Origin of the sequence: Bacteroides sp. B1-V-101 (assembly GCF_023656585.1) — a bacterium.
In the GTDB taxonomy this organism is placed as follows: domain Bacteria; phylum Bacteroidota; class Bacteroidia; order Bacteroidales; family Bacteroidaceae; genus Bacteroides; species Bacteroides thetaiotaomicron.
In genome coordinates, this window is sequence record NZ_JAMOKH010000002.1 from 1 (window position 1) to 57,671 (window position 57,671).

Here is a 57,671-nt window from a genome sequence, read left to right on the forward strand (position 1 = left end):
GTAAACCGGAGGCAGGAATAATAAATAATAAAGTAAACAGCTGCCAGGGTTAGTAATATTTCTAGTCAACACATAGCAGCTATTAGAGATAAACAAGTCAACCATTATTAGGGAAGTACAATTTCTTAATTAGTTTCATTGCTTGAAACTAGAGTTTCATCAGTGAGAAACTGTAGTTCCAAAGGCTTGAAACCAAAAGTTCCAAGCGTATGAAACTATAGTTTCAAGTAATGGGAACCAAAGTTTCAAGCAATGGGAACTGTAGTTTCATACCTTAAAACAAACTCGGCTTATTAATAGCTGAAATGAATGACAGCGTGACGGCAAATCTTTCCGTCACGCTGCTGTCACAGGTTGCTGTCACGGTCTTATGATTTAATTATCAGACTATTGTCACAGGTTTAGTGACAGATGACAGCAATTCTTCAAATTTATATCTTTATGTAGGCGTTGAGTTCAAGTCATAAACGCAGGGAAATCCGACTTTCTTCCCCTCGGTCCGGCATACGAAGGCTGCAAATACCGGTCGCCTTATCCCAACTCCACACCATACTTTCAGTGTCATCGTCCGGATTCTCTTCCAGACGTTCCGGCTTCACCTTCTTTACTTTCTTGCCTTGCACGGTAACTCCTTTGGGAGCCGTCTTCAGATACATACGGAAAATAAAGTTTCGGGGAGCGGGCACTGCATACCCTTTTCCTTCACGGGCACCAACCGAAAGAAGATAACCACCCTCCTCCGTCCGGAAGCGAACGGGAGTTTTGGCAAACTCATCCCGTTGATAGCCGAGGTCTTCTCCCTCATCTTCGTACAAAGTGAATGAAGCCTCTTCTCCGTTCCTTGCCGGAAATACTTCAAAGATCAGCGGATAGACCGGTTTCTCATGCGTGTAGTTCATCACCGGCATGGTGGGGATGATGGAACCCTGCTTTACAAACATCGGGATGCACGACAAGGGAGCTTCCACGGTAGTCCACTGTTCTCCGGTATAGACTGTTTGTTTATTGTTGTAGTCAATCCAAGTGCCTTCGGGCAGATAGACATTCTTCGTACGTGCCCCCTTCTTCACCACCGGAGCTACCAGCAGCTCTTGTCCGAACAAGAACTGCCCATCGGTAGAGAACGTTTCCATATCCGCCGGATATTCCAAAAAGAGAGGACGCATGATGGGCAATCCCGTATCATGAGCTTCGCGGGCATACGTATAGATATAAGGCAATAAACGATATTTCAGTTCGATGGCCTCCTTCGCGTTCTTTTCCGCTTCCGGACCGAAGAGCCACGGTTCTACCGGATTATCCCCCTCATGATGAATACGGCTCAAAGGATTGAATGCACCGAACTGTATCCATCGGGTATAAAGTTCCGCCATGGATGGATAGTCTTCGATGTCTCCGCAATACCCCGTAATGTCACAGGTAGTAAACGGAATCACTCCCAGCCCTGCGGAAAGAATCACCGGAATCTGATTAGCCAGTTGCCCCCAGCCCTGCAATACATCGTCTCCATTTCCGCAATCTCCCGTCCAACCGAACGTATAACGCTGCAATCCCGCATAAGCGGCACGGGTCATCTGAAAGACGCGACGGTTCGGATTCCGTTTCTCGAACTGCTCTTTGACCACTTTATCCCAAGTCAGTCCGTAGACATTATGGATTTCGTCGTGCATACCCAGGTGATGTTTCATCACAAGGCGTTCGGTCTGCTCTTCGTTGCTCCATGCGGGTTCTCCCATATCCGTCCAGAAGCCGGAGATGCCATCGTCAATGGGTTTCTGCTGATAGGTTCCCCACCAGTCGGCTACGGCAGGTAAGGTAAAATCCACTACCCCACAATTTCCGCCCCAAGGCCACGGCATGTCATAACTCTTCCCGTTCGTGCTGTCCTTGACAAAATATCCCAGACGGTCCGCTTCCTCCCATTGCTTCTTGTTGGCTTGCGAGATGACCGGGTCTTGCGATACGACTACCTTGAATCCCATTTCTTTCAGGTCGGCAAGCATCTTTTTCGGATGCCCGTAGTTGCCCTTCCGCCATTCGAAGTCCTGTAGATGTTCCGTCCAGCCGATGTCCTGATAGATAATATCACAGGGGATGCCGCGTGTCCGGTAGCCTTCGGCTATTTCGCGGCTCAGTTTCTCGCTTGTCAGCAGGCCACGACATTGCGCAAAGCCCAATGCCCATTTCGGAGGCATGATAGGTTTGCCCGTCAGTCCTACATACTGACTCAGGATTTCCTTATAGTCCTTGCCGAAGATGAAGTAGTAAATCATCTCCCCGTCCGGCGCCTCGAAGCTGTAATAATCACGGCTTTCCGTTCCGAACTTAAATTCTGTCTTATACGTATTATCAAGGAAAATACCATACCGGTAACTGCTCATAAAGAAAGGGATGCTCTTGTAAAGAGGGTCTTCCACCACACTGTAACAAGGTTTATCGCTGTTCCACATCTTGTAAGATTCTCCTCTGCGGTCCATCTTGCCGGTCTTTTCCCCAAGCCCGAAGAAATGCTCGTCACGGCGAAGCGTTTTATATTCCATCTTCTTCGTGCCTTCGCTTACGTGTCCTTTATCGGCATAGTCACTGAAGAGGAGTTTCTGATATTTGTCGAATATCTGGATGCTCATCGGCGACTTGTTCACCCGTATGCGCAGCTTCGAGGTAAATATCTCATAGCAGGCGGCCTGTTCGTCCACATGAACCGTTCCCACATCTTCCAGTTCTTCATTGATCACGGCAAAGGAAGCGTTTCTCCGTTGCAGCTTCCCGTCCGGCGAGAACCAGATTCTTACCACGGAAGGACTGCAAAGTTGCAGTTGCAGCGCGGCACTGTCCGCCAGGTGAAAAGTCACCTGACGTCCCTGCTGCGTAAAAGAGGTACATATACTTTTTGCGTTTTCTGCCCAGACCAACGCCGGAAACATCAGACACAACATCCACACCCCAAACTTATATCTAATCTTCATACCTATCGTTTTTAGTTATTCCGTTGCAACTGCCTTATTCAGCTACAATCATTGTCCAGTATTTCAAGGCAGGCAGTGTGAAGGAAACTACCCCGTTCTCCTGCGTAAACGCCAGTTCCTGCAAGGCTCCTCCGTGTACGTCCGGTGATGCCACCCACAATTTATTCACTTTGGCGGGCAGGTTCATCTGCAAGGCCGCTTTCGTGATCAGGGCAGGTTCGGGCATGGTGCCGTCCACGTCCCGCCAGCTAAGGCTGTTCGCCTGCGAGAAGTTAAGCAGATGCACTACTTGCTTGCCGTCTACCTGCTTGGCGTAGGTAGTGACCGACCCCAACTTTGGAGGCCATACGTTGAGTTTCATTTCTCCGTTGGTACAGTTCATAGCGATGCTGTTCTCCGTTCCGCCATCGCGGAGCAGGTTCTGATAAGACGTGAGGAAGTCGTAGTAGTGAACCATTGCCGTTTTCAGTTCCTCGCTCATCGTCAGGTTGTCGTTCGGGAAATATTCTTTGCACAGCATATGGTCACCACCCAGTTCGAGATGCGAGCCACCCAAAGCGAACATCACCGCATCCGTCAGCAGGATGCCCGCTGTATTGAACTCTCCCCGATGATCCGCCTTATTATAGTTCATATAGGCAGCGAAAACCGTATTCAGCTGATTATTGCCATACACTCCGTTTTCATACAGGACGGCTTTCAGATGGGTAAAGTCCGCCTCATCCGCCCACATCTCATTATAGAAGAAATCTACTTTACCGGTTTCTCCGATCTGACGGGCACCGTAGCGGCTTACGGCATTCATCACCAGACTCTTGTCGGGATGCGCCTGCTTCATGGCTTCGATAAAAGAAGCATATCCTTCGCGGAGGTTGACCGGTGTACCGTTGTAGTTGTAAAGCGTTCCCCGCTTGCCCAACTGGTCGATCTGATAGCCGTCGAAGGCGAAGTTCGCATACACGTCGTCATTCCGTTCCGCCATATATTGCTGCCATTCCTTGTCGGAAGGATCTACCAGATAGATATTGCTCTTCCATCCGCTTGGCAGGTCGTGACTGTCTTTCGTGGTATGCGAAGCGTCCTTAAACAGATACCATTCTTCTTTCACCCCGTCGGAAGCCGCATCCTTCAATGCCCCGAAACAAAGATTATAGAACATGGACTTCATTCCAAAATGTTGTTGTGCCTTGATATAATTCTTCACAGAGCTTGTATGGACAGGGCGGTTCGCAATGTCGAGATATTCCTCGTCCAACTGCGTGCGTGTGCCGCCCAGCGGCCAATGATGTTTATTGTGCCAGTCCTGAAACTGTACCCAGTTGATGTGATGGCGGTTCAGATAAGCCATCTCTTCCAGCGTTTTCTCTTCTGTCTTGTCTCCGTCGAAATCTGCCACGAAGCCATATCGGGGGAAACGTGCCGGATGACTGGATACATCTACCGCAATCGTACCGACGATGACATCCGTACCGTTTTCCTGCCGGTAAAGTTCTGCCATGTATCCTTTGAAATCGGTGGAAGGAGCCTTCCATGTCCAGTTCGTACCGCTGACCGGTTCTTCTCCGACTATTTCTCCCGAAAGGCGATAACGGACCTTTGTTCCGGCAGGCAAGGCATCGGCGGCAGTGAAAGTCACCGTCTCGTTCGGTTTATAAAAAGCCTTGTCGGTTGTCAGTTCCACGCATAAGTCCGATGTCACCGGAGTTACTTCGGTCACACTGCCCGATGCTCCTCCGTTCTGTGGGTTCGATTCATGATCGTCGCTGCAAGCCAGACACAGGAAGGCAGCTACCAAATATATTATCTTCTTCATCTTGAATACTTGTTTATTGTTTTACAATCGAAATCGTTTCTTTCAACTGGTCAATCGTAATCCGATACGAGCCTGCTTCCTGAATATTCCATTTATTATCCAGACTGCCGAGGTCTGCATCCGGATACATATTCTTCAGTTCCGCATCCGTTTTACTGGTAAATAAGGCTGTCTCCACTTCACCGATCGGTGTCTTTCCGTTCTTGTCCGCCATCAGCCAGTCTCCGTTCCAGTCGGACTGCTTATCGCAGGAAATCTTCATCTCCCCTGTATTCAGTGTACCGCTCCAGGTAAAGATGTAAGGGCTGTCGGCACTTTTAGTCATCGGAGTGGCGTTGTCGATGCTCCATCCGTTCGGAGTGGCATCGCCTACCAGATACAGTCCTTCGTAAGGGGTAAACGGACGCATCAGCATCTTTTCCTTTCCCTTGGTTGTGAGGAACAGCACTTTATAGGCCTTGCCACATTCGCTTTCCTTCATTTGCCATTTATGGTCTTCACCTCCCAGTACGACAGAAGTGGAAGTATACGGAGCGTTCTCTTCGGTAGGATGGAAGAAAGCATCCGACTGACCGAAGTCCGCAAGAGTGGCAAACTTAAAATCACCGTCCGCCTTCCACGGAATCACGGCACCATAATGGAACAGATTCATCTGAACGGCATCTTTAGACAGTGCCTCGAATCCCCAGCCATTGTCGCCGGTAAAGGAGCCGACAATATAGAATTCTTCAAAGCGCCATCCGATGTTTTCCGTTTCGGTCATGGTCATTGTCAGGTCGAGCAGGTCTACCTTGACTATATAGGTCGCTTCCTTGCTGACTGTAAACGGTTCGTCCGGTTCGTCGCCCGATGTGCGGTAGATAAGCCGTAGTTCTTCTCCGGCAGCGGCATCCCGGTTGTAGGATGGAAGAAATTCTCCCAATGTCGTTATAAACTTGAATACACCGGTATTCAGCTTTCCTGTCCACGTAAACTGTCCGTTGTCCGTGCGCTCCATAGGCGTCGCTTGATCGGCGCTCCATCCGTTAGGGGCAGCTTCTCCGATGAGGTAAAGCGTCGGAGTAACCGGTTGATAAGTAGTCACATCCAGCGCAACTGTGGCACGCTGCTCCTTTTCTTCCATTCCGGCAACAGTAGCGGTAATGCGTGCTTCCAGCGATACTTTTTCGGCATAGCCGACGCCTAGCTGCGTGTTCAGAAACTGATTGAGTTCTTCCGTTTTCTTCGTCCACTGATAAGTTCCCGTTCCTAAATCTACGGAATAGGCACGGGTGAAGTCGGTTCCCGCCTTGGCTATTTCCAGTGTATAAGAGATACGGTTTCCGCTTCCGTAGTTCGTTCCCGTAGTCCATGAAAGCGTTAACGCCTCCTGACTGTGATTCTTTTCGTTCAATACGATCTCCTGCTGATTCACCGTAAGAGTCAGCGTATCATGTCCCTTGTCCGTCTCCATATAATCCTCGGCGCAGGAAACCATCGCTCCGCCGATGAAAAGAGAGCACAACATCTGATATATATATTTCTTCATCATATGATCTGTCTAAATGAATGATTGTAAAAGCGATTAATAACCGGGATTCTGAGTCATCAGATTGTTAGAGTCCATCTCTGTCTGCGGGATGGGCAGCAGCAGACGTTCCTTCGTCACCTGATTCTTGCCGATGGATTTCAGGAACTCAATCGCATAGTTACCATTATTGATGCGAATCATGTCAAACCAACGATGTCCCTCAAAAGCAAGTTCCATCCGGCGTTCGTGAATAATCTTTTCCCGCATTGTTTCCTGATTCAAGGTAGTCGGCACATCCGCCAGTCCGGCACGCTGACGGACAATATTCAGAGGTGCGGCAGCCTGGTCGGGATGTCCCAGTTCGTTCAGGGCTTCCGCCTTCTTCAACAGGACATCCGCATAACGGTATACCACGAAGTTATTCGGGTTAGTATTATATTCCGGCGAAACGGTCTTCGACACAAGGAACTTCCGGACGTTGTAACCTGTACCCGACCATGAACGTCTGTATTCCATGCCGTCGAAAGCAGGACAGCCTTGATATAACACGGTCACATCTTTGCGCAAATCGCCCGCTTCGTACTCTTTGATAAATTCTTCCGTAGGCAGATTCCATCCGTAAGCGCCTGCCACCATACCGGAGTTGCGGGGTCCCATGAAGGTCGACAGCCAGGAAGACTGGTTGTCCCCTCCCCAGAAATCGTATTCCGTACTGCCGGAGTATTGTACTTCGAAAAGGGATTCCGCACCGTTATTGATCGTAGCATCGAAATTATCGGCATACTTGCACTGAGACAAATCATATCCCATCGCAGTAATCTGGTCGCACAACGTAACAACTTCACTGTAATAATCCCGATGATTGGGCGCCAGCGTCAGGTAAATATCTGCCAGCATAGCCATTGCCGCCTCTTTGCAGGCACGTCCCTTGTCATTTTCTCCATAACTGCTCTTTGGGGGAAGCATATCCACCGCATTCTTACAGTCCGATAGAATCTGCGCATATACCTCATCCACCGTATTGCGGGCAATATCCGTCGACTGTCCTGGCTCAAAGGGCTGTAACCGCAAAGGTACGCCACCATAAAGGCGGACGAGGATATAGTAGTAATGAGCACGCAGGAAATATGCCTCACCCATGCAACGGTCTTTTATCTCATCGGAGATGGCAGCCGAAGGCAGATTGGAAAGCACGATATTACAACGTCCGATGCCTACCCACGGAGAACGCCATACGTACAGGGCAAAACCGTTGTCGCTCTGCGCTATAAAGTTAGCCGCCTGAACAGTTTCCAGTCCGTCGGTTCCTCCTCCGGCACCTACCTCGCTGTTGCCGGCAAGGATGTCGAGGCTCCACAGGCGCTGATTATACATATTGGACGACTGCAACGTCTTATAGCAGGCAGTAGTCAGTGCTACGGCAATCTCATTGGTCACTTCCGATTCGGGGTCCACACCGTATTTGGGGTACTTATCCAGAAAATCACTGCACGATGTCAAGGCAAGTACGACAAGTATCATTATAAAAGTCAGTTTCTTTTTCATTTTCTTCCTCCTGATTTAAAAGTTAAAGTTCAAGCCCATACTGAATGTACGCGAGATAGGGTAACGGCTGCTGTCTATACCGTTGACATCCACCTCGGGGTCGAAGCCCGAATATCCGGTGATAGTCGCCACATTCTCGCAAGAGAAGGAGATACGGGCGTTTTCCAGTTGAATCTTTTGCAACCACTTTTTAGGCAGTGTATACGAAAGGGTGATATTTTTCAGACGGAGATACGAGCCGTTTTCCACAAATCGGTCGGATACGCGGCAGTTCTGGTTCGGGTCGCCCCAGATGGCACGCGGCATGGAGTAGCTTGTGCCTTCTCCTGTCCAGCGGTTCAGTACGGCTGTGGTCTGGTTGTAGGCGGCAGCCATTCCTTCGTTGTCCACATTGTTGGCATTATAAATCTTGTTGCCTGCCACTCCTTGCAGGAAAACGGAGAGTTCCCATCCTTTGTAAGATAGGTTGTTGGAGAGTGAGAAGAACCAGTTCGGATTCGGATTGCCAAGGATCGTACGGTCTTCGTCGTTAATCACTCCGTCGTTGTTCAAGTCTCTGAAGCGGATGTCCCCCGGAGCTGCGCCCGGCTGGGTGGCGTGGCGGTTGACTTCTCCCCAGTTCTGGAAAAGCCCGTCGGTAACGTATCCATAGAAAACGTTGATCGGGTAACCGGCTTTCAGCATGGTCACGTATGAATTGCCTATCTGGTTGATAAACATCGGAGTTTCGCTGTTCAGGTCCAGAATCTCATTTTTATTGTAGGTAGCCGTTAAAGCGGATTCCCAGGAGAAGATGCCTTTCAGGTTGATGGTACGCAATGTCATTTCCACTCCTTTGTTGCGCATCTTGCCGGCATTGGTGAAAGTCTCGGTAGTATCTTCAAAGCCCGAAGTGATGGGGATGGAAGCCTTCACCAGCATATCGTTCGTATTCTTGATATAAGCATCCAGTGAAAGGCTGACACGCGAATCGAACAGGCTCATGTCCACTCCGAAGTTGGCCTGGCGCACTTCTTCCCAATGGATGTTCGGATTGGAGAGAGTGGTAGATACCAAAGCAGTGGAGTTATTGTTTCCGAAAGGATAGACACCCGTGTTGTAGGATGCGACAAATCCATAGTTACCGATTTCCTGATTACCGGTCACACCGTATCCGACACGCAGTTTGAGATCGTTCATCAGGAAGTTATCTTTCGGGAACCAGTCTTCCTGAGAAACACGCCAAGCCAGAGATACGGAAGGGAATGTTCCCCATCGGTTGTTCTTACCAAAGCGGGAAGAGCCGTCACGACGTACGGTAGCCGTCAGCAGGTATTTGTCTTCGTATGAGTAGTTGAGACGTGCCATCAGTGAGAGCAGTGCCCAGTCGCTCTGGCTGCCGCCAAGGCTGTACATCTTTTCTCCGTTGTCCATCTCATGGATATTGTCGAACATGAAAATGTTTTTCTGTGCGTTCAGATAATCGTAGTTATTCCACTGTGCGGAAGAACCTGCCATCACACCTACACGGTGTTTCTTTGCAAAAGTATGATCGAATACGAAGTAGTTGTCCCACAGGTAGGTGAATGATTTGTTATCGCTTTTGTAGCGGGAAGATTCTTCTACCGGATTCGGTTTCCAGTCGTATGCCGGCGTGAAGTTGTCGGCAAACCAGAACTTGGCGTCATAGCCGAAGGTACTTTTCAGTTTCAGCCATTTAGTAAAGGTGATCTCTCCGGTGATGTTCGCGAGAAAGTTATATCCTTTCGTCTCGTTAGTCATCATGTGAAGCGTACCGATCGGATTGCGGATACTTCCGTACCATTGCGCCTCCTGTCCGGGACCGCTCCAACTGCCGTCATCATTCTTCACCGGTTGGGTGGGAAGGGCTTTCATCGCATCACCGATACTGTATGTTCCTCCTTCTTTGACATCTGTGCTAAATGTCAGGTTGGTGGTGAATTTCAGCCATTTGTTGACTTGGGCGTCACTGTTCGCCTGAAAATTGAAGCGGCGATAATTGACACTCTTCACAATGCCGGACTGATCGAGAAAACCGCCGGACACATAATAATGCGCCTTTTCCGTGCCGCCGGAATAGCTGACCGAATAACTCTGCTTCACTCCCGTGCGCAGCATCTCGTCGAGCCAGTTGGTTCCTTTTCCCAATGAAGAAGGGTCTGCCCAGTAAGGGTTGGTGTTATCGTCATTGTTTGAGAGCATATCATTGCTCAATGCTGCATATTGGGCGGCATTCAGCATATCAGGCACTTTAGTTGCATTCTGTATCGCCCAGTTCGCATTGACCGTTACCTTTCCGGCGCCTTCGGCACCGCGTTTACTGGTAATCATCACTACACCGTTGGCACCGCGCGAACCGTAGATGGCAGTTGCCGAAGCATCTTTCAGTACGTCTACCCGTTCCACATCAGCCATATTCAAGGAAGATAAGCCTAAATCGGTGGGAATCCCGTCGATGACAATCAGCGGGTTGCTGTTGTTGATCGTACCCAGACCACGGATTTTAATGGTTACATTGTCCCCCGGTTTGCCGGCATCGATAATTTGCACGCCGGATACTTTTCCCTGCATTGCCTGACCGATATTGGCTACCGGAGAGTCTTTGATATCTTTGACTCCTACAGAAGATACGGCGCCGGTCAGGTCACTCTTTTTCATCGTTCCGTAACCTACTACAACAACTTCGTCCAATACTTCGGTATCTTCCTGCAAGGTTACTTTCAGTGCGGTTTTTCCGTTCACCGAAACAGTCTGCGTCTTATAGCCGACAAAAGAAATGGTCAATGTGCTGTTAGCAGAAACATTTAATGAGAAGTTACCGTCGATATCGGTAATCGTGCCGTTCGTGGACTTGCCTTCTATCACACTGGCACCGATCACCGGTTCGCCCGTGGCGTCCACTACATGTCCTTTTACTGTAATCTGCTGTGCGAATGCACTAAGAGATAGTAACAAGCCCCACATTATTAATAGGAGGCGATGTTCAAAGCCTTTCGACTTTATACTCTGTTCCATGTACATCAATTTAAAGTTAATATTAGGATTACTTTTTGTTTTCACTGAAACAAAAGTATCCACAATTAAATGCGCTTCTTTTGCCAGATAGCAAAAATATAGTGGTTTATACAGCACAATACAGTATAAAACACTAATAATAAGAATATTACAGAATAGCAACCGTGCTAAAAAAGTAGTGGATTTCTTACTCTTCCACCTTCCCTATTTTCATTACTTTAGCCTCAAACTCATCCCGTTCGCCGAGTGCCTTGTTGCGGACACGTGTCCGGTAATTATAAATAGTGGTCACAGAGTAGCGGAGGAACTGGGCGATCTTGGTACTATCCGTAATCCCCAGACGGATCAGGGCAAAGATACGAAGTTCGGTATTCAGCAGTTCACCCTGCTTGGGCTGCATCGGTTCGACAAGCAACGCATTAAATTCTTCCACAAAGTTGGGGAAGAGTTGCAGGAAGGTCATATCGAAGTTTGCGTAGAACTCTTTCAGCTCTTCTTCGAGGAATTGGGAAGATTTAATAGCTTTATACAACTCCTCTACCCTGCCGGTAGCCGCAATCTTATTCAGGGAACGACGGTATAAGTCCATCTTATCCAAGTAGGTGGAACACTGGTCCATATAGCGACCGATGTATTCCTCTTTAATATAGTTAGCCTCCGAAAGGGTATGGTTCATCTCTTTCAGTTGCGAATTGGAGTCATGAAGTTCACCGTTCAGCTCTTGCAGAAGCGTATTCGTGTCAATCACTTCCCGACGGGCAGCAGCCACTTTCTTCATCTGCTTGTAAACGAAGAATATAGCCACCAGCAGAAAGACGGAAAGCAGACTGATACAGATCAAAGATATCTTCATTTCCTGTTGCTGCCGCTTGGTTTTCAGTTGGTAAGCCTGATCGATGATGGGGAAGACTTGTGAGATTTCCAGGGTACGAAGGCGGGCATTGCAGAGCGTAGCATCTTCGAGCGAGCATTTCAGATAGTTGTATGCACGATCAATGTCTCCGTCTTCATATACAAGAGAGGCGAGTTTCCGTAAGGAAACATATTCTTTGACTGCCGATTTTAAATCAGCGATGGCCGAGAGAGCCAGAAAGTGTTTCTGCCCTTTCTTGTCTCCTTTGAGGCGATAGGCTTCTGACAAGGTATAAGTAATCATCGCCTTGGAATGATCGTCCAGAGAGGGTTTCCGGTAGAAGTCGGTCAGCATGGTTATTGCCTGGTCATATTGGGCGTGTACGGTGCATTTGTCGGCCATCACCAGCACATGGCCCAATGAGTCGGAGGCATTAGTCTGTAAAAGGGAATCCCGATACAGGTCCGTCATCCGGTAATACTCTTTTTTCTCCTTCTCGGTGACGGCATAATCTCCCATCAACCCGTAAATAGTACGATACAAGTGGTAATAATAGGGATAGAGATAATCAGACAGGGTTTTCTTGTCTATCTGTCCCAACTGCTCCAAAGCTTCCTTGTACATTCCGGTGGTTCCCATCACCTCTGCCATATTCATGGCGGCATCATCCAGATAATCCTGTTTGTTCAAATGAGAAGCCAGTTCCTGCTTCCGCTGTGCATATACATACGAAGAGTCCAGATTATAAGCCCGATATTCGTCGAAAAGCCTGCCGCAAAATCCATAACGCTGCTCATCGGAGGTAGCCTCGGACAGCAACTTCTTCAAATCGGAGATACGTGCTTCTTTTTCTGCACCGTAAGTCTGACGGTTCCTGATAATTCCGTCAATCTCACGAAGCAGCATATCTGTACTCTTATCATCATTTCTTGCGCAAAGCAAACAGGGAAGAACAATTGTCACGAAAATCAAAATAATCTTTCTCATAGCGCCATATGTATTATATCTGCAAAGATAAAAGTCTTTCAGAAACCGACATTATTTCTACGGAATATTATTGCGAATATCCGGAAAATGGCTCCTTTATGAAAATGGCGGTTCATGCCACTGAATATATCCACAAAAAAAGAAGTTATCTAATATAAAAGCATATCTTTGTCATCAAAGAAAGGCATTTAATGCTACATCTCTGATCTGCAAATGCCATTTATAAACCCAAATTTCATTCCTATGAAAACTTCAAAACGTTGTTTCATGCTCATCGCTTTCATCGGCTTTTTAATCGAACTGACAGTTCCTTCACATCTTTCCGCACAAGACATTTCGGGCACATGGCATGGCAAACTCTCCCTTCCTGCCGGTTCGTTAACCATTGTATTCCATATCAAACATACGGAACAGGGGACTTATATGACAACTCTTGACAGCCCCGATCAGGGAACCAAAGATATAAAAACGGAAACAACTTCTTTTCAAGACTCTACACTGACTGTTCAGATACCGATTATCCATGCCTCTTATAAAGGAAAGCTGAATGCCGACCAAACCATTACCGGCACATTCACACAAGGAATGCCCCTCCCATTGAATCTGACGAAAGGAGAGTTTAGCGGGCCTAAACGCCCGCAGGAGCCTCAGCCGCCTTTTCCTTATAAGGTCGAAGAAGTCAACGTAAAGAATACGCAGGACGGAATCACTCTGGCAGGCACATTAACCCTTCCGGAGAAAGGGAGTAAATTTCCGGCTGTAGTATTGGTTACGGGAAGTGGTGCTCAAAACAGAGATGAAGAAATCATGGGTCATAAACCATTTCTTGTTATCTCCGATTATCTGACACGTAACGGAATTGCCGTACTAAGATGCGATGATCGTGGCACAGCCGCTTCGCAAGGAGATTATGCAAGTGCTACCAACGAAGATTTCGCAAAAGATACGGAAGCAGCGCTGAACTATCTACGCAGCAGAAAAGAAATTAATACCCGGAAAATCGGCATTATCGGACATAGCTGCGGTGGAACAATCGCATTTGATATTGCCGCCAAAGACCCCAACATCTCATTTATCATATCATTGGCAGGAGCTGCCGTGCGAGGTGACAGCTTGATGCTTAAACAAGTTGAATTGATTTCCAAGTCCCAAGGGATGCCCGATCCGGTGTGGCAGACAATGAAACCATCCGTTCGCCACAGATACTCTTTATTACAGCAAACGGACAAGTCGTCGGATGAAATCAGAAAAGAAGTTTACGCTGATGTTACCAGAACCATGTCTGCCGAACAGTTGAAAGACCTGAATACCGTACAACAACTATCTGCCCAAATAAACTTCATGACTTCACCGTGGTATCTCCACTTTATGAGATACGATCCGACTGCAAGTCTGAAAAAAATAAAGTGCCCGGTCCTCGCATTAAACGGAGAAAAAGACATTCAGGTAGATGCCGATATGAATCTGACTGCTATCAAGCAGCACATCAGCGAGAACGGAAACAAGAATGTGACAATCAAAGTCTATCCAAAACTGAACCACCTGTTTCAGACTTGTGAGAAAGGAACTTTAGCCGAATACGGACAATTGGAAGAGACAATAAATCCGGAAGTCCTGAAAGACATGACTGAATGGATAAAAAAGCAGCAATAAATTTACTAATGATATACTTTTCGGGCAGTATTTCTCAATATCACATTCTTTTCTTTCCAATTCTTGCAAATGTTTGAAGAATTTGCAAGAATTGGAAAGAAAAGAATTATATTTGTAGACTAAAATATAATATAAACGGATGATATTATGATTGAACTCCCTCCTCAAATTAGTCAGGAAGAATATTTGAAAGTTCTTCTCACTGATCCGCTTGAAAAACTCAAGGCAATCATAGAAAAAAACAATGATAAGTATAGTTATTGGTCTGATGTAAAGTATCAAAAGACTCCAGAAGGTATATCCAGCAAAGAATTATGGTGTTACATAAAAGCATCGCGGAGAGCGAAACGAATCATAGTATGGAAGAAGTACGGCATATCTATCAGTATAACCAATGCTATGCAACGGATGTGCCACGAGTTTGATATGAACTTCGGCGGTTCTTGGGGAAGCAATTCAATCATTCCAGTAGAAAACAAAGAACAATATCTGATTAGCTCATTAATGGAAGAAGCAATATCCTCCAGTCAAATGGAAGGAGCGGCGACAACCAGAAAAGTAGCCAAGGAAATGCTAAGAAAAAGCCTTTCCCCACAGGACAAATCGCAACAGATGATATTTAATAATTATCAAACCATACGTTTTATAACCCAAAATATACAGACCCCACTATCATCTGAGCTATTACGGCATATTCATGTCTTAATGACCGAAAAAACGTTAGAAAACCCTGCCGATGCAGGGGCATACAGGACGAATGATGAAGTAGTAGTGGAAGATGCTATCACACATGAGGTGGTACATACACCACCTTCATATAAAGATATTCTTCCATTTATTGAAGACTTATGCATATTCTTCAATGAAAATAATACCAAAGTATTTATTCATCCGATTATCAAAGGTATTATCATTCATTTTATGATTGCCTATATGCACCCATTTGTAGATGGGAACGGACGTACTGCAAGAGCTTTATTCTATTGGTATATGCTCAAAAGCGGTTATTGGTTAACTGAATATTTATCCATCTCAAGGGTAATTGCCAAATCAAAAAAATCCTATGAGAATGCTTATTTATATACGGAAGCTGATGAAAAAGACATGGGATATTTCATAGCTTACAACCTGCGAGTACTGGAGCTTGCCTTCAAAGAACTACAAACTTATATCAAACGTAAATTAGAGCAGAAACATCAAGCTTCCGTATTCTATAAGTTAGATAATATCAACGAACGTCAAGCAGATATTCTTAGGCTTATTAATGATAATCCTAAAATATTATTCACCGTAAAAGAACTACAAAACAGATTTTCCGTTACTCATACTACCGCCAAAAATGATATTGACGGTCTTGTAGAAAGAAAACTGATAGATGAAATATCACTTAATAAAGTAAAGAAAGGGTATGTAAAAGGAGAAATGTTCGACGAAATTGTTAAATCAATCACTTAGCTCTTTCCAATTCTTGCAAATTCTTCAAATATTTGCAAGGATTGGAAAGAAAGGCAACTAACTATAAAGCAACCACATCAAACCTATTACTTTAAACATACACAGACATTGTACAAATTGATTTAAATCAAAATCGTTCCTGACGAACTCATTCTGAGAGATTTTGTTTTACCTTTGCACCCCGTAAAAAATACGCTAAATAAAGAAGGTAAAAAGTAACAGGCATCAGGTTAGGTTTCGTATGAAGAAAAGTCTTATTGCATTGGCATTCGGTACCCTCGGATTGGGTATCGCCGAGTTCGTGATGATGGGTATACTGCCCGATGTAGCCAGAGATTTAAAGATTAGCATCCCTGCTGCCGGACATTTCATTTCCGCCTACGCACTAGGCGTTTGTGTCGGCGCCCCTGTATTGACATTAGCACGTAAATATCCATTAAAACATATATTGCTGGTATTAGTCACGCTGATTATGGTAGGCAATATCTGTGCGGCATTATCACCTAACTACTGGATGCTGCTTATCTCCCGCTTCATCTCCGGACTCCCTCACGGAGCCTATTTCGGGGTCGGTTCTATCGTTGCGGAAAGGCTTGCCGATAAAGGCAAAAGTTCAGAGGCTGTCTCCATCATGATAGCCGGAATGACCATCGCCAACCTGTTCGGCGTACCGCTGGGAACTTCTTTAAGCACCATGCTTTCGTGGCGGGCTACCTTCCTGCTGGTAGGACTTTGGGGAATCGTCATTCTGTATTACATCTGGCGTTGGGTTCCTCAGGTAGAAGGGCTGAAAGATACCGGTTTCAAAGGACAGTTCCGCTTTCTCAAAACTCCGGCTCCCTGGCTCATTCTGGGTGCTACGGCATTAGGTAATGGCGGTGTATTCTGCTGGTATAGCTATATCAATCCAATGCTCACTCATGTCTCCGGTTTCTCTGCCGAAAGTATCACCCCGCTGATGATTCTTGCCGGATTCGGTATGGTCATGGGAAATCTGATCAGCGGGCGGCTCTCCGACCGTTACACTCCCGGAAAGGTAGGAACTGCCGCACAAGCACTGATCTGCCTGATGCTATTGCTTATCTTCTTCCTCTCTCCCTACAAATGGGCGGCTGCGCTATTGATGTGCCTCTGCACCGCAGGACTGTTTGCCGTATCCAGTCCGGAACAGATATTGATAATCCGTGTAGCCAAAGGAGGCGAAATGCTCGGAGCTGCCTGTGTACAGGTAGCGTTCAATCTGGGAAATGCCATCGGAGCTTATGCAGGAGGGCTGGCAGTCAGCAGCGGCTACCGTTATCCCGCCCTGACGGGTGTTCCGTTCGCACTGATCGGCTTCATCCTATTCCTGATCTTTTATAAGAAGTATCAAGCCAAATACTAAAGTAACTCCTATAAGAACGAATAACGCAATAAACAAAGCAAACAGGGAACTGCCTTTCAGTATGAAAGCATATTGACGTTTCTGCTGACAGATACATTTTCAGAAGAATGCTAGCCAGCTCTCAAAGCAATAAAACAATGTATCAATATGCAGACTATCTGCATATCCTTTCGATTATATTGGAAGATTATGCAAAAGGGTCGCTACTTAACATGCAGAACATTAATACCCAACCTGCAGAACATTAATGTCTGACATGTCAGCTAACCTTATCCAACGTGTTGGTCATATATATCCAACGTATCAGTCAGCCTTATCCAACGCATCAAGCCTTCATATTTGACAAGATGGACATTACTTTCTAATTATTAGCATTGTAAAGATTCAGATACCACCCTATTTATGAACAAAATACAGATTTTCATTCGCATATTTTCTCCCATTCCCGCCGTCGGGCAGGAAAACGGCATTCTGAAGAGACTAAAAATTCATTTTGTCAATTTGCTCAAAACCTTTTTCCAGCCTGTACAATTATCAGAAAAAGACAGAAAGTGCACCAAGTTTCCCTCATTAGCTCAAAAAATGATTATCTTTGCAAACTAAAATGAGCAGGCTGGCAATCAAAACTGTTTTTATCGGGAGATTAGCGCCAAATCGCTGCTCACATGATATGATTCATTGATAATAAAAGAAATAATAGATTAATATGGCATTGCAATGTGGTATTGTCGGACTTCCGAACGTAGGTAAATCGACACTTTTCAACTGTTTGTCAAACGCAAAAGCGCAAGCGGCAAACTTCCCCTTCTGTACAATCGAACCGAATGTAGGCGTAATCACCGTTCCCGACGAACGTCTGAACGCACTGGCAGAACTGGTACATCCCCAACGGATTGTCCCCACGACTGTAGAAATCGTAGACATCGCCGGACTGGTGAAAGGTGCAAGCAAAGGCGAAGGGATGGGAAACAAATTCCTCGCCAATATCCGCGAAACAGACGCAATCATCCATGTACTCCGCTGCTTCGACGATGACAACGTGACTCATGTAGACGGAAGCGTAAACCCCGTCCGAGACAAAGAGATCATCGACTACGAACTTCAGCTGAAAGACCTGGAAACCATCGAAAGCCGCATCCAGAAAGTACAGAAACAGGCTCAGACCGGTGGCGACAAGGCTGCAAAACAGGCTTATGACGTACTCGTTCAATACAAGGATGCACTGGAACAAGGCAAATCCGCCCGCACCGTCACTTTCGAAACGAAAGACGAACAAAAGATTGCTCACGAACTCTTCCTATTGACCAGCAAACCCGTGATGTACGTCTGCAACGTAGACGAAGCAAGTGCGGTAAACGGCAACAAATACGTAGACATGGTGCGCGACGCCGTGAAAGATGAAAATGCACAGATACTCATTGTCGCTGCAAAGACCGAAGCAGACATCGCCGAACTGGAAACATACGAAGACCGTCAGATGTTCCTTGCCGAAGTAGGGCTGGAAGAATCGGGCGTTGCACGTCTTATCAAGTCAGCTTACAAACTGCTGAACCTCGAAACCTACTTCACAGCCGGCGTACAGGAAGTACGTGCATGGACTTACGAGAAAGGATGGAAAGCTCCGCAATGCGCAGGCGTCATCCATACCGATTTTGAGAAAGGATTTATCCGTGCGGAAGTAATCAAATACGATGATTATATCCAGTACGGCTCCGAAGCGGCTGTCAAGGAAGCCGGAAAACTCGGTGTGGAAGGAAAAGAATATGTGGTGCAGGACGGCGACATCATGCACTTCCGCTTCAATGTGTGATTATCGGTAATCACTAACGACTTATTAATTATCACATAAGCATCAATGACATGAAATATCTCATAGCAGGAACCGGTGGAGTAGGCGGCAGTATAGCAGGCTTTCTGTCGCTTGCAGGAAAAGATGTAACTTGTATTGCCCGTGGAGCTCATTTGCAGTCAATACAAACCAATGGTCTGAAATTGAAATCGGATCTGAAGGGTGAACATACGCTTCAGATTAAGGCTACGACGGCCGAAGAGTTCAAAGGAAAAGCGGATGTGATCTTCGTCTGCGTGAAAGGATATTCCGTCGATTCGATTACCGAACTCATCAAAAGAGCATCGCATGAGAAGACAGTCGTCATCCCTATCCTGAATGTTTACGGGACAGGACCACGCATTCAGCGTCTCGTTCCGGGTGTAACGGTGCTCGATGGTTGCATCTACATTGTCGGCTTTGTTTCCGGCACGGGAGAGATCACTCAGATGGGGAAAATCTTCCGTCTGGTGTATGGCGCCCACAAAGGGACACAGGTGGCTCCCGCCATCCTGGAAGCTATTCAGAAAGACCTTCAGGAAAGTGGAATCAAAGCTGAGATTTCTCCGGACATCAATCGGGATACATTCGTCAAATGGTCGTTCATCTCGGCAATGGCGGTCACTGGTGCTTACTATGATGTACCGATGGGTGAAGTTCAGAAGCCAGGGAAAGTACGTGATACGTTCATCGGCCTTTCTACTGAGAGTGCCGCACTGGGACGTAAGTTGGGAGTGGAATTTCCCGAAGACCCCGTCAGCTACAATTTGAAAGTCATTGATAAACTCGATCCCGACAGTACCGCATCCATGCAAAAGGACTTGGCACGGGGACATGAATCGGAAATACAAGGTTTGCTGTTTGACATGATTGCAGCAGCCGAGGAGCAAGGTATCGACATACCAACTTACCGGATGGTTGCCGAAAAATTCACAAAACACTAATTACAAACCGTAAACCGTTATCCAACATGAATACCCTTTTATTATCAATCAACTGGAATCCGAATCCCGAACTATTCAACCTGTTCGGCATTTCTATCCGTTATTATGGATTATTGTGGGCAGTAGGAATCTTCTTTGCTTACATCATTGTCCATTACCAGTTTCGCGACAAAAAAATAGACGAGAAGAAATTCGATCCCCTCTTCTTTTATTGTTTCTTCGGTATTCTGATTGGAGCACGTCTGGGGCACTGCCTGTTCTACGATCCGGGACAGTACCTGACCAGCGGAAAGGGATTTGTGGAAATGCTTCTGCCGATCAAGTTCCTGGCAGGCGGCGGATGGAAATTCACCGGTTATGAAGGACTTGCCAGTCACGGAGGTACGCTCGGATTGATGATCGCCCTTTGGCTGTATTGTCGCAAGACGAAACTTCATTATATGGATGTGGTGGACATGATTGCCGTCGCTACTCCGATCACTGCCTGTTTCATCCGTCTGGCGAATCTGATGAACTCCGAAATTATCGGTAACCCGACCAATGTACCCTGGGCGTTCGTATTCGAACGGGTAGACATGCTCCCCCGCCATCCGGGACAGCTCTATGAAGCGATAGCTTATCTGATCCTGTTCTTCATCATGATCTATCTTTATAAGAATTACAGCAAGAAACTGCATCGCGGATTCTTCTTCGGACTCTGTCTGGCTTATATCTTTACCTTCCGTTTCTTTATCGAATTTGTGAAGCAGAACCAGGAAGCATTCGAAGACAACATGATGTTCAACATGGGACAATGGCTGAGCGTTCCTTTCATCATCATCGGTTTCTACTTTATGTTCTTCTATGACCGGAAGAAGGTAGCAAAGAAATGAAACAAATCATAGATATAGAAAACTGGGAGCGGAAGGAGAATTTCAACTTCTTCCGCCACTTCCAGAATCCCCAATTATCCATTACCTCCGAAGTAGAGTGCGGAGGAGCCAAGCAACGTGCCAAAGCGGCCGGACAGTCTTTCTTTCTCCATTATCTTTATGCAGTGCTGCGTGCAGCCAATGAAATACCGGAGTTTCGTTACCGCATCGATCCGGACGGGCGTGTAGTGCTCTATGACACCATAGATATGCTGTCTCCCATCAAGATAAAAGAGAACGGCAAGTTCTTCACCACCCGTTTCCCCTACCACGACGATTTCGACACTTTCTATCAGGAAGCAAGGCTAATTATCGACGCCATCCCCGAAGACGGTGATCCGTACGCGGCAGAAAACGGACAAGTAGCCGACGGAGATTACGGACTGATTCTGTTAAGTGCGACTCCCGACCTGTATTTTACTTCCATCACCGGCACACAGGAGAAGAGAAGCGGCAATAACTACCCGTTGCTGAATGCCGGAAAAGCCATCATAAGGGAAGGCAGACTGGTGATGCCTATCGCGATGACGATTCATCACGGATTTATTGACGGGCATCATCTTTCCTTGTTTTATAAAAAGGTGGAAGACTTTCTGAAATAATAGTGCTGTTCAAATAGTATTTTCTCATTCCTTTTATCTACCTTTAGCGCGACTAAATGATAAAAATATGAGCACAAAAACACTATTCAAACTACTATGGGTGCCTTTCGTCACATCCGTATTCGCAAGTTGCAGTGACAAAGAAGAATTACTTTACACTCCTCCGGAAGAAACGAATGACAGTTACATAAGCCCTGCCGTACCACAAGGTAATAGCTGGCCTGAAGCCTCCATGTCACTTACACAGCCTTTTCTGGGTGCCGGATATGATATTATGGGCAGCTACATAGACAATAATTCGGTAAAAGAACCAGTGCTTGATCTGAGCAAAATAGATAATGAAAGGATTAGCAATCTGGTAGGTTCGAGCGGAGTAGGAGACAGCTTCATTGGTCGTGATATGAAAGAGTTTCTTCGGTCAATCACAAAATATAAGAAATTTGTGGTGCCGGCGGAAAACAAAGATGATTTGCTGTTTACCGCTACCATTACCGGTCATAAATATTTTCAGAAACCTTATGATTATTCATCCCAATACACATTTGCCTTTGGCAGTTCAGGAGCTAACGGAGTGATTCAAAGATTACTCACTCTGAATGCGGATTGGTCCAACTGGCTGGCCGATGATTTCCGGCAAGAGCTGGAAGATGCGTCACCTGAAACAATCATAGAACTATTTGGTACTCATATATTGGTGAACACTCATTTAGGTTATATAAGCAAAACCCTCTATCGCAGCATCGTAGCGGATGATGAAGAGAACTTATTGAGAACCGCAAATACAGGGATGGGCGCACATCAGAGCAGCATTATTAAGCATCCCAATGTTTCCATCACTTATCCCGAAGAAACAGTAAAAAAGAACTATGGGGGAACAATTGTAGTGTCATTGCAAGGAGCTGATTACAAAGTCTTTGATCAGCTGACAGGCGATCCGATGGATATCAGCCCCTGGATACAATCTGCCAATGAAAAGAATCGCGCCTTAACTACTCTGACCGGTGAAGACCTTATCCCCATCTATGAGGTAATAGCCGACCCCATAAAGAAACAGCAAATAAAAGAAGCGGTAATAGCCCATATCAAAAGGCACCAACTGTCCTTACAACAAACGGCTCCCATCTTTCAGGCAAGTGACGGGCACTATCACCGCTACTATACCTCTTATAAGGAGTTAACCGCAAAGGCCGATATCTGTCAAGGTGTGATAGGAAGCGTATTTGTCAGACACGAACCGGGTACAGTACCGCTTTACCTGTCTTCCGACGGAAAGAATCACCGTTTGACATTAGAACCGGCACCGAACGGAGACGGAACAATCATAGGGTATGTCTATGAAAAGAAGAGCGATGACTTAAACTGTATCTACGAAATATCAGACGGAAAAAACTTTGCCTATACCACGGAAGAAAAGGATACCTACGGAAACAAAGGCACATGGAAGCCAACCGGCCTCTCTTTCTATACAAAGAAGGTATAAGCATAAGGCCATACCATTGGCACGGCAAGTAACCCTATAACTTACAACATAAGAAGTCTATAGTATCTTCGTTGGGGCTGACTAAAAGTCGTTAGTATCTCCATTCTCCTCCTTCCGGAAGGAGGAGTGGTCGAAGACCGAGGTGGTAGGAAGAATAATGCATATTCCTATTTTATTGTAAATGATAGAGTGATGTATTCACCTACCACCTCCCCCTACGGGTACTCCTCCTTCCGGAAGGAGGAGAGTTTAAAGTTACTAACGACTTTTTAGTCAGCCTCAATGGAAATAGTACCGGCTTATTAGTCAGCCCCCGCATAAGTTATATCAGTTTTTATTTGCCTCTGACTATCTTCTTTATATCATTCAGTTTATTCAGCGCCTCAATCGGAGTAAGGTTATTCACATCCAGATTCAGTATCTCATCCCGAATCTGGCAAAGTATCGGGTCGTCCAACTGGAAGAAGCTGAGCTGCATACCGCTTCTGTTTTCACTGACTTCCGCCAATGGTTTGCCGGAAATACCTTGCTGGCGGTTGTCTGATTCCAGTTGCTTCAATATAGTATTTGCACGCTTCACAATACTCTTCGGCATACCTGCCATCTTTGCTACATGGATACCGAAGGAGTGTTCGCTTCCCCCGCGCTCCAGCTTACGGAGGAAAATCACTTTATTGTCCACTTCCTTCACAGACACGTTATAGTTCTTGATGCGTTTGAAGGATTTCTCCATCTCATTCAGTTCATGGTAGTGCGTAGCAAACAGTGTGCGGGCTTTCGCTTTCGGATGTTCGTGGATATACTCGACGATTGCCCAGGCTATGGAAATACCGTCATAGGTAGACGTACCACGTCCCAACTCATCAAATAACACCAGACTTCTGGAAGAGACATTATTCAGAATATCCGCAGCCTCATTCATTTCCACCATAAAAGTAGATTCGCCCACCGAGATATTATCGCTGGCACCTACACGGGTGAAAATCTTATCCACCAGACCGATGTGGGCACTCTCCGCAGGAACAAACGAACCGATCTGCGCCAACAGCGTAATCAGTGCCGTCTGACGCAAGAGCGCAGACTTACCCGCCATGTTCGGACCGGTGATAATGATAATCTGCTGCGTAGTACTGTCCAGCATCACGTCATTGGCAATATACTTCTCACCAATCGGAAGCTGCTTTTCAATCACAGGATGACGTCCCTGACGGATATCCAGTACATCATTGTCCTCAATAACCGGACGGATATAATTATTCTCACGTGCCACATTAGCGAAAGACAACAGACAGTCCAAACGGGCAATCTGATTCGCATTAATCTGTATCTGCGGAATAAACTCCGTCAATGCCTGCACCAAATCGGTATATAACTGAGTCTCCAGCACGAGAATCTTATCTTCGGCTCCCAGAATCTTTTCTTCGTAAACCTTCAGTTCCTGCGTAATATAACGTTCCGCATTGACCAGTGTCTGCTTGCGAATCCATTCCTGCGGAACTTTATCCTTATGTATATTGCGGACTTCAATATAATAACCGAATACATTATTGTAAGCTACCTTCAGACTCGGAATGCCTGTCTGCTCACTTTCACGCTGCTGTATCTGCAACAGATAGTCTTTGCCGGAGTATGAAATACGGCGTAATTCGTCCAGTTCCTCATTCACACCATCTTTAATCACGCCCCCTTTGTTGATCAATAAAGGAGGGTCATTATTGATTTCTTTGGCAATCCGGTCGCGAATAGAAATACAAAGATTCAGCTGTTCACCTATCCGGTTCAAACTTGCGTTATCCGCTTCAAGACAAGCCTGCTTGATCGGTTCAATGGCCTGCAAGGCAACCTTCAACTGTACCACCTCACGTGGCGACACACGTCCTACGGCTACTTTAGAAATGATACGTTCCAAGTCTCCTATCAGATGCAACTGCTCCTCGATCAGCTCTTTAAAATCCGGCTGGCGGAAGAAGTATTCCACCACATTCAGTCGGTCGTTGATCGGCTTCTCATCTTTCAACGGGAAAACCATCCAGCGTTTCAGCAGGCGGGCTCCCATCGGACTGATGGTCCGGTCGATCACATTCAGCAAACTGCTGCCGCCGTCATTCATGCTGCCGATCAGCTCCAGGCTGCGGACTGTAAACTTATCCAGACGCACATACTTATCCTCCTCGATACGGGCAAGGGAAGTAATGTGACCGATCTGCGTATGCTGTGTCATCGTCAGGTATTGCAGGATAGCACCGGAAGCAATGATACCATTCTTCAGGTGCTCTACCCCGAATCCTTTCAGATTCTTTGTCTCAAAGTGTTTCAGTAGTTTCTCACGGGCAGTGGATTCGGTAAATACCCAGTCGTCCAGTTCGAATGTGAAGAACTTGCTGCCGAAGTTACCTTCAAACATCAGGCGTTTGCCCCGTTCGAAAAGAATCTCTTTCGGTCCGAAGTTATTCAGCAATTTGTCTACATAGTCAAAGGGACCTTCGGCGGTGAGGAACTCACCGGTAGATATATCAAGAAAGGCAACTCCACAGGAAGCCTTTCCGAAATGGACGGCAGCCAGGAAGTTATTCTCCTTATAATTCAGAACGTTATCATTGATAGATACACCGGGGGTAACCAACTCGGTAATACCTCTTTTCACCAGTTTCTTCGTCAGTTTCGGGTCTTCCAGCTGGTCACAGATAGCTACACGCTTTCCGGCACGAATCAGTTTCGGAAGATATGTATCAAGCGCATGATGGGGAAATCCTGCCATCTCGATAGTCTTTCCTTTTCCATTGGCGCGTTTTGTCAGTGTGATTCCTAAGATTTCGGATGCAACAATGGCATCGGTAGAATATGTTTCATAAAAGTCACCGCAACGAAACAGCATCACTGCATCCGGATGTTTGGCTTTCAAATCCAGAAACTGTTTCATCATGGGGGTAAGCACGATTTCTTCCTCGTTCACGGTTCGCTCCTTTTCTTTTTTGTTGAGTGAATAATGAGATTAACCTTGCAAAGATAACAGTTTTCCGGCAGAGAATCAACGGAATTTCCCGTTTCAATTTTCACAATTAGTGTTGCATCCTTTTAAAAAAGAAGGGTATATTTCTTAACAAGTAAAGGAAAACTATTAAAACGTGTTATAAAACATACTATTTTACTTGGATAATTTGCTAATTTCCCAATAGTCCGTATCTTTGCAATGTGTTTTTCATAGTATTAGATTTAAGGTTAACAAAGGTTGGGTCAAGGCGTTGACCCTTTTTTTATGTCCATACGTCCCGTTTGCCTCTTTCTTTCATTCATTTCTATTCAGCCAGCATCATCCTTTTATAGTAAGACGGAGTGAATCCGGTATGCTTCTTGAACGACTTATTAAAATGAGAAATCGTATCAAATCCGCACTCCACACTGATCTGCGAAATATTCATATCGCCCATGAGCAAGAGTTTACACGCATATCCTATCCGCATCTCCAATATGTAATTCTTGAATGATTTCCCCGTTTTGCTCTTGAAGAAGCGGCAGAATGCAGCAGGATTCATAGCTGCCAGAGAAGATATTTCATTCAGGTCAATCTGCCGTGTATAGTTCTTATTCAGGTAAACTATGATTTTGTCTATTCTCGATCCGTCGTAGATAATATCATTTTCAAAATCGGAAGTCGATAGCACAGACCGTGAAGCGACGTTTGCCATTTCTTTCAGAAGTTGCAGGAAAGAAGTAATCTGATCGACTCCTGTCTCCACCGGAATCGATTCAAGCAAATCAACCAGCCGCGGGGAGCATCCTGCGGGAAAGTAAATCCCCCGTTGCGCCTCTTCAAGCAGGTTCTTTATCTTCATAAAATGGGGATAATAATTGAAAGCGTGGTGCATGAAGTCCTTTTCAAACTGAATGATGGTCCCTGTTGTCCGAAGCGTACTGCCTTCTTGCTGATACACCTCATCGCTCTTCATATAATGAGGCAAGTCGGAACCTAGCAGAAGAATATCACCATCGGCATATTTCTCCGCGTTATTTCCTACAAAACGCATTCCCGTGCCCTCCTTGACATAGATAATCTCATACTCCGTATGGAAATGCCACGGGTAAGTAAAATAAGGATAATCATAAAAACGAGCTTTCAGAGGAGATGACTTCGATATAGGAAGCTGCTCATTCATCATTTTTCTCATAATCTACTCTATTTCTTATCTACTCTATTTCTTTTCAGCCCAATATACCCCGCAGACAATACAAGCTGCGCCGCCTAAAGCGACTAGCGTAATCTTCTCATCCAAAATAAGGAACGATGCAATCATCGTGACCAGAGGATTGAGATAAATATAATTGGATGCCCGTACCGTTCCCAGCTGTTTTAACACCACATTCCAGAGCACATAGCAGATCAGCGAAGCCAATACGGCCAGAAACAGAAGGTTGAACAGTACGGCAGGTTGAAGAAGTACAGCGGTATCGGGATGCAGGGGATGCAGGAGGAAGGCAGGCAGAATCGTCAGTACTCCGTAAAAGAAAATCTTGCGGGTGATAAATATGGTAGGATAACGCCCGGCCATCTTTTTAATAATCAGACTATAGAATGCCCATGATAATGCGGCAAGCAAAGTCAACAGATCGCCTATCGGAGATATTTTGAGCACAAAACTGCCGTTAAAGACAATCAGTCCTACCCCCATCAATGCCAGCAGGGAACCGTATATCAGTCCTTTCGATGCCTTTTCACTTTTATAGAAAAGTAGGGAAAGGATAGTAGTCAGCAAGGGAGCCGTGCAGATGATAAACGATACATTCGACGCCTGGGTGATGCCTAAAGCGGTATTCTCTGTAAAGAAATAAAGGGAGCCACCGAATATACCGCCTGCTACCAGCCACAGTTCATCTTGCCAGTTATTGGTGAACAGACGTTTGGGAGAAATTACCCAGATGCCAAGGTATGCAATCAGAAAACGGTAAAAGAAGATTTCCTGAGGTGTCAGCCCGTGATTTATCAATACTTTAGTCGAAATGAATGTCAGTCCCCAGATAGCTACTGTTAGTATGGCAATCAGATGATAGTACCCATGCTTTAGTTCCATAATTATGGTTTTAATGAGAATGCAAAGATACAGGGATTCATGGATATACCCACTGACTTTTACAGATATATTTTCAACAAAATTTCGCCGAAAGAGAACCGGTTATACATCCGGATATAACAAGAAAGCGAATATCCGGATGTCTGATAAAATGGCTGTATCTATTCAGGTAATCGTCTGCTTTTACCAGTTATCCGTCCGGAAGGGTGCCGCAGGGATACCATGAATACTGAAAATACTTGCTTCCACATAATTCTTATACGCATACCGCACGGCAACGGGATGAGGGACTTTGTCACTCGAAACCGCCAGTCGGGCAGTTTTGGTTTCTATTTCGGCAAAAGCCGGATAGAATACTTTATCCTCGCCCGCAATCTCAAATCCTTTAAGAGATGTCCACATCGGACTCAGGCCGCGTTGGGCATTGTCGAAGTTTATATAGATTTTATTCTCCTGTATCTCCATCGATTTATAAACAGGAGGAGCGTATCCGAATCCTTTCATGCCGTAGGTCTGCGCCAATGCCCAATACGCCAGTCGGTTCCCTACCGTTTCCTTATCTACGGGATGGATGAAAACAGGGTGGCCGATATCCATCGTCGTAACCATGCCGCTATTCGGTATATCCTTCATATTCTGCAACTGGACTTCACGCAGGCAGGCAGCCGATGTACCGTCGGCTCCTTCGTAATTGAAAGGCGCTATCTGCACAAAATAGAAAGGAAGTTCGCCCCTGCCCCATTTCGTACGCAAGTCAGCCACAAAGGCGGGCATAAGGCTCTGATAAAGATCGGCATTGTCACAATTACTTTCGCCCTGATACCACAAGAAGCCTCTCACTGCAAAATTAGTCAAAGGAGCTATCTTACCATTGTAGAGTACGCACGGAGTGGCGGTAGGATTCTTTACTTCAGCATCATTATCGAGAATGGAAAGATCGATACTACTAAAAGGCTTTATGGATTCTCTGCTCATCCATGCCTCTACTTTTGATCCTCCCCACGTAGAAACGACGATGCCGACCGGAACTTCCAGCACTTCCTGTATGTAACGCGCAAAGTAATATGATACGGCGCTGATATGGGAAACGTTTACCGGCGTATTTTCCAGCCATTCGCCCTGGCAGTCCTCCTGAGGCGTTTTACTAAACTGGCGTACCCATCTCCCATCCTTTGAATCTGTAGTATACATTCGGATAGGTGTGGATGGCTTGGCTTTGGCAATAATATCGTTCGTCCCTCTGACCGGTTGCCGGTCGAAACCGCCCATCGGCATCTCCATATTCGATTGTCCCGAACAGAACCAGACTTCACCGATCAGTACATTCTGCAACGTCAGTAATTCGCCGTCATTGAAGATGATCTTGTAAGGGCCTCCCGCAACAGGGGTAGATACTGTTAACGACCAGCCTCCCTTGCCATCCGATGAGGATTTATATGTCTGCCCGTTCCACGAAGTCTTCACCGTTACAGTAGCATTGGGACGGGCTTTTCCCCATAGTTTGACTTCTGCTTGCTGCTGTAATACCATATTATCTCCAAGTATGGAAGGTAATGTCACTTTAGCCTCACTTTTCATTGAAAAAGCAAGAGCTAAGAATAAAAAGCTGATAAGATATTTCATATATATTTAATTTATTTATTCGGTTAGTTACAACAGGATTGACCAATCTTCGGAATATATCCTACCGGAAGAGGTAGTCGGAATGAGATAAGCTTTAGCTTGTTATTCCAATAGTCTCTGCTTTTTTGCGCTTCAGCAAAGAAGGATGTAAGAAGCATTGTTAATAGTACCAGCAACTTTTTCATTTATTAGAATTTTATGATAACTGGCACAAATGTAAGTCCCGCTAGTTAATTTAGTAATTAATTTGCAATTAATTCGAGGAGAAAATAAAGGATATAGGTTGGAAAAAATACTTTTTAGTCGGTATCCAGGCTAGTTTAACGTTTATTTAAAGGCTTTTTCAGCTAACACTCTAAAAAGATTATCCCGACAGGACTTCAACTATAACCAGTATACACTCACATTTTATCCATATTCTTTGTATTATAAACGATCAAACAATCCTCCCCAAATATACTCACATTAATACGTATATAATAATACCAAATGAAAGAAACATATTATCCAAAAGTCTAACGAAAAAGAGAGTCTTACAGATAGAAGCGCCCGTTTGTAAACAAATCACCACTATCAAAACAGTCCTATTAATATATCACATTTTTACCGCATAAAGAAAGGAAGAGAACTTTACTCAAAAAAAAGTTTTCTCCCTTTCTTACACTACACCCCCGGAATCGAATAAACTCCTTCATCGTTTTTAATAAATAACGAGAGAGTTTATTATAAACGGTCCCCAAGTTTATTATAAACTATTTTTAGGCGTTTCCAGCGGCCTCAATAGAATTATTATAACAAAAATGGGCAAGAACCTTCGCAGTTTCTTGCCCATTCGTTATCCTGGCTATGCAATTCTGCACATCCACCTATTGAACTTATGTTATAATTTTTATATATCCTATCATTACTATTCCGTTTTATATTCCTCCAAATATACGAAATAAAAACAAGAAAGTCAATAGCCGGACGGTATTTGCCGTGATATTTCTTCATTTATCAGGTATTACCTTGTTATTCGGGCAATACCTTATTATAAAAGAAAGGTTTTTTTCACTCACTACGTGGTTATCTGAAAATAAACACGTAAATTTGCTGGCTCAAATTGAAATAACAGTATAAATCACTATAAATAAAAACTTTATCACTATGGAGTACAATTTCAGGGAGATTGAAAAGAAGTGGCAGCAAAGGTGGGTGGAAGAGAAAACCTACCAGGTTACGGAAGACGAATCGAAGCAGAAATTCTATGTATTGAATATGTTCCCTTACCCGTCAGGGGCCGGACTGCATGTAGGGCATCCGCTGGGATACATCGCTTCGGATATTTACGCCCGTTACAAACGACTGCGTGGCTTCAATGTACTCAATCCGATGGGATATGACGCATATGGTTTGCCAGCGGAACAATACGCTATTCAGACCGGACAGCATCCCGCAATCACTACTAAAGCTAATATCGACCGCTATCGCGAGCAACTCGACAAAATAGGCTTCTCTTTCGACTGGAGCCGCGAAATCCGTACGTGCGAACCCGAATATTATCACTGGACCCAATGGGCTTTCCAAAAGATGTTCAACAGCTACTACTGCAACGACGAACAGCAGGCACGCCCTATCCAGGAACTGATCGATGCATTCGCAATCTACGGAAACGAAGGACTCAACGCTGCCTGCAGCGAAGAACTCAGCTTTACCGCCAAAGAATGGAAAGCCAAAAGCGAAAAGGAACAGCAGGAAATCCTGATGAACTACCGCATCGCCTACCTCGGCGAAACGATGGTGAACTGGTGCCAGGCACTGGGAACCGTATTGGCAAATGACGAAGTCATAGACGGCGTCAGCGAACGCGGCGGCTTCCCCGTAGTCCAGAAGAAGATGCGCCAGTGGTGTCTGCGTGTATCCGCTTACGCTCAGCGTCTGCTCGACGGACTGGATACCATCGACTGGACCGAATCACTGAAAGAAACTCAAAAGAACTGGATCGGACGCTCCGAAGGTGCCGAAGTACAGTTCAAGGTAAAAGACAGCGATCTCGAATTTACCATCTTTACTACCCGTGCAGATACCATGTTCGGTGTGACCTTCATGGTTCTGGCTCCGGAAAGTGATCTGGTAGCCCAGCTGACCACTCCCGCCCAGAAAGCAGAAGTAGACGCCTACCTTGACCGCACCAAGAAACGTACGGAACGCGAACGCATCGCCGACCGCAGCGTGACCGGTGTTTTCAGCGGTTCGTATGCTATCAATCCGTTTACAGGTGAAGCAGTGCCCATCTGGATCAGCGATTACGTATTGGCAGGATACGGAACAGGAGCCATCATGGCCGTACCCGCCCACGATAGCCGCGACTATGCTTTCGCCAAGCATTTCGGACTCGAAATCCGCCCGTTGGTAGAAGGTTGTGACGTAAGCGAAGAAAGCTTCGATGCCAAAGAAGGTATCGTCTGCAACTCTCCGCGTCCGGATGTAACTCCGTACTGTGACCTGTCTCTGAACGGACTGACCATCAAGGAAGCCATCGAAAAGACCAAGCAATATGTGAAAGAACATAATCTGGGACGTGTGAAAGTGAACTACCGTCTTCGCGACGCCATTTTCTCACGCCAGCGCTACTGGGGGGAACCGTTCCCTGTATACTACAAAGACGGAATGCCGTACATGATCGACGAAGACTGTCTGCCGCTGGAACTTCCGGAAGTAGACAAGTTCCTCCCCACCGAAACAGGCGAACCTCCATTGGGACACGCCAAGGAATGGGCGTGGGACACGGTAAACAAGTGCACAGTAGAAAACGAAAAGATCGACAACGTTACCATCTTCCCGCTGGAACTGAACACCATGCCGGGATTCGCCGGTTCTTCCGCATACTATCTGCGCTACATGGACCCGCACAACAACAAAGCATTGGTGGACCCGAAAGTGGACGAATACTGGAAAAACGTAGACCTTTATGTAGGAGGAACGGAACACGCTACCGGACACTTGATCTACTCCCGTTTCTGGAATAAGTTCCTGCACGATGTAGGTGCATCGGTAGTAGAAGAACCGTTCCAGAAGTTAGTAAACCAAGGCATGATTCAAGGCCGCAGCAACTTTGTATATCGCATCAAAGATACTCACACCTTCGTTTCACTGAACCTGAAAGACCAATACGAAGTGACTCCACTTCATGTGGATGTAAACATCGTATCCAATGATATCCTCGACCTGGAAGCATTCAAGGCATGGCGTCCCGAATATGCGGAAGCAGAGTTTATCCTCGAAGACGGAAAATACATCTGCGGATGGGCGGTTGAGAAGATGAGTAAATCAATGTTCAACGTAGTCAATCCGGATATGATTGTGGAAAAATACGGTGCAGACACCCTTCGTATGTACGAAATGTTCCTCGGTCCGGTTGAGCAGTCCAAGCCTTGGGATACGAACGGTATCGACGGTGTACACCGCTTTATCCGTAAGTTCTGGTCATTGTTCTACAACCGTACCGACGAATATCTGGTGAAAGACGAGCCTGCAACGAAGGAAGAGTTGAAGAGCCTGCACAAACTGATCAAGAAAGTAACGGGAGATATCGAACAGTTCTCTTACAATACGTCTGTCAGCGCATTCATGATCTGTGTCAACGAACTCTCCAACTTGAAATGCAACAAGAAAGAGATACTGGAACAGCTCGTTATCACCCTCGCTCCTTTCGCTCCGCACGTTTGCGAAGAACTGTGGGATACACTGGGACACGAAACTTCCGTATGTGACGCCGCATGGCCCGCATACAACGAAGAATATCTGAAAGAAGATACGATCAACTATACCATCTCCTTCAACGGAAAAGCACGCTTCAACATGGAGTTTGACGCTGATGCCGCTTCGGATGCCATCCAGGCTGCCGTATTAGCCGACGAACGTTCGCAGAAGTGGATCGAAGGCAAAACACCGAAGAAGATCATCGTGGTGCCGAAGAAGATTGTAAATGTGGTAGTTTAAAATAAGTAACAGGTAATAAGTAATAGGTAATAACCGTAGCTGCTTTCCGAGCATATCCGCAAGGTTAATACCTAATACTTAATACTTATTACCTGTACCTATCGACTACGACTTATTACCTATTACTTAATACTTATTACCTATTAATTAAATGCGCAAACCAGCAAAAGCGGAAATAATGAGAGAAGTGAAGGATTATATCTACATCACTCTCGGATTGATCAGTTATGCTTTGGGATGGGCGGCATTTCTGCTGCCTTACCAGATAACGACAGGGGGTACTACCGGTATCGGGGCTATCATTTATTACGCAACGGGATTTCCTATCCAGTGGTCGTACTTCATCATCAATGCGGTTCTGATGACATTTGCCATCAAGATATTAGGTCCGCGATTCAGCATAAAGACTACTTATGCAATTTTCATGCTGACTTTCCTGCTATGGATATTCCAAGTGTTGGTAAACAACTACATACAAACGCCCGATATGTCGGCCGACGGAAAGCCTCTGCTGCTCGGCAGCGGACAGGACTTTATGGCTTGTATCATCGGTGCGGCTATGTGCGGTGTAGGTCTGGGCATTACTTTCAATTATAACGGCAGTACCGGAGGAACGGACATCATCGCTGCTATTGTCAACAAATACAAAGACGTATCACTTGGAAGGATGATCATGATTTGTGATGTGTTCATCATCAGTTCCTGTTACTTTGTGTTTCACGACTGGCGTCGGGTAATCTTCGGTTTCGTCACCCTGTTCATCATTGGTGTCGTGCTCGACTGGATTATCAACAGCGCCCGTCAGTCCGTACAGTTCTTCATCTTCTCCAAGAAGTATGATGAGATAGCCGACCGCATCATCAAAGATACTGACCGTGGGGTGACCGTGCTCAACGGCACCGGATGGTACAGCAAAAACGATGTAAAAGTATTGGTCGTACTGGCCAAAAGGCGTCAGTCGCTGGATATCTTCCGACTGGTAAAACGTATCGATCCGAACGCTTTCATCTCGCAAAGTTCCGTCATCGGGGTGTATGGCGAAGGGTTCGATCAGTTGAAAGTGAAATAAACAGGTGAATGAATCCGGATAATTCCGCTAAAAAACAAGAATAAGACCATGAAACGCAAACTTGTATTTGCCACCAACAATGCTCATAAACTCGAAGAAATAGCTGCCATCCTCGGGGATAAGGTAGAACTGCTCAGTCTGAATGACATTGACTGCCACACGGACATTCCCGAAACAGCCGAAACGCTGGAAGGAAATGCCTTGCTGAAATCTTCTTTTATCTACCGGAACTATCAGCTGGACTGCTTTGCCGATGACACCGGACTGGAAGTGGAAGCTCTGAACGGAGCGCCCGGAGTGTACTCCGCCCGTTATGCCGAAGGCGAAGGACACGACGCTCAGGCGAATATGCGCAAGCTGCTCCACGAACTGGAAGGAAAAGAGAATCGGAAAGCGCAATTCCGCACTGCCATTTCGCTGATTCTCGACGGAAAGGAATATCTCTTTGAAGGTGTGATCAAAGGGGAAATCATCAAAGAGAAGCGCGGAGATTCCGGCTTCGGTTATGACCCGATATTCAAGCCCGAAGGGTACGAACAGACTTTTGCCGAACTGGGAAACGAAACAAAGAACAAGATCAGTCACCGTGCACTGGCTGTACAGAAACTTTGCGAGTTTCTGCAACGCTGATTCTTTAGCATATTCCGCACAACAGCCTGTCTTGACATCAACGAAGTGCCAGCAGTAAAATTCTCTCAGGTCATTTCTTAACTATATGACACAGAGTTTAATAAAAGAATTTTTGTAATCTTCAGAAGAAAATTATTTCTTTGCAAAAAAAATAAAGCGTAATGAAGAAAATTGCATTATTTACTTTCCTTACATTGTTATTATGTACTTCATGTGTAACGAAAAAGAAGTTCATGATGACAGAAGCCGCACGTATTGCAAGTATCGACAGCTTGCAAAGTTTATTGACTGATTGCCGCAACACGGGCGACCAGCTGTCAGCACAAATCAAGAAGCTCCTGCGTGATACCACCCAGATGGGAAACAGTATCCGTCAGTATCAGAGCATGCTTAGTACTAACATGACGGAACAGGAAAAACTGAATGCCTTGTTGAGTCAGAAGAAAAACGAACTTAGCGAAAGAGAACGCACCATCAACGAGTTGCAGGACATGATCAACGCTCAGAACGAGAAAGTGAAACAACTGCTGAACAGTGTGAAAGACGCGTTACTGGGCTTTAGCACAGACGAACTGACGGTTCGTGAAAAGGATGGAAAGGTGTATGTGGCAATGTCGGACAAATTGCTGTTCCAGTCAGGAAGCGCCCGTCTGGATAAACGCGGAGAGGAAGCTCTCGGCAAATTGGCGGAAGTCCTGAACAAGCAGACCGACATCGACGTATTTATCGAAGGTCACACCGACAATAAACCGATCAACACCGTACAGTTCAAAGACAACTGGGATTTGAGCGTGATTCGTGCTACCTCCGTCGTACGTATCCTGATTAAGAACTACGGTGTAAATCCTTTGCAGATACAGCCCAGCGGTCGCGGCGAATATATGCCTGTTGACGACAATGAAATAGCGGAAGGCAGAAGCAAGAACCGCCGTACGGAGATTATCATGGCTCCAAAGCTGGACAAGTTGTTCCAGATGTTACAGACTTCCGAAGAGGTTAAATAAGAAAATAATAATAAGAGACTGTCAGGAGGTAGACAGTCTCTTATTATATAGAAACAAGGCTATAATATTTATTGCCCTATATGATATAACTCATCCATGTTTCTATTAGATACAATATCTGAATTCATACTGTTTACTTTCCCCATCCGGATGGTTTCTTACCCATCTTGAATACCATCGTACCACCGTTCATGATGTCCTGATGAGTGATGAAGAAATCTTTGTGTTTCTTCCCGTTCAAAGTCACCGACTGAATGTAGATATCTTCGGGAGACTTGCGGATGGTCCGGATACGGAACTCCTTATTACCTGCCAGTTTCAAAGTACACTCATCCAAAAGCGGGGAACCGATGATATACCGGCCGTCGGCAGGATTGACCGGATAGAATCCCATCGCACTGAATACATACCAGGCAGACATCTGACCGCAGTCATCATTTCCGGCATATCCCGAAGAAGTGTTGTTATACAGCGTGTTCAGAATATGACTGACATACTTTTGCGTCTTCCACGGCTGACCTGCAAAATTATAGAGATAAGCTACGTGATGGCTGGGTTCATTACCATGTGCATACTGTCCCACAAATCCCGAAGCGTTATGATTCATCTGCTCACTCTTATAGGTAGAGGTAAAAAAGGTATCCAGCTTTTGTTCAAAGGCTTTCGTTCCTCCTGTCAGTTCCATCAAGGCCTGGATGTTATGCGGAACATACCAAAAGTATTGCCATGCATTTCCTTCGGTAAACGGATGCCCGCCGTTTCCACCGTATTGATACGGGTCGAAAGGTTCGACCCATTCTCCCTTGTCATTCTTGGACTGAAAGAACTTCGTTTTCGGATGGAAAAGGTTCCGGTAATATTCGGAGCGTTTGTGGAATCGCTGATAATCGGCATCCTTGTTCAATTTTGCAGCCAGTTGGGCAACACACCAGTCATCAAAAGCCTGCTCCAGAGTGATGGAGACAGATTGAGTCTGAATGTTTTCGGGCATAAAGCCGTATTTCTCCCATACCTCAAAAGGAGAGTTGGGGTGTGAGGTTACCGAACTGTTATAGACTGCTTCATAGGCCTTCTCCATATCAATTCCGGGAATACCTTTCAGGATGGCATCAGTGATCACAGGGATGGAGTGGTTACCGATCATACAGTAATTGTCCTGTCCCCATAATTGCCAGATAGGTAGGTAGCCGTAATATTCATACTGGCGTATCATGCTCTTCACGAAGTCAGTCACCCGTTCGGGTTCCAGCAATGTGTAGAGAGGATGAGAAGCGCGGAAAGTATCCCACAGGGAGAATGTGGTGTAATGAGTTTCATTGTTCGCCACCTTGCGGGTCGTATAGTCGGCAGCCATGTATTCGCCGTTCACGTCGGACATGGTGTTAGGCTGTATCATGGTGTGGTAAAGAGCCGTATAGAATATCTCTTTCTGCACTTCCGTACCTTTCACTTCGATCTTTCCTAGTTGTTTTTCCCAATCAGCGTCCGCAGCAGCCACATAGCGGTCGAAATCCCAGTGCGGTGCTTCCTGTTCCATGTTCTGACGGGCATTCTCCATAGAGACGGATGAAAGGGCTACCTTACACGTCAGTGGTTTGCCATTCAGTTGGCCGAAACGGAAACAGCCATGAAGATTCGTACCGTTGATCACGGCTGTGTTTTCATGAACACGCCCGCCGTCTCTCAGCGTAGAAGTAAGGATAGGACTGGAAAACTCCATGTAGAAATAAATCTTGCGCAGTTTCGCCCATCCGGTGATGATACGGTAACCTTCCACTGCATGATCATTCAGAATGCGGATCTGAGAGTTAATGATCCGGCGTCCCCAACTGCCCTTATCTGCCGAGTGGTCCATATCCAATATAATCTCCGCATCTTTGCCGGCGGGATATTGATAGCGGTGGATACCGTTTCTCTGAGTAGTGGTAAGCTCTGCATTAATATTCTCATCTTTCAGCATTACCTGATAATAGCCGGGACGGGCCTTCTCTTCGTCATGCGTGAATGCGGAAGAAGTGCGTCCGCTACTGGTCGGCATCAATGTAATGTCGATCAGGTCCGAGGCTCCTGTCCCACTCAGGCGGGTATGGCTGAAACCGAAGATCGTATTCCGGTTATAGTCGTAGCCGGAAGCGTCCCCCCAATTGGGAGCTTCACTGGTGTCCGGAGAAAGCTGTATCATACCGAACGGTGAGGTCGCCCCCGGGTAATTATTACCCGAAAGTCCCCCATCGATGGCCCCCGTTCCAATAAACGGATTTACATATTTAGTGATTTCCCCTGCCTGCAACGTAGCGAGAGTCAATGAAAATGCACATACACTTAAAAGTAATTTCTTCATGGTTCGTGGTGTTTTTATAAGATATGTTTCTTATGTCTATGGCTTTTTATTCTTCTGTTATTTCAATGAGACGGCTGTTGAGCTGCTGCGTTGTGAAAAGATCCAGTCCGACGTTCATTAGATATTCTCCGGAGAAAACCTGGTTGTTACCCTTCAATGAGGAACCGCTACCGGGCATCATATTGATTTCCTTCACACGGTACTTCTTGTCGGCATTCAACCCTTGCAGGCGGACAGGCAATGTCTTTTCCGCATAGCGCGGATGGATATCGAAGGCAAATACCGCAGCCGTTTTCTTGTCCTTGCCTACAAACATGGAAGAAGTATGGTTGCTTCCGTAAGGAGAAACGAGGCGATACAAATCACCTTCAAGGATGACAGGTTTCAGACGGTTGTAGTTCTTGACTGCCTGATCACAGTAAAGGTGCTCATTCTGATTCATGTCTTCCAGTTTGATGTCGAATCCTAATTTGCACATCATGGCCACATCGGTACGGAACTTGATACTGGTTCCACGATTCCAAGTAGTGACGTGGGCACACAGTGTCTTACTTGGGAAGATCTGCGAATAGCCCCATTGAATAAACAGGCGTTCGATAGGATCGGTATTGTCGCTTGGCCAGAACTCTGTGAAGTACTTCAATGCTTCATAGTCGGAGCGTCCGCCGCCACCGGCACACAGCATCATCGGAAGATCAGGATACTTGGCTTTGATTCTATCCAGCACCTTGTAAAGTCCGCGCACATAATCAACGTACAGATGAGACTGTTTATCTTTCAGATACACCGAATAGATATTCGTAATCGGGCTGTTGCAGTCCCATTTGAAGAAAGCGATGCCGGGATATTTGGTCATCAGGTTGTCCACCACGCCGAATACATGATCCTGTACTTTCGGATTGCTAAGGTCGAGCACCATCTGGTTGCGGAAGTAGTATTCATCACGGTTAGGCAGATGAATCACCCAGTCCTTATGCTTTTCGTAAAGCTCGATTTTGGGATTCACCATTTCCGGCTCTATCCATATACCGAACTTGATACCTTTCTTTTGTGCTTCTTCAACAAGACGCCCTACTCCGTTCGGAAGTTTGTCGGCAGTCTCTTCCCAGTCGCCCAACCCCTGATGGTCACTGCTACGAGGATATTTGTTGGCAAACCAACCATCGTCCAGCAGGAACATATCTACGCCCAGCTTGGTAGCCTCATCCATCAAGCCGATCAGTTTATTTTCATCAAAGTCAAAATAGGTAGATTCCCAGTTGTTGAGCAAAGTCATGCGGGTATCATTACCGTTTTTCACCTGATGATTGCGCGCCCAGTCATGGAAGTTACGGCTGGCCTCACCTTTCCCCTGCGTGCTGTAAGTGAAATAGAAGTCCGGAGTACGGAACACTTCTTTGGCGGGCAGGCTGTATTCGGAGTCGTACGGGTTGATACCGCTGATTATACGCAGTTCGTTTTTGTTGTCCACTTCGAAAGTAAAGCGAAAGTTACCCGTCCACCCGATGGTTCCTACTAGCACTTCGCCTGCATTCTCCTGCGAAGAATTGTCAAGAGCCAGCTGGAAGAAAGGAGATACAAACATATTGGCACGTGCACCCAACTTCGTATCGATCACCTTTTTGCCGAAAGCCAGTTCTCTTTCAGTCACGTTGGCTTCGTGTGCCCAGTCACCGGAAAATTCAGTCAGGAAATACTTGCTGCTGTTCAAGTGAAGCATTGATGAAGCATACTTGCAAAGTATCACAGGCTTCTTCTCTTCATGGCTGATTTCACTAAACGCACGGATAATGTTCTCTTTGCCGTAAGCTACATAATGCAACTTCACAGTCACAGGGTATTTATCATCCTTAAGGGTAATTACGGTTTCGTTGACCCCGTTACTGATGGCATTGCTCGAATGATCTACATATTTCAGCAGCAATGAAGAGTTATTGTCATTATGACGTATGTGAATAGCCGGTTCAAAGTAGTCCTCCATACCATGAGTCAGATAAGCTTCAGTCCCTTGTGGCAGATACTGGATATCGGAATCATGGTTAAGCTTTTTGCCCAAGTATTTCTGATACAGACGTCCGTTGTCAGCTACTTGATAGATAAGGCTGGTCCGTTCGGTTTCTATTTTGATCAGAGGCTTGTCGGCAGCCTGCAAAAGAGAAAAAGAACTCAATAGAAAAAAAAGTAAGAATGCTTTTAATTTCATGGTTTACATTGTTATGGTTGATATTTATTCTCTGGTGCGGAACGGGGGTACGGGAAGCCCGCTCTTGCCATATAGATTACAAACAGGATTGTCTGCCCACGCATAGCAAGCCGCCGTCGGTATTTCTATCCGGTCGGATTGCAGAATGACTTCTTTTCCCCGGATGGTAGCCTGTGCCGGAACGTATTTCCCGTCCGGTCCCGCCAGTATAAAGCCTTTCGGAGCACCTTCTTTGGCTACTACTTCCTGATCGAAACTAAGAATCAGCGTACGTCCCGAAATGCGGTATCCAAGGAATGCGGGCACTTCGTATGTACCTTTGTTATAGGTCTTCGCCAATGCCGCTTGCGCCAGCCGCTTTCCTACTTCCTGTTTGTTTTTCGGGTGGATATCATAAGCTTCGCCGAGGTCGATGGCACATGCCATACCTGTATTAGGCAGGTGCAGCGCATGTGCCTGTGCATCACGGAGAGCCGCCCATTTGGAATCCGGCTGCACTTCTTCCGGTTTCAGATAATTGGCCAACTGCACAAAGTAGAAAGGAAAATCCTGTTTCCATGCCCTTCTCCAATCTGTAATCATTGACTGGAAAAGTACCCTGTACTGCTCGTCGAATCCTACATTATTTTCTCCCTGATACCAGATAGCACCCTTGATAGGAAAGACAGTAAAAGGATGTATCATTGCATTGTAAAGTACGGTCGGGTAACAGGATGTCGGCCAGCCGGTCCCTTCGGGAGACAATGGTCTGGAAGGTGCGCCGGTCATCGATACTCCGGTGTGATAGTTCCAGTTGCCCGCCAAAGAAATCTTCTTGCCGTTCGCTTCCATATACATCTGCTGAGGTTCTCCGTGGATACCACCTTCACCTCCATAATCTATGGCACGGATGGTGATAACCCCTTTACCTGCCTTTGCCAAGACTGCGGGAATCTTATAAGTACGCATCGTATTACATCCCGAAGTTCTTCCTATCTCTTTTCCGTTAAAGTAAGTGATATCGTCGTCGTCGATCATAGCCAGATGGAAAGAGATTTCCTTACCGCTCCAGTCAGCAGGTATTTCCACTTCTTTCTGGAACCAGACAGTACCGTCAAAATTCAGTCCGCGGGTTTCCCAGTAGGCGGGCAGTTCCATCGGTTTCCATCCATTCCCTGTCTGAAGAGCTGATATCCATTGGGGAACTCCGTCTTTGAATCCGGCATCCCTGGCATCAAACTGCTGAAGCCACTCGTCCATTTCCTGATGGTAAAGTTCGACAAGTTTCTCTCTTTGGAAGCCTGCGCTTTCCATTTCGGCCATCCTTTTCTGGAATCCCATGACTTGCTTCAATGTCTGATGGCTTGTCCATGATTCGGCAGGTGTGCCGCCCCAAGTGCAGTCAATCACCCCAACGGGCACATTCAGTTCTTTCCACAACTTACGGGCATAGAAATAAGCAACGGAAGAAAACTCCGGTACAGTAGCGGAACTACATTCCTGCCAGCCGTTCATATTCATTTCTACGTTATCCTGCGGAGAGAAAGCAACGGTCTTCTTTACCTGCAACAGACGGATGGAAGGATAATCGGCATCGGCAACCTCCTGTTCGTAATTCATCACTTTTCCCCATCCGGCAACGGGCATTTCCATATTCGACTGACCGGAACATATCCAGACTTCGCCCGATAAGACGTTGTTCAACACTAGTTTCTCACCATCCGAAACAATGATCTGATAAGGTCCTCCGGCAGGCGGAGTCGGGACTTCTATGCTAAAATGACCATCAGCTGACGCTTTAGCCGTATATTTCTCATGATTCCAGCTCACCTTCACAGTCACTTGTTTACCGGCTTTCGCTTTTCCCGGTAACGTCAGCTGACTGTTTTGCTGAATAACCATATTATCGGTAAAGAATGACGGCAATGTGACCTTCGCTTGCGCAAAGGCTGCCACACATAACGATAAGAGTGTTAATTGATATTTTTTCATTTCTTCGGTTATTTAAATTCAAGTAATTGCACGTCTTTGGAGGGTACGGTCACTTCAAGCTGTCCTGTGGCAGAAGTCTCGTTGCCGCTCCACAACTCCTTCACCTGATAGTTGCGTGCCTTGTCCAATCCTATTCTTTCCAACGAAAGCACAGTTGTCTGTTCCTGGTCCGAGTAGTTGAATACCGCACAATGGAAACGACCATCGGGTGTCTTCCTTACAAAGATATGTTCCGACTTCTCTCCGTTTCCTTCCACGGGACGGAACACTTCTCCTGTTGCCACTGCATTCACTGCCGCATTGGTCAGATATTTCTGTGACTTTTCTTTGGCGTCTTTTCCTCCTCCCGCACTGAAATCGTCTCCTGTAATGTAAATACCCGTAATGACACCCGAAGTAATACGGGCACGGTTTTCTCCGTCGGTAGCATCTCTCAGTACAATATGATCGGCATCGTTATATTGATAGATATACTTCTGCCACCAGCCGTATGAAAGAGCATTCAATGTATATTCGGTATCCTTGATCTGATTCCACGCATCACAGGCTATTCTGCGTGACTGCGCATACTGGGCAGGGAAAACAGGAGAAATGGAGAGATTGATATACATATCTCCAAAATATTGATTGAGAAGTTTCATGCCATAATTATATCCCTGTATACCTGTGGTAATCTCAGGATTATACCATTTGTCCGCTTCCATCGCACCGTGTGTCATGAAGTCCATCTTCACATACTCGAATCCTGCACGGTGGAACAAACCGGAAGTCTTCTTCATCATAGCTTCCACTGCCGGATGCGTTGGATCGACTGCATAAGCGCCGTCCAGTTCCTGCGGCTTTCCGTTGGCATAGAGATAGATATCTTTGTATTTATATTCTGGTGCGGCATCTACCGTCCGTTCCGGATCGCGTGCCCAGTCGGTGAACGGAGTCCAGTAGATACCACCGATCTGTCCGTTCGACTTACACTTTTCTATAAATGATTTCAGTTGTTCCTCATTCATACAGTCCCAACCGGAGTCCAGACCGATATAGACAGTCTGATCAGGGTTTACAAAATGATTATTCTGCAGATTCTCCTTAAAATAATCGGAGACTTCCATCGCTTTCTCATAAGTCAGATTGAATTGTAATGCCCCCCAGCTGTTCCAACCAAATGGAACAGCTTTCTCCCATGCTTTGGGAGGGGCAATTACAGCGTTGGCTTTTGCATACGCTTCAAGTCCATCGCACCAATCTTCAAAGAAACCCAAAAAGACTTTAGGGGATTTAATCTTTTTACCTGCTAATGCACCGTGAGCCTTTACGTCACGAGTCTGCTCATCTGCTATGCCCCCATAACATACCAGCGAACCAATGTTATCACAATCCCCCTTACCTATTGAAATACCTGTTTTCCAGTTATCATGTTCTACGGAGCCGATCACCAGACCGTTCCGGCTTTCATTATTGAATATGGCTGTCACTTCATAACTCACCAATGTATCGAAACCAAGCGGATGAGACTGATATCTGATCCATTTGTCATTGTCGAACGGAACAAAAAGGGCACGGTTATCACCTGCCTGCAAGAATCCGGATATAGAATCGACATTGACAGGAGCCATTCTGCCGGAACTGATTTCCTCTTTCGCTTCGACCGTAAAATCGGTCAGTATATATTCCTTACCCGGATAAAGATAGAAATACTGAGTCAGCTTCGGAAGTTCCTTATCCGTATACTCTACCTTATATATATGTCCTTTCCCGAAAGAATCGGAAACTTTGTCCGTACTGATTTTATGGCGGGCATAGTCAGTCGTCTTGATCTCCTTCCCTTCCCATTGATAGGAAGCATACATTCCGTTACAAATATTTTTTGACTTATAAGTGAGTGCTATTCCCCCTTGCTGATCATCGTAAGTTATATTCCATACATCGGTAGAGAAAATCTTGTCTCCACTGGCACAGTTGGAAATGAAAAGAAACAGAAGAAGCATCAGGGATACTCCCGACATTTTTTTTAGTAGTAGCTTTTGGTTTTTCATATGGTACAATGTTCTTATGTAAAAAAATAAAGCATACCCGAATAAGAAACCTTTTTCTCTTATTGAGGTATGCCACAAAGGTAAGGATTGGCATCTCCTTTACTATATACAAACGATTCAAAAAATGATAAAAATACGGCAAATAAGCTCCAATGGGGGCTAAGAGAGGTATTTTATCTATTTTGTGCCCTCTCCTGCCTCGACATTCTTTATCTCCTGCGTGATAATGATCTGCTTGCCGGATTGATATTGTTTCTCAAAATCTTTGGGTGTCATGCCGAATTGTTTCAGGAATAACTTGCTGAAATAAGACGGCGAATTGATGCCGACCATATAGCAGATATCTCCGATCCGGTATTTACCTTCCTGAATAAACTCGGCTGCCTTCTTCAGCTTGATCAACCGGATAAAATCGAGCGGAGACAAGTTGAACAGTGTCTTGATTTTCCTTAACAAACTGGAACGGCTCATGCAGAGTATATCCGCCATTCGTTCTACACCGAAATTATCATCGGTTATGTTATCTTCAATGACCTTGATCACCTTATTCATAAATTCTTCGTCCGCCTTGTTCATCTGCATATTGTTGACAGAGAAGAAGGGGCGTTTTGCAAAGGCTTCTCTTTCCCTGCGCCTGTTGTCAAGCAAGGACAGGACTTGTTCTTTCAGATAATTGAAAGAGAAAGGTTTCTCAACATATGCTTCCGCACCATATTTCAGACCGTTGATTTTGCTGTCGATGTCATTCTTGGCTGTCAGGAAGATAATAGGAATATGAGAAAGTTCCATATCCGATTTTACTTCCTTGCAGAGTTGGTATCCGTCCATTACAGGCATCATGATATCACTGATGATCAAGTCGATATGGCTGCTTCTCAATATTTCCAGTGCTTCTACCCCGTTCATCGCTGTCTCTACGGTGAAGTTTTCCTGCAAGCGTTCGAGAATAAAGGTCAGCATACTTTCATTGTCTTCTACCAGCAGGAGGGTATATCCATACATATCGGCCGTGACGGGCGTATGTTCGTCCAGCTCAACAATGTCTTTCTGTATGGCTTTGTTGTTCTCCTGTTTAATGCCCTCCATATTTAAAGGAATGGTCAGTACAAACATATTGTTTTCCTGACGGGTATCCAGATAGATCGTGCCTTTGTGCAGGGATGCCAGCGAACGTGCCAGAGACAAGCCGATGCCTACTCCATTACGGGGCTTCTCCTTTCTGTCCACCTGATAGAACGGTTCGAATATATATTGGCTGACTTCCGCCGGAATCTTGTTTCCGTCACTGGTGACGCGAATCGTAAAGCTGTCTTCTCCCTTTTCCAGTTCTACCAGTACATTCTGGCTGGCGTATTTCAGCGCATTATTGAGCAGGTTGCTCAGTATCTTGGTGATTGCTTCTTTATCTACGGCTGCCCATACCTGCTCTTCTGTCGATTTTAACTGCAATTCTTTCCGGTTCAGGCTGAACGTCACTTCAAAGCGTGCCACGATTCCGGCAAGAAGTTCGGTAATGTCCACGCTCTCAAATTTCATGGTCAGCTTGTTGGCACCGATCTTCTGGAAGTCCAGCAGTTGTCCGGTAAGTTCCAGCAGGCGTTTGGTGTTCTGAACCATCACACTGATATACTTCTTCATCTTGGGTTCCTGTATCTCCATTTCCTCAATGGCTTCGAGAGGACCGTTGATCAGTGTCAAAGGGGTACGCACTTCGTGCGCTATCTCTGTGAAGAAGTCCACTTTGGATTCGTACAGTTCCTTCTCCTTTTCGATCTCAAACAGCTTTTGCCGTTCTTCCAGTTGTTTCTCCTTGCGGTGTTTGTACCATAAGATGGTGCCAACCACGATCAGGATAATACATACTGTATATACAATGTAAGCAATGATAGACTGCCACCACGGAGGAAGAATGATAATAGACAGAGAGCGTGTGGACGACTCGGACTTGCTGCCGTGAGTAGCTTGCACACGGAAGGTGTATTTTCCCGGCGGAAGTTTGGCATACGAGATGTTCTGGTTGCTGGCAGCCCGTACCCAATCCCTGTCAAGAGGTTCCATACGATAATAGTATTGGTTGGACTCGGCCGTAGAGTAGCTGAGCAATGCCACATCAAAGCTGATATTGGCCTGGTCGTAAGGCAGGACGATTTCATCCGTATGTACGATACATTGTTTCAGGGGTGATTCGGGAGTATGCACCGTCACCTCCTTATTATATATACTGAACTTGGAAATGTAAACAGGCGGAAGCGGCTTTTCCTCCTCCTGAACAGTAGGATCGAACGCGATCAATCCGTCCACCCCGCCGAAATAGAACCTTCCATCCTGAGCTTTCAATGCCGATTGATAATTGAACTGATTACCCAGCAATCCGTCCTTATTGGTAAAGACACGTACATCTCCACTCTCGGGATTGAACTTGACCAATCCTTTATTGGTGCCAAACCACAGATTTCCGGCATCATCTTCCAATATGTTGTAAGCTACGTCATCCGGTAGTCCGTCTTCAATACTGAAAGTGGTAAAGTTGTCCTGCGCTTCATTATATCTGCATATACCGCCACGGTCGGTAGAGAACCATATATTCCCTTTACTGTCCTGCATGATGGAGCTGACGGAGTTGGAGCTTAGAGAGTTGTCAACTCCTTCCTTATAAGAATAATTCTTATAAGAATTATTCTTAGGATCACATTTCCAAACACCATTTCCCATAGTAGCAAGCCAAATTGTACCATCTCTAGCCTCCATTATATCGAAAACCCAGTTATATCCTACTTCTTCCACACGGTGAAATTTCCTTTCCTTAGGTTGTGATACATATAATCCCCACCCAGGTCCTATCCAAGTACGACCTTTACTATCTTTTAAAAAACTATATACACTTCCTTCTTCAATACCCAAATCCTTATCACTGACGTATTTAAGATGTTCACCAGGTATACTAATATCATTCATTCCTTGTTTAAATAATCCAACATATATATGATTTTCATAATGTTTTACTGATAGTGTAATGAGACGACCTGGAACATTATCATATATCTGATGTACTTTACCTGTTCGAGGATCCAATACATTAACACCATTATCTTCAGTACCTATCCAAATACACCCATTATTATCTTCTGCCAATCCACGGATACGTTTGGTATTTAAAGAATATGGATCGCTTCCCGGTACATATTTAGCAAAAGTCAAGATACGATTAGGCAGATAGTTGACACCTCCAAACATTGTTCCAATCCAAATTCCTCCTTCATAATCTTTATAAATAGAATAAATACTATTATCCGATAAACTAAATGAACGCATCAGGTCTTCTTTCAAATGAATAACATTATTTTCTTTCTCATTAATAATGAAAATTCCATGAAGAGAACCTACCCAAATTTCATCTCCAAAACACATTACATCTCGCAAAAATGTTTTTTTCTCACCAAGGAACGAAACTTCACTCAACTCATCTGTTCGAGTATTATATTTCAGCAAATCTCCTTCATGTATTCCCAAAATAGCATTTTCTTTCTGAAAACAAATACTTATAATTGTTTTGTCAATTAACGAACGTCCCATTCGGTCTGTCAAATATTGTTCAAAATTATCATCCCGATAATTGTACTTGAATAAACCTATTCCTGATGTACCTACCCATACTTCGCCCTGCTCATTGATACAAATACATTCCGGATTATTATTTTTTAAATTGTCTTTATCTATCAATGAATAATGATGTACCTTTCCGTCTTTATAACGAAAAAGTCCCTGATCAGGAATCAACACCCAAATATTATCTAGTGAATCAGACAGAATTTCCGCTACCCAGTTATCAAGAGTTATTCCTTCTGATGAAGCTATTTTGAAACGTTTAAATACATCAACCGCCGGATTATATATATAAACACCCCTGTCTGTTCCAACCCATAAATTCCTTTCTTTATCCTCAAAAAGAGCACCAATATTATGATTACCTGTACCCTCCTCCAAATCATCGCAATCGAATTGGAGAATAGAAGTTCCATCATAGCGGTTGAGCCCATTTTTTGTCCCAAACCACATAAATCCATAGCTATCCTGCAAGATTGCTTTTACATTACTCTCTGATAAACCATTTTCTCCATTAACACGGGTGAAATAAAAATCAGAATATTCCTGAGCAAAAATACAAATAGATAAGAATAGCAATCCATTTATGAAAGCTAATCGTAGTAGGTGTTTCTTCATAAATTATATAGTGGTTATATTTGGCTGTGCGCGCAAATATACACTAAAAAACAGTATATAAAAAGGAGTTGACGCATTTGTTTCAGTAATAGCCGCATTTGTTCATTTTTACTTTTCCCTTCTCCTATACCTTTGCAATATCATTTTGAAATAAACTATTTTATAACATGAGAAACGTAACATTAGGCCTGATAATAGGGGCCGCACTTCTAGTTAGTGGTAGTCTGTCACTGAAGGCAACCGAGAATAAAATGAAATTATGGTATGATAAACCTGCAGATGAATGGATGAAGTCTCTTCCTTTGGGGAACGGTCGTCTTGGTGTAATGATCTATGGTGGCATAGAAACAGAAACACTCGCTCTAAACGAATCAACAATGTGGTCAGGGGAATATGATGAACATCAGCAACGTCCATTCGGAAGAGAAAAACTCAATCAAGTAAGAAAGCTATTTTTTGAAAATAACTTGTCAGAAGGTAATCACGTCGCAGGAAATATGATGGCAGGTAGCCCACATTCAGTAGGAACACATCTTCCCATAGGTGACTTGAAAATAAATTTTTCATATCCTCAAGGAGAAATATCAGATTATCGCCATGAACTGGATTTACATACTGCTATAAACACAGTTAGCTATAAAGTAGGTAATACTGAATATATACGCCAATGTATCGCTTCTAATCCAGATGACGTAGTTGCCATGCATATAAAAGCTAGTCGTCCAAAAGCAATAACGATAGAACTTGAATTGAAATTACTCAGACAGGCAAATGTAGTAGCATCCGGTAACCAACTTATTTATACCGGTAATGCAGAATTTGAAAAACATGGTAAAGGAGGAGTACATTTTGAAGGACGTATTGCTGTACAAATAAAAGGAGGAACAATAAAGGCTGAAGGGAAAAAACTTTATATTGAGAAAGCTACTGAAGTCACTTTATTATCTGATGTACGTACCAATTTTAAAAACAATACGTTCTCTGGTTACAACTACAAAATAAAATGTGAGAAAACAATTGAATTAGCATCAAAGAAAGATTTTAAGACTCTGATGAAAAAACATATAGAAGACTATTCTCCACTTTTCTCCCGGGTAGGACTTTCGTTTGAGCATCACGCAAAGTTTGATCACCTACCAAACGATGAACGTTGGGCACGGGTAAAGAAAGGAGAATCTGATCCTGGATTAGATGCATTATTTTTCCAATATGCCCGCTATCTGTTGATCGCTTCTTCACGTCCTAATTCTCCTCTACCTGTAGCTTTACAAGGTTTTTTTAACGATAATCTCGCTTGCCATATGGGATGGACTAACGATTATCATTTGGATATCAATACTGAACAAAATTATTGGATTGCTAATGTAGGTAATTTAGCAGAATGTCATCTCCCTCTTTTTGACTATATTAAAGATCTATCAATTCATGGTGCAAAAACAGCAAAAGATTTATATGGTTGTAAAGGATGGACTGCACATACTACAGCCAATCCATGGGGATATACAGCTGTATCAGGTAGTATTCTTTGGGGATTATTCCCGACTGCATCTTCTTGGCTTGCCTCTCATTTATGGACACAATATGATTACACACAAGATAAAGATTTTTTAAAGAATACCGCATATCCATTATTAAAAAGTAATGCTGAATTTCTATTAGATTATATGGTAATAGACCCACGAAATAACTATTTGGTAACAGGTCCTAGTATCTCGCCGGAAAACAGTTTTCGCCATCAAGGACAAGAATTTTGCGCATCTATGATGCCGACTTGCGACCGTGTACTGGCTTATGAGATATTCTCGGCATGCCTGCAATCTACGGAAATATTAAATGTCGATGCCTCATTTGCCGACAGCCTCCGTACCGCTATCAGCAAACTCCCTCCTTTCCGTATCAGCACAAACGGAGGAGTACAGGAATGGTTTGAAGATTACGAAGAAGCACATCCCAATCACCGTCACACCACACACTTATTATCCCTCTATCCTTATTCTCAGATTACCTTAAATAAAACACCCGAATTAGCAAAAGCTGCCCGAAAAACTATTGAAAGACGTTTAGCAGCCAAAGATTGGGAAGATACAGAATGGAGTCGTGCTAACATGATTTGCTTTTATGCCCGATTAAAAGACTCTGAAAATGCTTATAATAGTGTAAAACAATTACTTGGAAAACTATCACGTGAAAACATGTTTACAGTTTCTCCCGCTGGTATTGCCGGAGCAGGTGAAGACATCTTCGCTTTTGACGGGAATACAGCCGGAGCAGCAGGTATTGCAGAAATGTTATTACAAAGTCACGATAATTGCATTGAATTATTACCGTGCTTACCTAAAGAATGGAAAAACGGAAATTTTAAAGGACTTTGTGCTCGGGGAGGTATTGAAATAGATGCGAGTTGGAAAAATAGCCAAATAGTAAATGCAGTACTAAAAGCTACCGCTCCAATAGAATTTACTCTTTGTCTATCAAATGCAAAACTATACTGTTGGAAGCTGAACAAAAAAACATTCATTCCTAAAATAAAGGATGATGGACTAATTTATATATCCATGAATAAAGGAGATAATCTTACCATAATCATCCCTTAATAACAATTTTGCAGTAAATGCGTTATTTTTTGCTGCGTTTATACACTATTAAAATAACACATTTACCTAATTTTGACTCGTTGAATTTAGAAAATTATCACATTAAATCTAATAATATATGAAACGAATTCGAGATTTCCCCACCACTGACAAGACAACGATCTAGTTGCCTGAAATGTATTAACCTAATATTAATTTTAAATTATCCATGAAAAATATGAAAGAAAGACTCTTTTCATTCTTTAAAATGAATCGACTGATTCCAGTCATACTCTGTCTTTTCTTTGCGACAAGTATATATGCGCAAAATAGAGAAGTGAAGGGTATAGTGACAGGTGACGATAATGAACCTATGGCAGGAGCTACCATCAAAATAAAAAACAGTCAAGGTGGTGCAATTGCAGATATTGACGGAAAATTCACTATGCGAGTAAAAACCGGAGATATATTAGAAATTTCGTTTCTTGGCATGAAAAAGCAAGAAATAAAAGTAGATAGTAACGACTTTTACTCTATTAAATTATTTCCTGAAGCTAATGAGTTTGACGAAGTAACGGTAGTTGCTTTTGCCAAGCAAAAGAAAGAGAGCGTAATTAGTGCCATCTCTACAGTAAATCCACAGGAACTGAAAGTACCGAGTAGCAATCTGACAACCGCTCTTGCCGGAAGAATGTCCGGACTAATTGCTTTCCAAACAACAGGTGAACCCGGTAAGGACAATGCTCAGTTCTTTGTGCGTGGTGCCACAACATTTGGTTATAAAAAAGATCCTCTTATTTTGATTGACAACATTGAATTGAGTACAGATGATCTTGCCCGCTTGAATGTGGATGACATTGCTCAATTTTCTATTATGAAAGACGCTACAGCCACTGCTTTGTACGGCGCGCGTGGAGCAAATGGAGTAATCCTTGTGACCACTAAACAAGGAGTCGCCGGAAAGCCGAAAGTATCCGTCCGTGTAGAACAATCAGTATCCACTCCTCGAAAGAAGGTGGAATTAACAGATCCTATCACCTTTATGCGATTAAATAATGAAGCTGTAAACTCTCGGCGTGATCCTAACAATCCTGCCGCCAGCGCTAATTACACAGTTTATAGTCAAGAAAAAATAGAAAATACAATTGCTGGTACCAACCCATATTGTTATCCGGCAGTAAATTGGTATGATGAACTATTCAATAACTACGCTCTTTCTACAAGAGTAAATGCTAATCTAAGTGGAGGAGGCAGTGCAGTACGTTATTATGTAGCAGCTTCATATACCAAAGACGGAGGAGTGATCAAAAATGATAAACTCAACAACTACAACAGTAACATTAACTGGCAACGTTATTCTGTTCGGTCTAATATCAATATGGATCTTAGCAAGACTACAGAATTCTCTATTCGCGTCAATGGAAATTTTGATGACTATACCGGTCCGTTGGACAGTGGTGAAGGACTTTATAAGAAGGTAATGAAGACAAGCCCTGTTATGTATCCTAAAAGTTATCCTGCAACAGGCGAATATGTCAATGCTACGCATGTGCTATTTGGTAATGCCGATAAAGGAGTCTACATTAATCCATATGCAGATATGGTTAGAGGATACAAAGAATCCAATAATTTATTGGTAGCTGCACAAGCAGAATTAAAACAAAAGTTCGACTTCGTAACCAAAGGATTGGATGCCCGAATCTTAGTTAGTACCACTCGCTCTTCTTATTCCGACCTTACTCGAGCTATCAATCCTTATTATTATCAGGCCGACTATGACAAAGAAACCAATAGTTATACATTGACTAACATTGTAGAAGGGGAAGAGTATTTGTCATACAATCAAGGAAGCAGAAATATCAACACTACCAACTATGTAGAAGCTGCCATCAGCTATAACCGAACATTCGGTGTGCATGCCACTAGCGGAATGTTAGTATATACTCGCCGAGAAGAAAAAAGATCAAGTGAAGACACTCTACAGAAATCACTACCACGCAGAAACCAAGGGCTAGCAGGTCGCTTTACCTATGCTTACGATTCCAGATATTTTGCAGAATTCAACTTTGGATATAACGGTTCTGAACGGTTTGCTGCTCACGAACGATACGGTTTCTTCCCTTCCTTCGGTTTAGGGTATATCATTTCGAACGAAAGCTTTTGGGAGCCATTATTAAACACAATGGATAAACTGAAATTCAAAATGACCTATGGTCTGGTAGGTAATGATGCCATTGGAAGTTCAGATGATCGTTTCTATTATTTATCGGAAGTAAATCCAAATGATGGTGGACGTGGCCAATATTTTGGAACAAATTACGGCAACCAAATGAATGGTGTATCTATTTCTCGTTATCCCAACACTAATATTACATGGGAGAAATCAAAGAAAGGGAACTTTGGTATTGAATTAGGTATGTTCAACAGTGCATTAGAAGTTCAAGCTGACTTCTTCTATGAACGTCGTACTCAAATTTACCAAAACCGCGCCTACATTCCTTCTACAATGGGACTTTCTGCCGGAGTAAGTGCTAATATAGGTGAAGCATCTTCCCGAGGAGTTGATTTATCAGTCAACTATTCTTATATTGCCAATAAAGATTTCTGGATAAAAGGAATGGGTAATTTCACGCTTGCCAAAGGAAGGTATGAAGTCTATGAAGAACCAGATTATGCTAGTTACGGACAAGGGTATCGTTCTAGAATAGGGCAACCAATCAACTTTAATTACGGATATATCACCGAACGCCTATTTATTGATGAAAATGATGTTGCCAACTCTCCCTCACAAACAAGTTTCAATGGTGGAGCCATGCCGGGAGATATTAAATATAAAGATTTAAATAATGATGGAAAAATTACTAGTGAAGACCAAATTTTTCTCGGTTATCCTAATCAACCTGAAATTACTTACGGGTTTGGTTTCTCTACCGGCTACAAAGGATTCGACCTCTCTATGTTTTTTCAAGGAAATGCAAGAGTATCTTTTTTCATCGACCCTAGAAACACATCTCCCTTTGTAAACTACGATGCAGGTGGAAAGACGGGTGTTCAACAATGTTTGGATGTTATAGCCAAAGATCATTGGTCTGAAGACAATCGTAATATATACGCATTTTGGCCACGTTTATCTCCCACACTTGTTGAAAATAATATGCAAACAAGTACCTGGTGGATGCATGACGGATCATTTATTCGTCTGAAAACTGTAGAATTAGGCTATACATTCTCGCAAAAAGCTCTGAAAAAAATAGGTGTACAATCTTTGCGCCTATACTTAACAGGAAGTAACCTACTAACCTTCAGCAAATTTAAACTATGGGATGCAGAAATGGGTAATAATGGCCTAGGATATCCTATTCAGCGAGTATATAACCTCGGCATTAACATTAACTTCTAAAAAGCAATGATATGAAAAAAATTATGAAATATATTCCGACTATCATTTTGACGTTGCTTTGTTCTTGTTCAGATTATTTGGATATAGTTCCCGATAATGTGACAACATTGGACATTGTATTCAACAACAGAAATACAGCCGAACGCTATTTGGCCAACTGCTACCATTTTGTTCCAGACCATGGATCTGTCAAACGAATTCCCGGCATGGGAGCCGGACACGAATGTTGGTTCTATACTACTAATGACTCTCACTTTGACAATGAAGTCAGCTTTTATATAGCCCGTGGATTACAGAATATTGATGCTCCTTATGCCAATTATTGGGACGGAGAAGGAGGCAGTAATCTTCCCATGTTCCGTGCCATTAGAGAGTGTAATATCTTTCTTGATTATGTAAGAGATCAGCATAAAGTGAACGACTTGACAGATTCTGAACGAAAAAGATGGATCGCTGAAGTAAACGTACTAAAAGCCTATTACCATTTTTTTCTATTTGAACACTATGGTCCTATTCCTATTGTAGACAAAGCTCTTCCTGTATCGACTGATCCAGAAGGAGTAAAAGTTACTCGCATGCCAGTAGATCAAATAGTTGATTACATGGTAAAGCTTATAGACGACTCGTACAAAGACTTGCCACCAGTCATCACTATGGAAGCTACAGAAATGGGACGTTTGACACAACCTGCAGCATTAGCCCTTAAAGCCAAAATACTGCTGTGGGCAGCTAGTCCTCTCTTCAATGGAAACAAAGATTATGCAAATTTCAGAAACGAAGAAGGAGAACCATTCATCAACCAAGAATTCAGCCGTGAAAAATGGGTGAAAACAGCTGAAGCATGCAAAGAGGCCATAGAATCTGCAGAAACCAATGGATGTCAACTTTATGACTGCAGCATGGACATGTCTTATAGCCAGGACCTACCAGAAGAAATATTTTACAGCATGAATATCCGTCAAACAGTAACAGAACGTTTTAACTCCGAATTGATATGGAGCGTAGGCAAACAGGGTACCAATGAACTGCAAAACCTATCGATGGCTTGTATTGTTCCTTCTTTGCAACAAGGAAGTGGAAACGGTCAAGTAACAGGCAGTATTTTGCAAAGCAGGGCAGCAGGTGTATATGCTCCTACACTGGAAACAGCGGAACAATTTTACAGTAAAAATGGAGTGCCCATTGACGAAGACAAAGAATGGTTAACAAGCGGAAACTATGATAATCGTTACACAACCCGACAAGTGACTAGTGCTGATAAATATAACATGCGAACAGGCTGGACCACTGCCGTACTTCACTTCAACAGAGAACCCCGCTTCTACGGGTCTCTCGGTTTCGATGGTTCCACTTGGTATGGTAACGGACGTACAGATGTCAATGACTTGAATTATGTAGATGGTAAATATGGAAGAAACTCTGGAAACAAATGGGGATTTAACTACTCCATTACAGGTTATTTCGCTAAAAAAGTAGTATATTATCAAAATGCTATAACTCAATCTTCACAAGTAGTCTACGAATACCCATTCCCTATTATCAGATTAGGCGACTTGTATCTAATGTATGCAGAATCACTTAATGAAGCTGCAGAAGGTGATAATAATGTACCGGAAGAAGTTTATACATACCTACGGAAGGTACGTGAACGTTCCGGATTGAAAAAAGGTGTACTTGGACAGACCGAAGATATAGGAGATGTCAGAGTAGCATGGGAAAAGTACAGCAATGATCCTACCAAACCTAAAACTAAAGATGGGATAAGAAGTATCATCAAACAGGAACGTAAAATTGAACTTGCGTTGGAAGGACATCAATACAATGATCTCAGACGATGGAAAGACGCTTCAAAAGAACTGAGTAAATCCATTAAAGGATGGAACGTACAAGGAGAAATAGAAGAAGACTTTTATAAAGTCACAACTCTTTTTGTTCCTCGCGCATTTACAACTAAAGACTATTTGTGGCCTATAAAAAAACAAGACTTACAAGTAGACGACAAATTAATTCAAACGTATGGATGGTAATTATAAACATCGAAAAACAATGAAAAAAAGAATCTTATATTATATATGGATGGCATGTGCGGCAGTATTGCTACACAGTTGCGAAGATGTAGAAACTCATAAACCTTATGGGGATGACAGTGGACATGCTCCTGGTACAGTACAAGTGACTTCCTATGAACAAATTCCTGGTGGAGTGACATTGAAATTCACTGCTCCAACAGACGAAGATCTATTGTATATCAAAATAAAATATACACTTGACAATGGAAAAGAAATGGAAGCACGTGCTTCTCTCTATACTGATGAAACGACAATAGAAGGTTTCGGTAATACGAACCCGAAAAAACTAGTAATCTCAGCCGTTAACAAAATGGAGAAAGAAGGAGAAGCTATCATCACCGAAATAGTACCTGGAAAACCGGCATACCTTACTGCCATTGAAGAAATAGAAGTAAATCCTACATTCGGAGGTATTTATATACATACTACAAATAGAGGCAGAAACTATCTCATCTTTGATGTCTCTACAAAAGATTCAAAAGGTAATTGGAATGTAGAACATACAGAATATACTTCTGTAAAAAACATCGGCTTTACACTCCGA

31 protein-coding genes (1 of these 31 running past the window's edge) are annotated in these 57,671 nt (G+C 44.3%); 16 read left to right on the top strand and 15 right to left on the bottom strand.

Annotated features, from left to right (window positions below; genetic code table 11):
• Window positions 1–461: 461 nt before the first annotated feature.
• From NBH01_RS01765 to susR, 6 genes are all read right to left on the bottom strand, one after another.
• Window positions 462–2,966 (bottom strand): glycoside hydrolase family 31 protein, encoded by a 2,505-nt coding sequence (locus NBH01_RS01765; protein WP_250699949.1) that lies wholly within the window; start codon window positions 2,964–2,966, stop codon window positions 462–464.
• A 34-nt stretch (window positions 2,967–3,000) separates the two neighbouring features.
• On the bottom strand, window positions 3,001–4,779 hold the full coding sequence (locus NBH01_RS01770; RefSeq protein WP_250699950.1) for an endo-dextranase: 1,779 nt from the start codon (window positions 4,777–4,779) through the stop codon (window positions 3,001–3,003).
• 13 nt (window positions 4,780–4,792) lie between these two features.
• Complete coding sequence (locus NBH01_RS01775) at window positions 4,793–6,307, bottom strand: SusE domain-containing protein (protein ID WP_250699975.1); 1,515 nt, start codon at window positions 6,305–6,307, stop codon at window positions 4,793–4,795.
• A 36-nt stretch (window positions 6,308–6,343) separates the two neighbouring features.
• Window positions 6,344–7,834, bottom strand: coding sequence for a RagB/SusD family nutrient uptake outer membrane protein (locus tag NBH01_RS01780; RefSeq protein ID WP_062694129.1), 1,491 nt, complete (start codon window positions 7,832–7,834; stop codon window positions 6,344–6,346).
• 15 nt (window positions 7,835–7,849) lie between these two features.
• Window positions 7,850–10,849, bottom strand: a complete 3,000-nt coding sequence (locus tag NBH01_RS01785; RefSeq protein WP_016269138.1) for a SusC/RagA family TonB-linked outer membrane protein — start codon at window positions 10,847–10,849, stop codon at window positions 7,850–7,852.
• A gap of 187 nt (window positions 10,850–11,036) precedes the next feature.
• Entirely contained in the window at window positions 11,037–12,689 is a 1,653-nt protein-coding gene (gene susR / locus NBH01_RS01790; protein ID WP_008767355.1) for a SusR family glycan utilization regulator, read from the bottom strand.
• 267 nt (window positions 12,690–12,956) lie between these two features.
• On the opposite strand from susR, the gene NBH01_RS01795 reads away from it, so the two are divergent.
• The 8 genes from NBH01_RS01795 (at window position 12,957) to NBH01_RS01830 (ending at window position 22,946) form a co-directional block, all read left to right on the top strand.
• Complete coding sequence (locus NBH01_RS01795; RefSeq protein WP_370448832.1) at window positions 12,957–14,342, top strand: alpha/beta hydrolase family protein; 1,386 nt, start codon at window positions 12,957–12,959, stop codon at window positions 14,340–14,342.
• A 147-nt stretch (window positions 14,343–14,489) separates the two neighbouring features.
• Entirely contained in the window at window positions 14,490–15,797 is a 1,308-nt protein-coding gene (locus NBH01_RS01800; protein WP_055219039.1) for a Fic family protein, read from the top strand.
• 241 nt (window positions 15,798–16,038) lie between these two features.
• Window positions 16,039–17,181, top strand: coding sequence for an MFS transporter AraJ (gene araJ / locus NBH01_RS01805; RefSeq protein WP_008761692.1), 1,143 nt, complete (start codon window positions 16,039–16,041; stop codon window positions 17,179–17,181).
• 706 nt (window positions 17,182–17,887) lie between these two features.
• Window positions 17,888–18,991: a redox-regulated ATPase YchF gene (gene ychF, locus NBH01_RS01810; RefSeq protein ID WP_234141531.1), complete on the top strand. Its 1,104-nt coding sequence runs from the start codon at window positions 17,888–17,890 to the stop codon at window positions 18,989–18,991.
• A gap of 50 nt (window positions 18,992–19,041) precedes the next feature.
• The gene (locus NBH01_RS01815; protein WP_055299120.1) at window positions 19,042–19,953 is read left to right on the top strand and encodes a ketopantoate reductase family protein; all 912 of its coding nucleotides are present in this window, start codon (window positions 19,042–19,044) and stop codon (window positions 19,951–19,953) included.
• A 26-nt stretch (window positions 19,954–19,979) separates the two neighbouring features.
• On the top strand, window positions 19,980–20,825 hold the full coding sequence (gene lgt / locus NBH01_RS01820) for a prolipoprotein diacylglyceryl transferase (RefSeq protein WP_011108644.1): 846 nt from the start codon (window positions 19,980–19,982) through the stop codon (window positions 20,823–20,825).
• Window positions 20,822–21,466 (top strand): chloramphenicol acetyltransferase, encoded by a 645-nt coding sequence (locus tag NBH01_RS01825; RefSeq protein WP_048696919.1) that lies wholly within the window; start codon window positions 20,822–20,824, stop codon window positions 21,464–21,466. The genes lgt and NBH01_RS01825 overlap by 4 nt, the downstream gene beginning before the upstream one ends.
• A gap of 67 nt (window positions 21,467–21,533) precedes the next feature.
• Window positions 21,534–22,946, top strand: coding sequence for a hypothetical protein (locus tag NBH01_RS01830; RefSeq protein WP_011108645.1), 1,413 nt, complete (start codon window positions 21,534–21,536; stop codon window positions 22,944–22,946).
• A gap of 334 nt (window positions 22,947–23,280) precedes the next feature.
• Here the strand turns inward: NBH01_RS01830 and mutS are convergent, their stop codons facing one another.
• From mutS to NBH01_RS01850, 4 genes are all read right to left on the bottom strand, one after another.
• Window positions 23,281–25,869: a DNA mismatch repair protein MutS gene (gene mutS, locus NBH01_RS01835; RefSeq protein WP_032850453.1), complete on the bottom strand. Its 2,589-nt coding sequence runs from the start codon at window positions 25,867–25,869 to the stop codon at window positions 23,281–23,283.
• 373 nt (window positions 25,870–26,242) lie between these two features.
• Window positions 26,243–27,112 (bottom strand): AraC family transcriptional regulator, encoded by an 870-nt coding sequence (locus NBH01_RS01840; RefSeq protein ID WP_234141530.1) that lies wholly within the window; start codon window positions 27,110–27,112, stop codon window positions 26,243–26,245.
• Between the two features lie 24 nt (window positions 27,113–27,136).
• The gene (locus NBH01_RS01845) at window positions 27,137–28,012 is read right to left on the bottom strand and encodes a DMT family transporter (protein WP_008767386.1); all 876 of its coding nucleotides are present in this window, start codon (window positions 28,010–28,012) and stop codon (window positions 27,137–27,139) included.
• Window positions 28,013–28,195: 183 nt separating this feature from the next.
• On the bottom strand, window positions 28,196–29,635 hold the full coding sequence (locus tag NBH01_RS01850) for a sialate O-acetylesterase (RefSeq protein ID WP_062695868.1): 1,440 nt from the start codon (window positions 29,633–29,635) through the stop codon (window positions 28,196–28,198).
• Window positions 29,636–30,781: 1,146 nt separating this feature from the next.
• On the opposite strand from NBH01_RS01850, the gene leuS reads away from it, so the two are divergent.
• From leuS to NBH01_RS01870, 4 genes are all read left to right on the top strand, one after another.
• Complete coding sequence (gene leuS / locus NBH01_RS01855) at window positions 30,782–33,616, top strand: leucine--tRNA ligase (RefSeq protein ID WP_061473332.1); 2,835 nt, start codon at window positions 30,782–30,784, stop codon at window positions 33,614–33,616.
• Between the two features lie 151 nt (window positions 33,617–33,767).
• Complete coding sequence (locus NBH01_RS01860; RefSeq protein ID WP_008767390.1) at window positions 33,768–34,685, top strand: YitT family protein; 918 nt, start codon at window positions 33,768–33,770, stop codon at window positions 34,683–34,685.
• Window positions 34,686–34,733: 48 nt separating this feature from the next.
• A complete protein-coding gene (locus tag NBH01_RS01865) occupies window positions 34,734–35,315 on the top strand; it encodes a non-canonical purine NTP diphosphatase (protein WP_011108650.1) in 582 nt (193 codons plus the stop codon).
• Between the two features lie 161 nt (window positions 35,316–35,476).
• The gene (locus NBH01_RS01870; RefSeq protein WP_250699951.1) at window positions 35,477–36,319 is read left to right on the top strand and encodes an OmpA/MotB family protein; all 843 of its coding nucleotides are present in this window, start codon (window positions 35,477–35,479) and stop codon (window positions 36,317–36,319) included.
• Window positions 36,320–36,452: 133 nt separating this feature from the next.
• On the opposite strand, the gene NBH01_RS01875 is transcribed toward NBH01_RS01870, so the two are convergent.
• The 5 genes from NBH01_RS01875 to NBH01_RS01895 form a co-directional block, all read right to left on the bottom strand.
• Window positions 36,453–38,660, bottom strand: a complete 2,208-nt coding sequence (locus tag NBH01_RS01875; RefSeq protein WP_234133988.1) for a GH92 family glycosyl hydrolase — start codon at window positions 38,658–38,660, stop codon at window positions 36,453–36,455.
• A 46-nt stretch (window positions 38,661–38,706) separates the two neighbouring features.
• A complete protein-coding gene (locus NBH01_RS01880) occupies window positions 38,707–40,863 on the bottom strand; it encodes an alpha-galactosidase (RefSeq protein WP_234141591.1) in 2,157 nt (718 codons plus the stop codon).
• 24 nt (window positions 40,864–40,887) lie between these two features.
• Entirely contained in the window at window positions 40,888–42,834 is a 1,947-nt protein-coding gene (locus NBH01_RS01885) for a sialate O-acetylesterase (protein ID WP_062695866.1), read from the bottom strand.
• Between the two features lie 8 nt (window positions 42,835–42,842).
• Entirely contained in the window at window positions 42,843–44,864 is a 2,022-nt protein-coding gene (locus NBH01_RS01890; protein ID WP_062695865.1) for an alpha-galactosidase, read from the bottom strand.
• Window positions 44,865–45,041: 177 nt separating this feature from the next.
• Window positions 45,042–49,085 (bottom strand): hybrid sensor histidine kinase/response regulator transcription factor, encoded by a 4,044-nt coding sequence (locus tag NBH01_RS01895; RefSeq protein ID WP_225678772.1) that lies wholly within the window; start codon window positions 49,083–49,085, stop codon window positions 45,042–45,044.
• 167 nt (window positions 49,086–49,252) lie between these two features.
• Here NBH01_RS01895 and NBH01_RS01900 point away from each other — a divergent pair, with 167 nt between their 5' ends.
• The 4 genes from NBH01_RS01900 to NBH01_RS01915 form a co-directional block, all read left to right on the top strand.
• Window positions 49,253–51,679 carry a glycoside hydrolase family 95 protein gene (locus tag NBH01_RS01900; RefSeq protein ID WP_225678773.1) on the top strand — a complete coding sequence of 809 codons (2,427 nt, stop codon included), beginning with the start codon at window positions 49,253–49,255 and terminating at the stop codon, window positions 51,677–51,679.
• A 217-nt stretch (window positions 51,680–51,896) separates the two neighbouring features.
• On the top strand, window positions 51,897–55,058 hold the full coding sequence (locus NBH01_RS01905; RefSeq protein ID WP_234141593.1) for a SusC/RagA family TonB-linked outer membrane protein: 3,162 nt from the start codon (window positions 51,897–51,899) through the stop codon (window positions 55,056–55,058).
• Between the two features lie 11 nt (window positions 55,059–55,069).
• On the top strand, window positions 55,070–57,085 hold the full coding sequence (locus NBH01_RS01910) for a RagB/SusD family nutrient uptake outer membrane protein (RefSeq protein ID WP_221656233.1): 2,016 nt from the start codon (window positions 55,070–55,072) through the stop codon (window positions 57,083–57,085).
• A 19-nt stretch (window positions 57,086–57,104) separates the two neighbouring features.
• Window positions 57,105–57,671, top strand: partial view of a DUF5000 domain-containing lipoprotein gene (locus NBH01_RS01915; protein ID WP_217719654.1) — the beginning only. 642 nt of this gene lie beyond the right edge of the window; 567 of the gene's 1,209 nt are visible here — the first part of the coding sequence; it begins with the start codon at window positions 57,105–57,107; the stop codon falls past the right edge of the window.

Bases quoted from the DNA above. Each gene is read 5' to 3' on its own strand.
- NBH01_RS01765 (WP_250699949.1), bottom strand. From the start codon at position 2,966: ATGAAGATTAGATATAAGTTTGGGGTGTGGATGTTGTGTCTGATGTTT.
- NBH01_RS01770 (WP_250699950.1), bottom strand. From the start codon at position 4,779: ATGAAGAAGATAATATATTTGGTAGCTGCCTTCCTGTGTCTGGCTTGC.
- NBH01_RS01775 (WP_250699975.1), bottom strand. From the start codon at position 6,307: ATGAAGAAATATATATATCAGATGTTGTGCTCTCTTTTCATCGGCGGA.
- NBH01_RS01780 (WP_062694129.1), bottom strand. From the start codon at position 7,834: ATGAAAAAGAAACTGACTTTTATAATGATACTTGTCGTACTTGCCTTG.
- NBH01_RS01785 (WP_016269138.1), bottom strand. From the start codon at position 10,849: ATGGAACAGAGTATAAAGTCGAAAGGCTTTGAACATCGCCTCCTATTA.
- susR (WP_008767355.1), bottom strand. From the start codon at position 12,689: ATGAGAAAGATTATTTTGATTTTCGTGACAATTGTTCTTCCCTGTTTG.
- NBH01_RS01795 (WP_370448832.1), top strand. From the start codon at position 12,957: ATGCTCATCGCTTTCATCGGCTTTTTAATCGAACTGACAGTTCCTTCA.
- NBH01_RS01800 (WP_055219039.1), top strand. From the start codon at position 14,490: ATGATTGAACTCCCTCCTCAAATTAGTCAGGAAGAATATTTGAAAGTT.
- araJ (WP_008761692.1), top strand. From the start codon at position 16,039: ATGAAGAAAAGTCTTATTGCATTGGCATTCGGTACCCTCGGATTGGGT.
- ychF (WP_234141531.1), top strand. From the start codon at position 17,888: ATGGCATTGCAATGTGGTATTGTCGGACTTCCGAACGTAGGTAAATCG.
- NBH01_RS01815 (WP_055299120.1), top strand. From the start codon at position 19,042: ATGAAATATCTCATAGCAGGAACCGGTGGAGTAGGCGGCAGTATAGCA.
- lgt (WP_011108644.1), top strand. From the start codon at position 19,980: ATGAATACCCTTTTATTATCAATCAACTGGAATCCGAATCCCGAACTA.
- NBH01_RS01825 (WP_048696919.1), top strand. From the start codon at position 20,822: ATGAAACAAATCATAGATATAGAAAACTGGGAGCGGAAGGAGAATTTC.
- NBH01_RS01830 (WP_011108645.1), top strand. From the start codon at position 21,534: ATGAGCACAAAAACACTATTCAAACTACTATGGGTGCCTTTCGTCACA.
- mutS (WP_032850453.1), bottom strand. From the start codon at position 25,869: ATGATGAAACAGTTTCTGGATTTGAAAGCCAAACATCCGGATGCAGTG.
- NBH01_RS01840 (WP_234141530.1), bottom strand. From the start codon at position 27,112: ATGAGAAAAATGATGAATGAGCAGCTTCCTATATCGAAGTCATCTCCT.
- NBH01_RS01845 (WP_008767386.1), bottom strand. From the start codon at position 28,012: ATGGAACTAAAGCATGGGTACTATCATCTGATTGCCATACTAACAGTA.
- NBH01_RS01850 (WP_062695868.1), bottom strand. From the start codon at position 29,635: ATGAAATATCTTATCAGCTTTTTATTCTTAGCTCTTGCTTTTTCAATG.
- leuS (WP_061473332.1), top strand. From the start codon at position 30,782: ATGGAGTACAATTTCAGGGAGATTGAAAAGAAGTGGCAGCAAAGGTGG.
- NBH01_RS01860 (WP_008767390.1), top strand. From the start codon at position 33,768: ATGCGCAAACCAGCAAAAGCGGAAATAATGAGAGAAGTGAAGGATTAT.
- NBH01_RS01865 (WP_011108650.1), top strand. From the start codon at position 34,734: ATGAAACGCAAACTTGTATTTGCCACCAACAATGCTCATAAACTCGAA.
- NBH01_RS01870 (WP_250699951.1), top strand. From the start codon at position 35,477: ATGAAGAAAATTGCATTATTTACTTTCCTTACATTGTTATTATGTACT.
- NBH01_RS01875 (WP_234133988.1), bottom strand. From the start codon at position 38,660: ATGAAGAAATTACTTTTAAGTGTATGTGCATTTTCATTGACTCTCGCT.
- NBH01_RS01880 (WP_234141591.1), bottom strand. From the start codon at position 40,863: ATGAAATTAAAAGCATTCTTACTTTTTTTTCTATTGAGTTCTTTTTCT.
- NBH01_RS01885 (WP_062695866.1), bottom strand. From the start codon at position 42,834: ATGAAAAAATATCAATTAACACTCTTATCGTTATGTGTGGCAGCCTTT.
- NBH01_RS01890 (WP_062695865.1), bottom strand. From the start codon at position 44,864: ATGAAAAACCAAAAGCTACTACTAAAAAAAATGTCGGGAGTATCCCTG.
- NBH01_RS01895 (WP_225678772.1), bottom strand. From the start codon at position 49,085: ATGAAGAAACACCTACTACGATTAGCTTTCATAAATGGATTGCTATTC.
- NBH01_RS01900 (WP_225678773.1), top strand. From the start codon at position 49,253: ATGAGAAACGTAACATTAGGCCTGATAATAGGGGCCGCACTTCTAGTT.
- NBH01_RS01905 (WP_234141593.1), top strand. From the start codon at position 51,897: ATGAAAGAAAGACTCTTTTCATTCTTTAAAATGAATCGACTGATTCCA.
- NBH01_RS01910 (WP_221656233.1), top strand. From the start codon at position 55,070: ATGAAAAAAATTATGAAATATATTCCGACTATCATTTTGACGTTGCTT.